Origin of the sequence: Eudoraea sp. (genome assembly GCF_049669105.1) — a bacterium.
Classification (GTDB): Bacteria; Bacteroidota; Bacteroidia; order Flavobacteriales; family Flavobacteriaceae; genus Eudoraea.
Window position 1 is genome coordinate 57,672 of record NZ_JBATKE010000041.1, and the last position, 47,451, is coordinate 105,122.

A 47,451-nucleotide genomic window follows, 5' to 3' on the forward strand; every position below is an offset into this window, starting at 1 on the left:
TTTTATATCAATTACTGTTGTTGCTGCGCTGAGACCTGCACAGTATGCTTGGTTATATTTTTACCACTGGTATAAACTACTCCTCTTAAGGGAGAACAATCATTGTAATCTTTTCCATGAGAAACTTTAATATGGTTGTCGCCTGCAATTAAATTATTTGTTGGATCAAATCCTATCCAGCCTATACCGGGTACATAAGCTTCCGCCCAGGCATGCATTTGTGAATCTCCAAAATACCCATTTCCCTGATGGAGATAACCCGAAACATACCTTGCCGGAATATGATTTTGTTTAGCAAAAGCACAAAATAAATGGGCAAAATCCTGACATACACCATGTCTGTTATTTATTATTTCTTCCAGGGTAGTATCAACATCGGTAACATTTGTTGTGTAATAGATATGATCAAAAACCCATTGATTGAGTTCCTGAAGGTTTTCAAAAATAGATTTGAATTCATTAAACGTAAATTTATTTTTGTGTTCCGGCGGTATGCTAGTAAAATGGGTTGTTCTAAGAAATGGTTCAAAGTCCACTTTGAATTCCAATTCCTGAACTTTTTGATAAGCCTCTTCTGTGCTAAGTTCATTCGTGAAATCAAAAGGGTTCACCTTTTTTTTTATCAAACGAAACGAGGCCTCAAAAGAAATATCTTTAAACTTTGCACGTGGTTGTATGCGGATAGTTTTAAAACCGTAACCGTTTACGGAGTGTTCGTTAATGGCATGTACTGAGTTTTTAAAGTCTATATTAATGTGACCTTGTGTATCATTTTCTTCAGGTATGATTAGGAATTGCCAGTGGGCATCTGATAACCATGTGTCATAATGGTTTTCAGCTTTATAGATAATTGAATATTCTAATGACATATTTATGGTATAGAAATACTAAGGTAGGTGATAGGAAAGGATTTTAGTAGTTAAAATACTCCTTTTCCATTTTTGTGCTTATTTGTCCCAAACTGTTAAGGATATCTTCAATAAAACTCTGAATATCACCTTCTATTTCTTCTATGTGCTTATACTCATATTCAGCCCTTACTTTACCAACCAGAAAGGCTGTGGCGTTTTTATTGTAACGTTTGCTGGTATCCAATTCTCTTATATGTTTATAAACCTGGTTTAGACTATTCATAATAGACCTTGGGCAGTTTGGGTTTAATATCAAGAATTCCAAAGTTGAGATACTGTTGGGAGGCTTTTTATACAAACGCCTCATCATATCATAAGATTCCGCACATTTTAATAAGGTAGTCCATTCAAAACTGTTGCTAAACTTATCACCATAGCTTCCTTGAGCCTCCAAAGCATCACGATATTTGGCATTTATCATTCTTATTATCTGCGTGGCTCTTTCAATATTTACTCCCATCATTATTATCGCATAAGCCTCATTGTGTAAAAGAGTGCCCCGTATTTTACCCCTCAGGATCGCGGTCATTTCTGTCACATTTGTTGTAAAGTCATGGAGACCATTTTTTACAAGGACATCCGGATCATAGTTTATTATAAAATGATAAAACTTGTTAATAGATTCATACAATCCGGTAGAGATAAGATCTCTGGCGCTATTTGCATTTTCACGGGCATTCTTTACGTTATTTATAATTGAAAATGGGGATTCCGGATTTAAGCCAATATTAAAAAGCACTTCTTCTTCGTTTATTTCTATATTTTCGTCCTCGTGTAGTTCTCCCACCATAAATAGCATAGATCGCAGTACGAATTGTCTGGATTGAGACAATTCATTAGGCGCGTCAAGGGAGGAAAAATAATTAACGCTTAAATATCTGGCAATATGTTCAGAGCGTTCAATGTATCTGCCCATCCAAAAAAGGTTGTCTGCTACTCTTGCAAGCATAATTTATTTATTTTTTTAGCACCCAGGTGTCCTTAGAACCGCCTCCTTGTGATGAATTAACTATTAGATTTCCTTTTTTTAAAGCCACTCTGGTCAGTCCTCCTTTTAAGACAAACTCTTTATCCTGACCCAGAACAGTGAATACTCTAAGGTCTACGTGTCGCTGTTCAAAAGATTCTTTTTTTGCAATATATGTAGGGTGCACAGAAAGAGACATAATAGGCTGCGCTACATATTTCCTTGGACTTGCCTTAATCTGATTTTTTACATCTTCAATTTCTTCTTTAGTCAATCTATTGCCTATTGAGATTCCATACCCGCCTGCCTCGTCCACAGGTTTTATGACTAGTTGATGGATGTTGTCCAATACATATTTTAATTCGTCTGGCCGGCTGCAATGGTATGTATGTACATTGTTTAAGATGGGTTCTTCATCTAAATAGTACTTGATTATTTCCGGCATGTAAGTATATACGGCTTTATCATCAGCAACTCCTGTTCCAGGGGCATTGGCTATGGTTACATTACCCTTTTTATAGGCTGCGAATAAACCAGGAACTCCTAATGTTGAATCTGGTCTGAATTCCAGCGGATCAATAAATAAATCATCAATGCGACGGTAAATAATATCAACCTTTACGGGCCCTCTTATAGTTTTCATATAAACAAAGTCGTTCTCCACAAAAAGATCCCGGCCTTCCACTAATTCAACACCCATTGTTTTAGCCAGATAAGAATGTTCATAAAATGCCGAATTATACATTCCAGGAGTAATAACAACACTATTTGGAATATCAACTCCATTGGGTTTCGACGTTTCCAGCAGTTCCAATAGGTTTTCGGCATAGTCGGTAACCGTGTGAGTCTGGTAATGGTTAAAAACCCCAAATAAGGCCCGTTTAAGAGCAGTCCGGTTACAAATAACGTAGCTCACCCCTGAAGGGCAGCGGATATTATCTTCCAACACATAATAATTGCCATCATTGTGTTTTATGATATCTGTGCCTGAGATATGATTGTATATACCACCCGGAGGATCTATCCCCATCATTTGGTGCAGGTAATTTCCTGAGGAACTTATTAGTTCCATTGGTATTAGCCCTTGCTTGATTATTTTTTTTTCATGATAAATATCCCATAGGAAAAGATTAAGCGCTTTGCTGCGTTGAATTGCACCGCGCTCTATAAAATCCCATTCTTCAGAATCGATTATCCTTGGAAATAAATCAAATGGGAAAATTTTTTCCTGTGATTTCTTCTTACTGTAAACCTGAAACGTAATACCCTGATTAAAAAATGAAGATCTGGCCTTTACATTGAGGCTGGCATAGTCTTTAATGGAATGTTCCCCGTAAAGATCAAAAAGCTTTTTATATACCTGTTTTACATTCCCATCATTATCATAAATTTCATCGTATAATGCAGGGTTTCTTTGGTAGGAGGAAAAGATTTGATTATTGATTTTTGCCATACAAATTACTTTGACGGAATATAATGGTTTTAACTGAACATGTAAATAGATATTTCCAAATAATCCGACTTGTTTTTTGGTGATCAGTTAAAATTTAAAGCGATTTTATGCGGATTTAATTTTTTAGAATAAAGGGGAATATTCATTAAGTTATTAGCAGAATTTATCTAAATTTAGCTCTTTATTTGTGACTATGAAAAATATTTTATCCTTTATTTTAACCCTTTTTATTTATCAATTTTCCTGCGCACAATTCACCGAAAAGAGTAAAGCCTTTCAAAAGTTTGAAGGGTTTTATAATTTCTATTATGATGGAAGTAGTGATAAGATTTATCTGGAGATTGATGCACTTGAAAAGCCTTTTCTTTATGTTTATTCCCTAAGTAGCGGAATTGGAAGTAACGATATAGGTTTAGACAGAGGACAGCTTGGAAATGAGCAAGTTGTATATTTTAAAAAAGCAGGAGATAAACTACTTCTTGTCCAACCTAACTTAAAATACAGGGCAATTACTGACAATGACCTGGAAAAAAAATCTGTGGAGCAGGCTTTCGCCAAATCGGTGCTTTTCGGTTTTAAAATAGTAGAAGAGGCTACGGGTAAATATATTATTGATATCAGCGATTTTTTAATTCAGGATGCTCATGGGGTGGCAAAACGCCTTAAGCAAAAAGAGCAGGGATCTTACACTCTTGATAAGAGTAAAAGCGCCATGGCACTCGAAAGAACAAAGGCATTTCCAAAAAATGTTGAGTTTGATGTCACACTTACCTTTAAGGGAGATTCTAAGGGTAATTTTATCAGATCAGTTTCTCCCAACCCAAATTTGGTGACAGTAGCGCAACACCATTCATTTATTGAGCTGCCTGATGCAAACTATAAAGAAAGGGTTTTTGATCCCAGAAGCGGTTCATACCCGTTTTCATATTATGATTATGCCACACCTGTGCAGGAACCTATTCTGAAGCTATTTATTACCAGACACCGTTTGTCTAAAAAGAATCCGGAGGCCAAAGTGAGTGAGGCCTTAGAGCCTATTATTTATTACTTGGACAACGGCACCCCCGAACCGGTAAGAACGGCCTTATTAGAGGGAGGCAGGTGGTGGAACGAGGCTTTTAAAGCAATAGGCTATAAAGATGCGTTTCAGTTAAAAATATTGCCGGATGATGCTGATCCTTTGGATGTGAGATATAATGTTATTCAATGGGTGCACCGTTCTACAAGAGGTTGGAGTTACGGCAGTAGTATTACAGACCCAAGAACAGGTGAGATTATTAAGGGGCATGTAAGTTTGGGTAGTTTAAGGATCAGGCAGGATTTTTTAATAGCGCAAGCCTTGACAAATAAACCTTTTGAAGAGCGTGATGATAATTATAATGTGATGCTTGAATTGGCTTTGGCACGAATAAGACAATTGTCTGCTCATGAAATTGGTCATACCCTTGGATTTACACATAATTTTGCAGCAAGTACCAATCAAAGAGCATCGGTAATGGATTATCCGCATCCTCAGTTTAAAATTGTAAACGGGAAAATAGATTTTTCACAGGCTTATGACACCGGAATTGGGGAATGGGACAAAACAACTGTTGCCTACTCCTATTCAGAATTTGCAAAGGGAACCAACGAAAAGCAAGCCCTGAATAAGATACTGTCTGAGGCCTCCAATAAAGGACTTCGCTTTATATCCGATCAGGACGCCCGGCCTTTTGGTGGGGCACATGCTTTAGGGCATTTGTGGGATAATGGAACTAGCGCCAGTGCCGAATTACAAGACGTTTTAAAGATCAGGGAAATTGCCATTGCAAATTTTTCTATGGACAACATTCGCCAAAATGAACCAAATTCAGTTTTGGAAGATGTTTTTGCACCACTTTATTTTTTTCACAGATATCAGACCGAAGCTGTGGCTAAATTGATTGGTGGGCTCGATTATAACTATGCTGTTAAAGGTGATGGTCAGAAAACAGTTGAAACTCTTGATAAAAGCTCACAGGTTCAGGCACTTAAGGTGCTGTTGGAAACATTAAATGCAAATGTGATAGCCATTCCGAAGGAAAAATTGCCATTATTTCCACCAAGAGCCATCGGTTACCCAAGGAGCAGGGAATCTTTTAAAGGCAGGACTGGAGTTTCTTTTGATGCCCTCTCCGCCCCTGAAACGGCTTCGGATATGACCCTAGGCTTATTGTTGCATCCTGAAAGAGCATCGAGATTAATACAGCAAAAAAGTTTAGATACCCAGCAAATTGGACTGGAATATGTTCTTAGTCAGCTAGTTCAAAATACGATTGAAAAAACCCTGAAAGATCCTTATTTCAACGAGGTCCAGAAATCAATAAATTACCGGGTACTTTTTCATATTATGAACCTGGCAGCCCATAAAGGTGTGCACCCCCAGGTAAATGCCATAGCAAATCAGAAACTTAAATCAATTAAAACAGCCTTGCAATCTAGCAAGAATAATGTCGATGCCATGGAAATGATAAGGAGGGTTGATTACTTTTACAGTGAACCAGATAAATTTAAGGTTATAGAAGTTTCTAAAATACCTGACGGATCTCCAATTGGTATGGATTGTATGAATTAGATTGATACACTAAAAAGGGCTATGGAAATAAATTTAATTAGTGATACGGTTACCAAACCCTCACCCGGTATGTTAAATGCAATGATGTCGGCAGATGTTGGTGATGATGTTTTTAAGGCCGACCCTACAGTTAACAGGCTGGAAGAAAAGGTAGCCAATTTGTTTAACAGGGAAGCTGCATTGTATTTTCCCAGTGGTACAATGACAAATCAAACTGCAATTAAACTTCACACAAACCCTGGGGATCAATTGATTTGTGATAAATATGCCCATGTCTATAATTATGAGGGTGGGGGAGTAAGTTTTAATAGCGGTGTTTCCTGTAAATTAATAGATGGTCACCGAGGGATGATGACCTCAGATCAGGTTCTGGAGGCCATAAACCCACCAGATTTTTATCATAGCCCGCTGACTTCCCTGGTTTGTATAGAAAACACTACCAATAAAGGAGGAGGAGCCTGTTGGAATTTTTCTGAACTGTTACGCATTAAAGAAGTTTGTCAAAAGCACGGTCTGGCATATCATTTGGATGGCGCCAGGATATGGAATGCCTTAGTTGAAAAAGGGGAAACTGCGAAGCAATATGGGGAATTGTTTGATACCATTAGCGTTTGCCTTAGTAAGGGATTAGGATGCCCGGTGGGTTCAGTTTTGGTTGGGGATAAAGAAATGATCGACAAGGCATTGCGCATTAGAAAAATACTGGGTGGTGGAATGCGTCAGGCTGGTTTTATGGCTGCAGCCGGCATTTATGCGCTGGATAACCATATTGACCGTCTTGCAGATGATCATAAAAAAGCAAGAGAAATTGGTACTTTGCTACAAAGTTTGCCCTTTATAAAGAAAGTGGAACCTTTGGAGACCAATATTATAATCTTTGAAATTAATGATGACTATTTTAGTGCAGAGGATTTTATTCAAAAACTTCACAAAAAGGGCATTCATATAATTGGCATGGGAAATAACAAATTACGTGTGGTAACACATATGGACTATACTGATGAAATGCACGAAACTTTACTAAAAATCTTAAAAAATCTATAATTCTTTAGACTTGTTCAGGGTAGCGATACTTTTTTTTAGATTTTTTATACCATTCTCCATTCCTGCCTCAGACCCATAAAGTTGGCTATTACCAATAAGCTGTCCCTTTCTGTCCTTGAGGTTAAAAAGGAAGTTTCCATCATGATCAGTCTTACGCTCAAAGATATATTGTTGTTTATCTATCATGTTCAAACCACTAACAACATTCTTGATCTCTTCTTCACTTGAAAACCCTACACTATAAAACAAGGCATTACCACTACTGGTGTTTAAAGAGAAATTATACGTGTTGTTATCATCCTTATTTATCTTTATCATATAGTGAGTTTTTTTTTAAAAGTATTAAAAATGGACCAACTTTCATACTTAATTAACTTACCAGGATAAGCTTAATTCCACTATTTATTATTTAAAAAAGAATCCATTCCGGGAATATCAGGCATTCCTTCTTTAGCTACTGCGGCTAATTCAGCTTCATTTATCTCAGTCGCTTTTTCTATGGCCTTATTCAGGGTAAGGACCAGATAATCCTCTAATTGCTCCTTGTCTTGCAGCAATTGATCATCTATATTAATAGCCCTTAAAGTTCTATTAGCCGTGATGGTTACGGTAAGAAGGTTATCAGACGATTTTTCTTCAAGTATAACTGAATTTAATCGTTCTTTTGTGGCTTTTACCTTTTCCTGGGTTTCTTTTAGTTTCCCCATCATTCCCATTAAGTCTCCAAACATATCTTTCTATTTAACGTTACTAAGGTCAAAATTACTAAATTGCGCCCTTAAAAATAATTTATATTGATACACTTTCTTAAAAGAACAATCGTTTTATTTATTATTCTTATCATGGCTGCGTCATGCCAGAATCAAAATCAAAATATGGAAGTTATAAATGCCCCCACGGCTAAAACAATACCTATTAAATTAATAAAGCATGACGATATACGCGTGGATGACTATTTATGGCTAAACCAGCGGGATAATAAAGACGTACTGGCTTATTTGGAAGAAGAAAATAATTACTACAGCGCCCTTACTGAACATACCAAATCTTTCCAGGAGGAATTGTTTGAGGAAATGAAAGGCCGTATTAAGGAAGATGATTCTTCCTTGCCTTACAAATTAAATGGATATTGGTACATTACAAGGTATGAGATTGGGAAGGAATATCCTATCTATTCCAGAAAAAAGGGCAACCTTGAATCGGCCGAAGAAATAATTTTCAATTGTAATGAACTTGCAGAAGGGCATGAATATTTTGACCTCAGAGGTGTTACTGTAAGTCCGGATAATAAACTCGCGGCGTTTGGTACGGACACAATAAGCAGAAGACAATACCACATTCAGATAAAAAACCTTGAAACAGGTGAAATTTATCCCGATAAGATAGATAATACTACAGGAAGTGCAGTCTGGGCGAATGACAATAAAACATTATTTTATACAAAGAAAGATCCGGTTACTTTGAGATCTGATAAGATATACAAACATATTCTGGGCCATCCAAGTGAGGAAGATGAATTAATATTTCTTGAGCAGGATGATACCTTCAATACATTTGTTTACAAATCAAAATCCAAAAAATATATAATTATTGGTTCATATAGCACGTTAACAACAGAATTTCAAATACTTAACGCCGATAATCCCAATGGAGATTTTAAGTTATTCTCAGAAAGAGAAAGGGGCTTGGAGTATTCTATTTATCATTTTGAAAACAATTTTTATATACTCACAAATAAAGATAAAGCTACCAATTTTAAATTAATGAAGGTTGATGAGAATAATACATCCTCTGAAAACTGGGTAGAATTTATTACACACAGGCCCAATATTCTACTTGAGGATATTGAAATATTCAAGGATTACTATGTTCTCACAGAACGCGATAATGGCCTTAATAAATTAAAGATTACAAAATGGGATGAATCTGACAGTTATTACATCCCGTTTGATAGTGAAACTTATGTAGCATACCCTTATGCAAACCCTGATTTTGATACGGATAATTTTCGTTACGTATTTAATTCCATGACTTCACCGTATGCCATTATTGATTTCAATATGGGTACTAAGGTGAAGGAAATAAAAAAAGAACAGGAAGTTTTAGGAGGTAAATTTAATAAAGAAAATTACCGTTCCGAACGAATATGGGCAAAAGCACGCGATGGTGCAAAAGTACCTATCTCTTTGATTTATCACAAAGACACTAAATTAGACGGTAATAGTCCACTTTTACAATATGGATATGGCTCATATGGCAGTACCTCGGATCCTTATTTTTCTACTGTTAGGTTAAGCCTTTTAGATAGGGGTTTTATTTTTGCTATTGCGCATGTGCGGGGTGGAGAATATCTGGGCAGACCCTGGTATGAAGATGGAAAACTCCTAAACAAGAAAAATACCTTCACAGATTTTATCGATTGCTCTAAGTTTTTAATTGAAAGTAATTACACGAGTAAAGAGCATCTATATGCTTATGGTGGTTCTGCAGGTGGCTTACTGATGGGTGTAATAGTTAATTTGGCCCCTGATTTATATAACGGGGTTATAGCAGCAGTTCCCTTTGTAGATGTTATTACAACGATGCTGGATGGTTCTATACCATTAACTACTGGAGAATTTGACGAATGGGGTGATCCAAATAAGAAAGAGTACTATGACTATATGAAATCTTACTCCCCATATGATAATGTTGTCGCACAAGATTATCCTAACATGTTTGTAACCACGGGTTTACATGATTCTCAGGTGCAATATTGGGAACCGGCGAAGTGGGTCGCAAAACTTAGAGCTAAAAAAACAGATACGAATAAACTCTTTCTTTATACCAACATGGATGCTGGGCATGGTGGTGCCTCGGGAAGATTTGAGGCATTGAAAGAAACGGCTAAAGAATATAGTTTTCTAATTGATTTAGAAGGCAAAACGGGTAAATAAAAAAAAAATAGTAATTTTGTCGCCAGATTATAATCTATTAAAAAAGATTTATCGACCTAACCTTTCTTTATGAAAAATAAGATAAATGCTCATAACTCGATCCTTGATTTAATTGGAAACACACCGCTTGTTAGGCTTAATAAGATTACCGAGCCTCTTAAGGGGAATTTTTATGCAAAAATTGAGGCCTACAATCCGGGCCATTCCTCTAAGGATAGAATAGCTGCATATATTATTGATCAAGCTGAAAAAAGTGGCATTCTTGAGCCTGGCAATACAATTATAGAGACTACATCCGGGAATACTGGCTTTAGTATTGCCATGGTAAGTATTATAAAAGGCTACGAATGTGTATTGGCCGTAAGCTCAAAGTCTTCGAAGGATAAAATTGACATGCTGCGTTCTATGGGCGCAAAAGTATATGTGTGTCCCGCACACGTAAGTGCGGATGATCCCAGATCCTATTATCAGGTTGCAAAACGTCTTCATGAAGAAATTAAGGGATCAGTCTATATCAATCAATATTTCAATGCACTGAATATATTAGCACATTATAAATCTACCGGTCCTGAAATATGGGAACAAACAAATGGCAATATAACTCATTTGATAGCCTGTAGTGGTACAGGGGGCACAATTTCGGGTACTGCCCGATTTTTAAAAGAGCAAAACCCGAATATTAGGATCATAGGAGTTGACGCCTATGGATCTGTTTTGAAAAAGTTTCACGAAACCGGGGAATTCGATAATGATGAAATATATCCCTATCGAATAGAAGGTCTTGGTAAGAACTTAATTCCCGATGCCACTGATTTTAAGGTTATTGATGAATTTATCAAAGTTACAGATGAGGAAAGTGCGCATACCGCAAGGGAAATTTCCTGTACGGAGGGTATTTTTGTCGGGTATACCAGTGGAGCCGTTATGCAAGCGGTAAAACAACTAAATGCCCAGGGAGAATTTACTAAAAACAGTAATGTGGTTGTAATATTTCCCGATCATGGCTCCAGATATATGAGCAAGATTTATAATGATCAGTGGATGAGTGACCAAGGCTTTTTTGACAGTAAGAATGTTGAAGAAGCACAGCAGGTTCAATATGTAAAATAAACAATATAGATTAAGATTTTTAAGGCAACAGTAGGTAACTGTTGCCTTTTTTATTACCAAATAAAATAATTTATGAATCGTGATCAAAATTCCATAATTTTGTGGACTAACCAAACGAGGCCAGATGAAAGATTTATTTGCTAGAATCATTGAGAATAAAGGACCATTGGGTAAATGGGCATCCCAGGCAGAAGGATATTTTGTTTTTCCAAAGTTGGAAGGCCCTATTTCCAACCGAATGAAATTTCAGGGAAAAGAAGTGATTACCTGGAGTATTAATGATTACCTGGGCATGGCTAATTTACCTGAAATTAAGAAGGTAGACGGGGAAACTGCAGCTGAATATGGAGCAGCATATCCTATGGGTGCTCGTATGATGAGTGGACATACAGATTTTCATGAACAATTAGAGACGGAGTTGGCTGATTTTGTCCATAAAGAATCTTCTTATCTGCTGAATTTCGGTTATCAGGGAATTTTATCTGCAATTGATGCACTTGTATCTAAAGATGATATTATTGTTTACGACGTGGATTCCCACGCATGCATAATAGATGGGGTTCGTTTGCATATGGGAAAACGATTTACTTTTGTACATAACGATATAGAAAGCTTAAAAAAGAACCTGGAACGTGCTACCAAAATGGCAGAACAAACCGGTGGTGGAATCCTGGTTATTTCAGAAGGTGTTTTTGGAATGCGTGGGGAACAAGGTAAACTTAAAGAAATCGTTGAACTAAAAAAGGAATTTAATTTCAGGTTATTAGTAGATGATGCCCACGGTTTTGGAACACTGGGTAAGACCGGAGCCGGAGCAGGTGAGGAGCAAGGTGTTCAGGACGATATAGATGTATATTTTGCAACATTTGCAAAATCTATGGCAGGAATTGGAGCTTTTTTGGCTGCTGATAAGGAAATTATTGATTATTTGAAGTATAATCTGCGCTCTCAGATGTTTGCAAAATCACTTCCAATGATCTACGTTAAAGGTGCATTGAAACGCCTTGATATGCTGCGCACAAAACCTGAGTTAAGAGAGAAATTATGGGAAAATGTAAATGCCCTGCAAAATGGACTCAAAGAAAGAGGCTTTGATATTGGGACAACCACGAGCTGTGTTACACCTGTTTATCTTAATGGCAGTATACCTGAGGCTATGGCTTTGGTAAGGGATTTAAGAGAGAATTATGGCATATTCTGTTCAATAGTAGTGTATCCGGTTATTCCTAAAGGAATGATCTTATTGAGAATGATACCAACAACTACTCATACTTTGGAAGATGTTGCTGTAACATTGGATGCATTTTCGGCTATAAGAGATCGATTGGAGAATGGCACCTATAAGAGATTATCTGCTGCAGTGGCTGCGGCTATGGGTGAATAAGTAAAGGGGCGATTTCAATTTAAAGTTATTTTAATTATTAAAACGGAAAGTCTCTATAGCTGTTTTCTGTAGGTACGCCTGCGCTTATAGATTTCGGGGTCAAAGTGTTTCCACATTTGACGAATGGCAACATTTTCCTCCAATTCGGGAGTTCTGTAACAATTCCTTATTTTTTTCGCCTGAAAAACTTTGTGATATTCATTCATAATTATTGCGGTAACTCCCTTATTCTGATACTCCGGATGAACTCCAATAAGATAAAAAATAACATCTTTGCTATTTCTTTTTGCATTCAAAAGATACAGAAAACCAAATGGAAATAGCTTGCCGTTAGCTTTTTGCAAGGCAGATCCATATGATGGCATTACTATAGCAAATGCTACCAGTTTGTTATTACTGTCAATTACAAACTTTATATACTCAGGATTGATTAAACCAATATGTTTATTCTTAAAATAAGTTTTTTGCTTGTCAGTTAAAGGAACAAATGAAGATAGCTTTGAATATGTTTCATTAAACAGATCAAACATCTGATCTGCCCAGGGCATAATATCGGCAGATTTTGTAAAATTCATCTCTTTTAAACCATACCTCTTTTTTATCAGGGCCTGTACTTTATTAAAGTGTTCTGGTTTGGTATTACTGGCAGGAAATCTGTTTTCCATATATTCCTTTTCCTTTATAAAGCCATGGTGTTCATAATGATCTTTATAATAAGGATAATTATACCAGGTAATCATTGTTCCAACATCGTTAAAACCTTCAACTAATACCCCTACTTTATCGAGATTAGAAAACCCTACAGGACCTTCCATGTAATCGAGCTTATTATTTTTTCCAATTTCCGCAACCTTGTAGAGCAATGCTTTTGAAACCTCCAGGTCATCAATAAAATCAAACCAGCCGAAGCGCATTTTGGAGTTTTGTTGTTCATTTACCTCTATCCAATTGATAATAGTGGCTATTCTACCTACTAATTTATTTTTTTTGTAGGCAAGAAAAAACCTGGCTTCCGCATTAATAAAGTTGGGATTTTTTTCTTGGTCAAATGTTTCAAGTTCATCTGAAATAAGTGGAGGAACCCAATAAGGAGATTTTTTATAAAGGGTGAAAGGGAATTTTATAAATTTTTTTAAATCCGATTTTGTAGTAGCTTCTTCGAGCCTTACCATACCATTTATTTGTAAGGTCAAGATAAGAGATATTTGGTGAAGGAATCAAATTTTAAGACAATTTTCACTAATTCACTACACAAAAAGCCCAGTAAAGAACATCTCTTAGAAATCAATTACTCCGTTGTCAGAAGTATTCTTTTTTTTGTCTTTTTTCTTCTGTTTTTTTAAATCCTTTTTGGATGGCCCCAGATCAATATCCTCAGCACCTTTGCCTTTATTTCGCCCTTTAGTTGTTTTTGTCTTTTTGTTTTTCTGCATAGAGTTCTTTTTAATCGCCCCGCCATTTTGACCAGCCTTCTGATCTTCAATTGGAATGAGTACATCCTTATGAAGGTCCAGTCTGTATGATGCTCCAACCGAAACAAAAAGGCGGCTAGGAGAATTCTTGAAACTGCCTCCTAGATTGGCATCAACCTGAAAATTTTCATTTACCAAATACGCTCCACCACCTCTCAACAATACGTCCGCATAACGATCACTGCTAACGCCCTGGTTTTCCAAAAAAACGCTCCATTTGGGATTCCTAAGTGCGTGAGAAAGAGAAAGTGTATAGCCCAATTCCGTATCATCCGTGGCAATTCTATCATAGGAAATATTGGAGATCAAAACAAATCTGGGCGTAAGCCTGCTCTGTGTTGCCAACATCACCCTGGGAGAAACTGTGGGATCTGTAGGATAAAACGGATTGTCTCCAATAACAAAATTGGCCCCTGCATATACAGAGATTGCAGGAACTAAATTTTTAAATTGAAATTTATTATTAGCCTTCCAACTATACAAGTTTGGTTTGTTGCTTTCCGGATTTTTAAATGGATCAAAAACCAAATACTTTACACCAAGTCGGTTTCGTGAAAAATTGGTTCTTGATTCATTAAAACCAAGAGTAATGTATGTAATATTCTGATTTATATAGGTGCCTTCCCAATTTAGCTCTAGCTTCTCCAATAATAGGCCATAGCGAACAGAAAAATCCATACCGTAAATATTAGAATCATAATTCAGATCTGCGTGATCCCGCTTTTCATAAGAAAATCCTATTTCTATCTGAGGGACTCCTTTTCCCACTGCATAGGCGCTTACAGATAAACCCGGTCGGTTAGAATTAATTACATCTGTATATTGGCAGATACCTAATAAAGGGATCAATAATGCTAATAAAAAAAGGACATTTTTAGGATTTTTTAGTTCAATAACTCGAAACATCAGGTATATTTTATTATTATTTTATGAATTTTGTAATGTTAATACAACGTTGGAATTGTATTTTTGATATATAGAATACAGACATTATGGGTTTTTTAAGAACGATTTTAATAATTCTTCTGGTATACTATATGCTCAAATTATTTGCTAAATGGTTTGGTCCGAGAATAGTTGGCTATGCTGCACGAAGGACAGAGAAGCACTTTAAAGATAAATTTGATCAATTTCAAGGATATCAAAATCAAGAGGATAATACTAATGAAGGCGAGATTATTATCGAGAAAAAAACAGTTCAAAAGAATAAGAATTCCGAACAATTAGGCGAGTTTATAGATTTTGAAGAAATTGAATAACCATTACCACTAAAGCAACCAATGAATAGAGGTACGAAGGCTTTATTTATCCATTTTTTTGCGCTTGTTTTTTTTATTGTTGCCTCATTGGCATACTTCTATCCCGTACTTCAGGGCAAAACTATCATCCAATCCGATATTATCCAATATACCGGAATGGCTAAGGAGCAAAATGATTTCAGAAAAAATACTCAGGAGGAACCCTATTGGACCAATAGTGCTTTCGGGGGTATGCCAACATATCAATTAGGAGCTTATTATCCTCATGATTATGTTAGAAAACTTGATAGGACTATTCGATTTCTGCCCCGCCCTGCAGATTATTTATTCCTGTATTTTGTCGGATTTTATATTTTATTATGCTGCTTAAAAGTGGATTATCGATTAGCAATCTTTGGTGCGCTTGCTTTTGGTTTTTCTACTTACCTTATTATTATTTTGGGGGTAGGGCACAATGCGAAGGCACATGCTATAGGTTATTTACCTATGCTATTAGGTGGTATTGTCCTTACTTTTAGGAAAAAGTACCTCTGGGGTTTTATTCTTACCTCAGTCGCTATGGCATTGGAAATAGGAGCAAATCATTTCCAGATGACCTATTATTTTATGTTGCTTGTACTTGTACTCGGAACTGCATATTTAGTTGATACGGTTAAAAAAAAGAAACTAAAACACTTTTTCATTTCTGTTGGACTGCTTATTGGGGCTGTAGTTTTGGGTGTTGCCGCTAATGCTACTTCTATTATGGCTACAAAGGAATACGCGGATTGGAGTACACGTGGGAAGTCCGCACTTACGATAAACCCCGACGGGTCCTCCAGAGAAGCTTTAGAGGGTCTGGATAAGGAATACATAACCCAATACAGCTATGGAATAGTTGAATCCTTGAACTTATTTGTCCCGAGACTTTTTGGAGGCAGCAATAATGAAGACCTCGGCGCCAATTCAAAGGCTTATGAATATCTTACAGAGCAAGGGTTGCCCAGAACAAAGGCCCTGGAATTCAGTAGTGCTCTTCCATTGTATTGGGGAAATCAACCGGGGGTGGCAGCTCCGGCATATATCGGGGCAATTATAATTTTTCTTTTTGTCCTGGGGCTGTTTTTGGTAAAAGGACGTTTAAAATGGTGGTTATTAGGGGGAACGTTACTTTCACTCCTTTTATCCTGGGGAAAGAACTTTGGTCTACTTACCGATTTTATGATTGACTATTTTCCACTTTATAACAAATTCAGGGCGGTTTCTTCCATTCAGGTAATATTAGAACTCTGTGTGCCTATTCTGGCGGTTATGGCATTAGTTCAAGTATTTAAGCCCTCGATAGCAAAGAGTAAAAAACTTACGGCTTTAAAAACCAGTTTCTTTATTGTTATTGGACTTGGTATCACCTTATTTTTAATTAAAAGTGTTTTTGATTTTACAGGTCTAAATGATAGCACCTATCAGAAATATTTTGGTAATGAGGTTATGACAATGATAAAGCGGGACAGGGAGGCTGTTTATGTTAATGACACCATACGATCTTTAATATATGTGCTGTTAGCCGGTCTCGCGATATGGCTTTACCTTAAAGGGCGACTTAAGAAAAATGTGGTGATTTTGACGCTTTCCGTGTTAGTGGTTTTTGACCTTGTAGGTGTTGATCTTAGATATGTGAATAAGAAAGATTTTGACAGGCAAAAAAGAATGAATCAACCATTTCAGCAATTGCCAATGGACAAGCAAATTGCCGAAGACACCGGAGTATTCAGGGTTTATGACCCTTCAGAAGGACTTAACGGCGCCAGGACGTCCTATTTTCATCAGTCCATTGGAGGCTATCATGCTGCAAAACCCGCAGGGATGCAGGATTTATTTGATTTCCATATTTATAGAAATAATTTGCGGGTCCTAAATATGCTCAACGTAAAGTATATTGTTCAGCAAGATGAAGAAGGTAGGAGTTATGCAATTACAAACCCTGAAGTCAATGGTAATGCCTGGTTTATTAGCAGACTTATTGAGGTACAAAGTGCCGATGAAGAAATTAAGGCACTGGATAGTTTGGATGTTCTCAATGAAGCTGTTGTAAACACTGCTGATTTTGCTCAAATAGACCAATTTAATTTTTCAAAAGATTCTTTGGCGTATATTAACTTAAAGGAATATAAGCCTAATCATTTAACTTATATCGCGAACAATTCAAATAGCGGACTTGCGGTATTTTCAGAAATTTACTATCCGGGGGATTGGAAGGCTTATATTGATGGTAAATTGGTAGATCATTTTAAGGTCAATTACGTTTTAAGAGCATTGAATATTCCAAAAGGTAATCATACAGTGGAGTTCAAGTTTGAACCTGAAGTGATTGAAACTGGCGGAAAAATCACCTTAGCAAGTTCCATTTTAATGATTCTGATGTTTTTAGGGGGAGGCCTGTTTTCAATATTTCGTTTGCGAAAAAAGAAGGAGGGATAATGCATAAGGTCCTTATCATTAGTTATTATTGGCCTCCTGCCGGGGGTCCCGGGGTTCAGCGATGGTTAAAATTTGTAAAGTATTTGCCTGAATTTGACATACACCCTGTCATTTATATTCCTAAAAATCCGAAGTATCCTATTACCGACAGCAGTCTTATTAAGGAAATTCCTAAAAATGTTACTGTTTATAAAAATGAAATCTTCGAACCTTATACCTATGCAGGATTTTTAAGTAAAACCAAAACCAAACAAATAAGTTCCGGGGTTATAAGTGATGATAATCCTTCCTTTTTAGAAAAAATTTTACTTTGGATAAGAGGCAATATGTTCATTCCGGATGCTCGAAAGTACTGGGTTAGGCCTTCTGTACGGTTTTTAACGGATATAATTAAAAAAGAACAAATAGATACTATTATTACAACTGGTCCCCCTCATAGTCTTCATTTAATTGGTTTGGAATTAAAAAAGATTCTGGATGTTAAATGGCTCGCGGACTTTAGGGATCCATGGACCTCTATAGGCTACCACAGTAAACTAAGGCTTACAAAAGCTTCAGAAAAGAAACATCGCGAATTGGAAAAGAAAGTTGCAAATGGTTGCGATAAACTTTTGGTTACCAGTAATACTACTAAAGTTGAATTTGAATCAATTACTACGAAGCCGGTCTACGTAATTACCAATGGTTATGATATCCCGGAAAGCGACCTGCCCTTTAGTGGCATGGATAAAAAATTTACGCTTTCGCACATTGGTTCGCTGCTTACTGGAAGAAATCCTGAAAACCTTTGGAAAGTACTGTCCGAGATCATTAGTGAAAATAAGGATTTTAAGAATGCCTTTCAATTAAATCTAATTGGGGTGGTTGGCCAGGATGTTTTAAATTGTATAAATGATAATGGGCTAAAGTTCTATACAAGGCTTAAGAACTATGTGACCCATGAGGAAGCAGTTAATTATCAGAGGAGATCCCAGTTATTACTTTTAGCCGAGATTGATTCACCTTATACACGAGGGATTATTCCGGGAAAACTTTTTGAATATCTTGCAGCAAAAAGGCCAATCTTGGCCATAGGGCCTGAAGATTGGGAAGGCGGGGAAATTGTAAAAAACACAAATTCGGGGTTTGTTTGTAATTACAATTCTTTATCAGACCTTAAAGCTGTAATTTTAAAATGGTTTCATCTTTATCAGCAAGGCAATTTAATGGTATCTTCAGTAAATATTAAAGAATATAACAGAAGAACGCTTACCGCAAAGCTGGCTGAACTGTTGTAATGGGAATAATTTTTAAACAATCGTTAAAGAATACTACTATCACTTATCTTGGATTTGCGATAGGAGCTATCAATACACTTTTCCTTTACACCCGTTTTCTCACAGATGAGTATTATGGCCTGGTAGGAGTAATTCTTTCCACATCGGCTATTCTAATGCCATTTATGGCGTTTGGCGTGCCCAATACTCTCGTAAAATATTACAGTAATTTTAGTGATTCAAAATCGGTTGATGGTTTTCTCACCCTAATGGTGTTCCTTCCGTTGCTTATAATCATTCCTCTTTTAGGAGTAAGTTACTTTGCAAATGAAGTAATAGGTAATTTCCTGGCTAGGAAGAATGTTATTGTAAAAGATTATGTCTGGTATATTTTCCTGATAGGAATTGCTATGGCTTATTTTGAAATATTTTATGCCTGGTCTAAAGTCCAAATGAAATCGGTTTTTGGGAATTTCATGAAAGAGGTGTTCGTTAGAGTAGGGGTCAGCTTACTCTTAATCCTTTTATATATGGAGTTCATAAGTGTAGCTTTTTTTTTAAAAGCATTAGTGGGTCTTTATCTCTTAAGAACACTGTTAATGAAACTATATGCTTACAGTCTAAGAAGACCAAAACTGCAGTTTAATTGGCCAAAGAACACGAATTCCATCATAAATTACAGTATTCTGATCATTCTGGGCGGATCTACGGCAGTAATCCTTTTGGAGATAGACCGTTTTATGATAAATCAGTTTATTGCTATTCAAAATGTGGCATATTATACCGTGGCTATTTTTATTGCCACTGTGATTGCCGTACCGGCAAGAGCCATGCACCAGATTACCTACCCGATGACCGCTGAAATACTGAATAGAAACGATATAGCTGAGCTGAAAAGATTGTATCAAAAAAGTTCTTTAACCCTGTTCATTGTATCCGGTCTTATTTTTATTCTGATCCTGCTCAATCTTAATGACCTTTATTCTATGCTTCCAATGGCATATCGCGGAGGATATATTATTGTTTTAATAATTGGATTCACCAAACTTTTTGACGCTTTGATTGGTAACAATAATGCTATACTCTTTAATTCAGATTATTACAGGGCTTTGTTGTTTATGGGTGTTCTTTTGGCAGTCTTTACCATACTTTTCAATTGGCTCCTTATTCCCGTATACGGATTGAACGGGGCGGCTTTTGCAACATTTATGGCCATCTGTTTGTACAATGTAATTAAACTGATATATGTTAAACGAAAATTTAATATAATGCCCTTTACCAATGAAACAGTTAAAATTCTGGGCCTTTTGGTTTTGATGGTATCTATTTTCTTTTTCGTGGTACTTCCTTTCCATCCTTTAGTCAACATTGTTGTGAAAAGTATACTGATTATAGCTGTATATGTTGGTCTTTTGTACCGCTTTAAAATATCAGAAGATGTTTTCGGGGTTCTTTCGGGATTTTTAAGCAGGAAAAGAAAATAAGCTTTCATTTATTAAAGGAAGTTTACATTTTAAGTATTTAAACAGATCCGGGTGTATTTCCAACAAAAAACCCCGCAGGGACGTATCCACTGCGGGGTTAAACAACTAACCAACCTAAAACTATATTTACTATATTTTTGTACTTCTGCTTCGTGCACTATTACTTTTTCCGGAACTCCTGGAAGGACTTCTGCTTGCTGTTTTATGAGCAGTGCTTGTCTTCCTAATTGTTTTACTTCCAGTACTTCTGCCCGAAGGATTAGAAGCAACTGTGCGTTTTGTTGCATTTTTAGTACTAACAGTCTGGCTTTTTGATGCAGCTCTTTCCGGTCTTTTATAGTTACTACTGCTGCTGCGCTGAACTGTTTTACTTCTTGGGGTTACCGCAACGTCCTTTTTTGTTATAGTTCTACCTGATGTATACTGCAAAGATCCTTTAGTTCCATTTCTAACAGCATTACTTTCAGCATTTCTACCAGTATTGACAATAGTCCTCTTTGTGCTATTTGCAGCTGTTCTATTAGATCTGTTTACAGTCGTACTGTTTATTGATCTTTTGGCACTGGTATTATTACCTCTTTGTGCTACTGCTGTCGTATTTCTTGCTGAACTACTAGTGTCGTATCTGCCTCTTCGCGAACTATTATCTCTAGCAACTACACGATTATCATTCCTGTATACCTTGCTGCGCCTATTGTAATTTTTACCATGGTCATAATAATGTCCCACATTGGCATAGGCTCTCCTATGATTATACTGATAGGGTCTGTAATAAGTATAGCGCACAGGGTTGTAATATCTTCTGTATGGGCTATTGTATACCAGGCAGTAACCAGCTGCAGGTCTTACAAAATAATTATAATAGGGCCTGTATGTATAATATTGGTTATATACGTTGACATATCCTGTGTAATGACTATAATACCCTCTGTTATTATAATACACATACATTCCACCAACTCTTCTCACTCTTCCATTACGGTACCATACATCAACACCACCAATTTGGTTAACACGACCATAGTAGTCGTAAAAGACGGGTACATTTTGAACTTGAATAACTGCACCATAATCATCATATTGAACATATGGATTATAATCATAACCTGAATTGAATGTAATGTTGGTACTTCCGAAATTCACATTTGCTCCTACATTAACACGGTTGTCTATATAGAAATCGAATTCTCCATCCGGATAAACGGAAAACGTAATGCCATTTTCAACAAAGATGAAAGAATTGTTGTATTTATAAGCATTGCGTATTGCAACCTTATCTTCCACTGTGGCTGACATGGTACCCGCAGTACCTAAAAGAAGAGCCGTAAAAATGAATATTAAATTTCTCATGATATAAGGTTTTAAATTTCCGAATGCAACTATTTACATTCACCCAACTAATACCAAACAACGTGCCAGAAATATTAATATCGTTATAAAATATTGTAAATCAAGTAATTAAAAATTATTATAGCCAAAGAATTCAACTATACCTTAAATGTTTTAGAGGGAATGAAGCTATTATTAATTGGCACTAGCGTAATTTTTTACGGAGGTACCGCCCTGTATGAGATTTGGTTTTCAATACAATTTCTTCCGGGGTGCCTGACGCAATAAGCTCACCACCTTTTGCACCTCCTTCGGGTCCAAGATCTATAACGTGATCTGCACATTTGATAAATTCAATATTATGTTCTATCACAATAATAGAATGGCCCCTGGCGATTAAAGCGTCAAAAGATTTTAAAAGCTTTTTAATGTCATGAAAGTGAAGCCCGGTGGTAGGTTCGTCAAAAATGAACAAAGCCTTTTCTTTAGTTGTCCCTTTTACAAGAAATGATGCCAGCTTAATTCTTTGCGCTTCTCCACCCGAGAGAGTAGAAGAAGACTGGCCTAAGGTAACATAACCGAGACCTACTTCTTGCAGTGGTCGTAATTTACCAACTATTTTAGTTTGTGCATGAGTTTCAAAGAATACAATGGCATCATCTATGGTCATATTCAATAGATCATCAATATTGGCATTTTCGAATTTAACCTCTAGCACTTCTTTTTTAAAACGCTTTCCGCCACAAGTATCGCATTCTAAATGAACATCAGCCATAAACTGCATTTCTACAGTAATCTCACCTTCTCCCTTGCACTTATCACACCTGCCACCATCTACATTGAAGGAGAAGTGTTTGGCTTGATAACCTCTGAGTTTACTCAATTTTTGTGAGGCAAACAAGGCCCTGATATCATCATAAGCTTTAATATAAGTGACCGGATTAGAGCGAGAAGATCTTCCAATTGGGTTTTGATCTACAAATTCCACGTTTTTTACAGACTGATACTTACCAGACATTTCAGTATATTGGCCCGCTTTTTCTCCATATCCACCTACTTCTTTAAGCAAAATTGGGTAAAGTAATTTTTTTACCAATGTGCTTTTCCCACTTCCTGAAACACCTGTTATTACCGTGAGCATATTAAGGGGGAAAGTAACATCAATATTCTTTAAATTGTTTTCCCTGGCTCCCTTAATTTCAATATAGTAATTAGAGGTTCGGCGTTTTTTTGGAATTTCAATTTCCATGGTTCCATTCAGGTATGCTGCCGTAAGTGAGGACGATTTCAGGATTGCCTCCATTGGACCGTGCGCAACTACTTCGCCTCCATGGGTGCCTGCTTCCGGACCAATGTCAATAACTTCATCTGCCGCAAGCATTATATCTTCATCATGCTCAACAACAATGACAGTATTACCTAAATCTCTCAGAGATTTTAAAACCATTATAAGATTCTCTGTATCTTTCGGATGCAGGCCAATACTAGGTTCATCCAGGATATACATGGATCCAACCAAACTACTGCCAAGAGATGTCGCCAGATTTATTCGCTGACTTTCCCCTCCTGAAAGCGTATTTGATTTTCTGTTGATTGTTAAATAGCTCAATCCAACCTTATCCAAATAACTTAGCCTGGTTTTGATTTCTACTAATAATCTTTTTGCGATTTGAAGGTCGTGTTCACTTAATGAAAGTGTATCAAAAAATGTGATTAAGTTTTCAATTGATAATTCCACAAGATCTGAAATAGATTTTTTATCAATCTTAATATAATTGGTTTCCATTCTAAGGCGCTTCCCTTTACAGGAGTTGCATCTTGTTTTACCTCTATATCTGGAGAGCATTACCCTATTCTGGATCTTATAACTCTTTTCTTCTAATTGCCGGAAAAATTTATCTATTCCTATAAAATGCTCATTGCCTTGCCAGACCAATAGTTTTTGCTCCTCATTAAGTTGATACCATGGTTTATGGATGGGAAAATCAAACTTATAAGCAGAATTTACTAATTGATCCTTATACCAACTCATGCTCTCGCCACGCCACGGAAATATAGCATTTTCAAATACAGACAACCCGGAATTAGGTATTACAAGATCTTCATCTATGCCAATAACATCACCATAACCTTCACACTGCGGACAAGCCCCGTAAGGATTATTGAAACTGAAGAGATGTGCGTTAGGTTCCATAAAAACCATTCCGTCCAGTTCAAACTTATTGCTAAACTGGGTCACCGTGCCATTATCGATTTCTTCTATAAAACAGTATCCTTTACCTTCAAAAAAAGCAGTATCCACTGCATTGGCCAATCGATTAAGAAAATCCTCATCATCCTTCTTAATAATTCGATCTACAACCAGTTCAAAATTATTACCAATATCCTGTAAAGATTCATCAATCCTGATGACTTTACCATTATGTTTTATCCTTGCATAACCTTGTTTTGAAAGCAATTGCAAAGATTTTACCGGATCTCTGTCCTTGGAAATAACAATTGGAGCCAACAATAAAAGCTTGGTGCCTTCTTCAAAAGATTTTACATGATTAATTACATCTGATACGTTATGCTTTTTAACTTCATTACCGGAAATTGGTGAATAGGTCTTACCAATTCTGGCATAGAGAAGTTTCAAATAGTCATATATTTCTGTTGTTGTACCCACTGTGGATCGTGGATTAGTGGAATTTACCTTTTGTTCAATGGCTATTGCCGGAGCAATACCTTTAATGTAATCCACTTTAGGCTTATCTAATTTACCAAGGAATTGCCTGGCATATGAGGAAAGGCTTTCTACGTAACGACGCTGTCCCTCAGCATAGAGGGTATCAAAAGCCAGACTGGATTTACCTGAACCCGAAAGCCCGGTAATTACAACTAATTTATTTCGGGGTATAACTACATCAATATTTTTAAGATTATGCAGTTTAGCCCCTTTGATTATGATGTTTTCCTTTGGATTTACTTCGGTTATTGCAGACATTTCTTCCGTTAGGTCCGCAAAGATACGATATGTTGAATTCAAACACCAATAGGTAGTCTTTTACATCTAAATTATGCAATATCACAACATTGTTTACTTGAAAAAATATTTTTTCTCTATATTTGAAGCTTAATAACTAAAAAAAACCGCCTATACGCGAAAATTACTTTTTTGAGCATTAACCTGAATAACTAAAGTCCTTTCCCAAAAGAAAGGCCCCTAAGTTTAACCAAAAAAGTAATTAGTATGCAACTACAAGTCGCGGATTCAATTTTAGTTCAGAATTACATTAGCGGGGATGAAAAATCCCTGGAAATTCTAATAAACAAGCACAATCAACGTCTAACGAGTTTTATTTATTCCAAGGTCCAGGACAGGGCTATTACTGAAGATATCTTTCAGGATACCTTTATAAAGGTAATAAAGACCTTAAAAAGAGGCGCCTACAATGAAGAGGGTAAGTTCTTACCTTGGGTTATGCGAATAGCTCATAATCTGATCATTGACCATTTTAGAAGAAATAAACGAATGCCTAAATTTCAAGGTAGTGATGATTTTAACATTTTTTCCGTTTTGGGGGATGATAAACTAGATGCTGAGAGACAGTTAATTAAAGACCAGATAGACAGTGATCTTGGATTATTGATAGAAGAACTTCCCGATGATCAAAAAGAAGTCCTGGTAATGCGTATATATAAGGATATGAGTTTTAAAGAAATATCTGAAAATACAGGAGTAAGCATTAATACTGCTTTAGGACGAATGCGATATGCGTTAATTAACTTAAGAAAAATCATAGAAAAGAACAATATTGTTTTAACGAATTAATAGGTTCTATAACGACTAATACAAATGGTTTCATAATAGTTGCGTTATTTGGTCATAACAATATTATTTATGGAAAAGATTTACCCTAGACATCAAAACAAATGCAGGCTTGTAAAAGTTAAGCCAGAGAGTGTACAGTTGTTGCTTCAGTATTCTAAGGCATTAAATATTGTAAAACATAAAGAACTTACATTTGAGAATAACTTGAATTAACCATATAACCATTTTATTAGGATATTCATTAATCCCTTTGATAATACATCAAGGGGATTTTTAGTTTCTGTTTGTTATTGAAGCCGATTATTTAATTAATTGGAATTAATCCGGGAATATTTCCAGGCTTCCGGAAAATCAATTGGCAACTAATTTATTATGGATTTATTGTGTCTTTACTTGCCAAATCGCTCTTTGACATCAAAAATCACGGGTTTGACAACATAGTTTTTCTCAGACATGGCTATTTCAATACTTTTAAATTGTAATTATGAAATCATAACTACTAAATATTTAAACTAGTAACCAAAGGTCCATCAAAAAGAAGCTCCTTTATATTAACCAAAAAAAAATACTACGAATTATGGAATTTGAAATTAACGACTCAGAATTAGTAAGAGACTATATCAGCGGCGACGAAAAAGCACTTGAAGTTCTTATAAACAGACACAACCAACGTATAAGTAGTTTTATTTATTCCAAGGTAATGGATAGGGATATAACTGAGGATATTTTTCAGGACACCTTTATAAAAGTAATTAAAACCCTAAAAAAAGGATCTTATAGTGAAGAGGGAAAATTTTTGCCATGGGTCATGAGAATTGCGCATAACTTAATTATTGATCACTTTAGGAAGAACAAGCGTATGCCTAAGTTTGAAGGAACTGATGATTTTAATATTTTCTCCGTTATAGGTGACGACAAACTTAATGTAGAAAAGCAGATTATTAAAGATCAGATAGATAGTGATCTTGGTTCTTTGATTGAAGAATTACCCGATGACCAAAAAGAAGTTCTGCTTATGAGAATATACAAGGACATGAGCTTTAAGGAGATTTCTGAAAATACCGGAGTAAGCATAAATACAGCCCTGGGTAGAATGCGATATGCACTTATAAATCTCAGAAAGATAATTGAAAGACACAATATAGTTTTAACAAATTAAGAGCAAGGAATAACATCCGAGCAATATTTCCATTTTAGTTGCGTTATTAGAACATAACTATACTATAATAATATGGAAAAAATTTACTCTGAAGAGCAAAACGCTTGTAAACTGGCAAAAACCAGCCCTGAGACGATTCAGTTCTTACTGAATTATTCCAGGTCCTTCAGAATCACGAAGTACAAGACATTCAAATTTGAAACAATTTTGAATTAAGACAAGATGGCCCGCAATTAGCGGGCCTTTTTAATTTTATAATAATCTTCTAATACTTTTTTTCTCCCAATCGTTTTGGTTATTAAATCTTTGTCTATATCCCAGCCTCTTGCCGGAGAATATTCACGGCCATACCAAATAATCTGAAGATGCAAATCGTTCCATAATTCTTTAGGAAACAACCTTTTTGCATCTTTCTCGGTTTGAACCACATTTTTACCATTGGAAAAACCCCAACGATACATTAGACGGTGAATATGCGTATCAACCGGAAAAGCCGGTATACCAAAGGCCTGAGAGACTACTACACTTGCGGTTTTATGACCCACAGCCGGTAATTCTTCCAATAAGCTAATTTCTGAAGGGACATTACCCTCATATTTTTCGATCAATATTTTGGATAGACCATGTATTCCTTTCGATTTCATCGGTGAAAGTCCTACGGGCCTAATAATTTCTTTTATTTCCTCAACAGACAATTTAATCATGTCGAAGGGATTATCTGCTCTTGCAAATAATATAGGGGTTATCTGGTTTACACGTACATCTGTACTTTGGGCCGATAATAATACAGCGATTAACAATGTATATGGATCTTTATGCTGAAGAGGAACAGGTATCACGGGATATAATTCCTGCAATTTTTTTATGGTAAAGGATACTTTTTCCGATTTCGTCATTTTTGTTTAATTTTACAATGAAAAAAATAAACACAAATTTAATTCAAAATAGACTATGAACACACTTAAAGAAGGTGATAAAGTGCCTGATTTTTCTTCTGTTGATCAGGATGGCAATTTGGTAAAATTAAGCGATTATTCCGGTAAGAAGTTAGTAGTATTTTTTTATCCAAGGGCTAATACACCCGGATGTACGGCAGAAGCTTGTAATCTTCGTGACAATTATGAAGAACTCCAATCAAAAGGTTATGAACTTCTAGGGGTAAGTGAAGATTCTCAAAAAAAACAAGCGGGTTTTAGAAATAAATATGAATTTCCATTTCCGCTTTTGGCGGATGAAGACCATACCGTAATTAAGACATTTGGAGTCTGGGGACCTAAAAAATTTATGGGTAGAGAATACGATGGTATTCACAGAATGACTTTTATTATTGACGGAAACGGCTTCGTTATAAAGGTTATTGACAAAGTTAAAACCAAAGATCACGCTGCGCAGATTCTTTAATCCGAAATGATCAGCATAAAAAAAGGCCCTAATCTTTAGGGCCTTTTTTATGGAGTTAAGCATTAAGCTTTTTCCTCTAGTTTATCGGTAGTTCGCATAAAAAGGTGTTCTTTCTTTATTTTTTCCGCAATACCTTCTGGTAGCATTTCCTCCCAACCACCTTCTCCACTTTGAATTTTTTTCAAGACATCTCTGGAGAATATGTCCATAATTTCAGGATCGTAGTCTATAATATCCATAACTTTCCCATTGTACTTAAAAAATTTGTACAACTCCTTCATTCTCGGATGAACCTTAACATTATTGCTAGTCATGATCTGACCGGTCTCAGGATTCTTCATCGGATAAAGATATACGATGAGTTCTTTAAAGAATAACTTGCCAAAAGCTTCCAAAATACCTCCGCTCAGATGCCTGTAATATTTTTCATCAAATATGTCTACCAGGTTATTAACACCCATAGTAAGACCAATTTTTGCTTTCGTATAATTATTGAAGTATTCCACCAATTTAAAATATTCCTGAAATTTCGAAATCATCACGGAATGTCCTAATGAACACAATAATTTGGCCCTGTCCATAAAGTCACTTTCATCTATTTCACCGGACGCTTTTAGATTAGACAATGTGATTTCAAATATTACTATAGAATTGTCTTCATCAACGGCCGGATCACGAATAAAAATTTCATAAGACTTTTCAAACATATCCATGTTCACCTTAGTTACCGGCCTAAAACTCCCTCTAAGCGCAAGAATATTCTTTTTATAAAGAATAGCAGCCGGAAGAAGATTGTTACCGTCAGGGCCAAACATGACAGCATCAGTCATATCATATCTGATAAGCTGAAGACTCATAAGTCTATTGTCAACGTTTTTAAAGTTTGGGCCTGAGAAATTTACCATATCAATCTCCAGGGTATCCCGGTCAATATGATCATATAGGTATTTTAATAGTTTTCTTGGTTTATTATACTTATAAAAGGCACCATAGATAAGGTTCACTCCAACTATTCCCAAGGTCTCCTGTTGCAAACGGGCTTCATTTTGCTTAAACCTGACATGTAATATGATCTCGTCAAATTCCTTTTGGGTTGGATCTAATTGAAAACGGAGGCCTACCCAGCCATGGCCTTTATATCGCTTTGAAAAGTCTATAGTTGCTACCGTATTTGCGTAAGTAAAAAACAGTTTATCCGGATTTTTATCCCTGCTAATACGCTCTTCCATAAGATGCATTTCATGAGAGAGCATCTTTTTTAGTCTACTTTGGGTAACATACCTGCCTTCAGTTTCCACACCATAAACGGCATCGCTGAAAGACTTGTCATAGGCACTCATAGCTTTTGCTATGGTCCCAGAGGCACCACCTGATCTAAAAAACCACCTGGCGGTCTCTTGTCCGGCCCCTATTTCCGCAAAAGTCCCATAGATATCGGGATTTAGATTTATTCTAAGAGTCTTAGCTTTTATTGAGGGAATATTTTCAAAAGCAGGATCCTTTTTGAAGACTGAAGCCATATGTATAGTTTGCTTACGGCAAAGTTAACAAGATTGGGGTATCTATTAAATAAATATGTTATAAATTTGAAATAAATAGATGACAGGTTGAAAATAACTTTTTTAGGCACTGGCACATCGCAAGGAATACCGGTTATTGGCAGCAATCATCCGGTCTGTTTAAGTAAAAACCCCAAGGACAAAAGACTTCGAGTTTCTGTGCTTGTTTCATGGAAAGACTATAATTTTGTAATTGATTGTGGTCCTGATTTCCGGCAACAGATGTTAACTCATAAAGTTTCCAAATTAGATGGTATTCTCTTTACTCATGAACATTCAGATCATACAGCAGGGATAGATGATATCCGCCCTTTTTTCTTTAGACAGGGTGACATTCCTGTTTATGCGCATGAAGATGTAATCGTCTCTTTAAAAAGGAGATTTGACTATATTTTTGCCGACGAGAACAGGTATCCCGGGGCTCCGGCAGTAAAGGTTAACCTGATACAGAATAATGAACCTTTCATAATAGGGGACCAAGAAGCAATACCAATTGAGGCTTTTCATAACCGGTTAAGGGTATATGGATTTAGAATAGGTGACTTTGCGTACCTTACCGATGTTAAGACCATATCTAGTAAAGAAATACATAAGATAAAGGGAGTTAAGGTACTATCTGTAAATGCATTACGTATAGAACCACATCACTCTCACTTAAACCTTGAAGAAGCTCTTAAATTAGTTGATATAATTAAACCTGACATAGCATATCTTTCTCATATTAGCCATTATTTGGGTTTTCATGATGAAGTGGAAGAAAAATTGCCTGATAATGTACACCTGGCCTATGATAATCTTGTTGTCTCGGTTTGAGCTACAAAACAATAATTTTAGTTAGTTTGATACTTGATTCTTTAAATTTATGAAAAGTAGAATATTTATTTACCTGTTCATTTTTGCTTCTTTGTTATCGCTTTACCTATTTGTAAGCAGCAATACCATGTTAGAGAGTAAGGATTTAAAAATTCAGAATCTGGAGTCTGAAGTTAGTGTACTTCAGGATTCTGTTCAAAAATTACAACTTCAGGTTTTTGATATGCAATATTTTTCATTGCAAAATAATGACGATGCCCTGTCATATTATGATCATCTTGGCCTGGACAACCCTTCGGGTTATATTTCAGATAAGTTATTGGAAACCAATGAACAAAAAGGAGATAATCCGTTGGTGCCCTATGAGGGTATGGAAAGTGATTTTAAGATCAATAAGATTAAAATACTGAATCATCAATGGATAATAGCCGATTTTTCCGATGGTAAATTCTGGGGAGAACTTCTTTTGAAATACGAGTTAAAAGATAATATGAGTGTTGATTTTACAATGATGGATCATCTTTTATATACCAGGAGCAATTAAATATTTTCTTCAAGCCATTTTCTAAAGGAGTAAAAATTTTCGGCCGATACCCCATGGCCTACTGGAAATTCCTCATATTTAAAGTTAATACCAAGCTTTTTTAAGAGAATAGGTGCTTTTTGAGCCCATTCAGGCGGGATTACCTGGTCTACCTGACCGTGGGATACATAAATATTTAGGTTTTTATGGTCTTTTTGGGTATAATTCTTCTCGAGAATATTCTCATCTATATAGCCGCTTAGGGCCACCACATTTTTAACCTTATCCGGATATGAAAGCGCAACCGCATAACTCAATACCGTGCCCTGGCTAAACCCCAACAAGGTTACATTGTCTTTATCCAGCAAATAGGCTTCACAGGCTTCCTCAATAAAATCTACAATTTTGTTTCTGGATGAGATAGCCTGTTTCTCATCACTCCATTTTCCATAGGATGCATCAAAGTTAATAGCATACCAGGCATTACCAAAGGGGGGCAAAGGGTGTGGGCCCCTTGCAGAAATAATAAAACATTCCGGAGGTAATTCTGAGGCGAATGAAAATAAATCTTCTTCATTGCTGCCATAGCCGTGAAAGAGAAATATAACAGGTGGGCGGCCATGTTCTGTTATTGAAGGGCGAATTATATGATATAAGGATAAGGGAACTGTTTTCATATTACTGAATAAAGCTAAACCATTGCTGAAATGAAGTTCCCAAGATTGGAACCGGTTGTTTTTTATTGTTCAAAGCTCCAACAAGACCATATATCCAGAGAGCAAAGTAAAATACATACAAACCTACCCAAACAAAAAAATTGAACCATTGACTTAAGAAAAGCGCACATCCCATAAAAACCAGATGCAAACCGAATGCTTGCCTTGTATGGAATCTCGCAAATTCATTTTTAGGTTCCATATTCATAGTAATTGCTATTAAAGATCCAATAATGGTGAAATAAGCTATTATCGCCGTTGTTTTTCCTTTTGCTACCGAATCTTGTCCCAAATCTTTATTTTTTTATTGCTATATAAACTATAATTGGTTCAGACGATTATTTGATTGTTTGCTATTATTCCGTAAACCTTGCCTTTCATTTTTTTACCAAAAAACATACTGTTTTTTGAAGTAGAATTACAATTTTCTTTTGTAAAAATGTATTCGGATTCAGGATCAAAAAGAGTAAGATTGGCCAAAGAACCTTTTTTTATAGCCACCGGACTTAATCCATAGCGTTCTCTTCCTTTAGATAAAAGGGTGACGGCCATTTCAGTGTCGAATAGCTTATTTAAGACACCAAACGCATTTTCAAGGCCTATTGTGCCATAAGCTGCATTATCAAATTCTATTCGTTTTTCTTCAATATCAATTGGCGTATGATCTGAAGTCACAAAATCAATAATACCTTCTTTAAGACCTTTTATCAAAGCATTGATATCTTTACTGGTGCGAAGTGGGGGTAAAACTTTGTAATTACTATCGAAGCTGTCCAAAACCTCGTCAGAAAATAGCAAGTTATGTACAGCAACACTACAACTTACATTAAGACCCTTCCGTTTAGCTTCGCCAATAAGCCTCACGGACCTGGCTGTAGATATCGTTGGGATATGGAGATATCCACCCGTATATTCCAGAATAAAAAGGTCTCTGGCAATTTGAAGTTCTTCCGCCAGCGCCGGAATTCCCTTTAAACCAACCCTTGTAGATGAAATACCTTCATTAACAATACCCTTGCTCATGATTTGTTTATCCATTGGAAAAGAGTAAACTAATCCATTAAAATCCTGGGAGTATTGCAAGGCTATCTTTAATAGATTGGAATTCGAAATAGATCTCTTAAAATCATAGAATCCAACAGCTCCTGAATTCTGCATGTCATAAAGCTCAGCAAGATCAATGCCTTCACTAAGAACCGTAAGTGTCCCCAAAGGGTGTAATTTTGTCGGTTGTTCTTTGGCAGCATTTTTCAAAAAAACAATTGCGCCACTGCTATCGGGTAGTGGATTGGTATTAGTGTTAAGAACAATATCTGTATAACCGCTTCGTGCAGCCACCATGAGGCCGTTATTAATGGTTTCACGTTCTTCATATCCTGGTTCCCCAAAACTTACACTGCTATCGAACCAACCAGCAGAGACATGCAAATTTTTGAAGTTTAGTGTTTTTATATTCCCTGCAGGTTTAATCGAGGTAGATATTTCTTCAATAACCCCATTAAGAATAAGGATATCACGTTTTTTTAAATGAAGTTTACTGTTGGATTTATCAACAATTGTGGCAGATTTTAGAAGTATGTTCATTTAAATATTTTTTGAATAAGAACTTCGGCCAGCATAAAAAGCAAAGCAAAAATAGTAAACCATTTCCATAGCTCAGTTACTCTGTTGTCTTTTTCCATGGTTTCAAAGACTTCAGTTAAATTATTTAAGGTGGCATTACTATTTAATATGTCCAAATCGGCATATATAGATTCGCTTTCCGTTCTGGGGTAATTAAAACTTATATTTTGAATGGGTCTGGATTCTTCACTTATCACATAAATACCATCATTATTAGGATTGTAATCAAAGGTTAAGGTAGTTCTATTAGAAAAAGACTGCTGTTCAGGGATAAATTCATATTCTTTCCGGGAAACCTTTAAAATATTATCGCTTGCCATTACAGTCTTGACATCTATGGTGGTTTTTTGACCCAGGGTATTGTATAATTCAGGCGATTTAAGACTATTTGCCCCAATACTATAGATTGTAGGCACGATAAGAGGCGAATTCTTAAAATTAGAATTTGTATTAACGATTGGAGCTGTGAACAAGTATAGGCCATCCAGTCCTACAAGGAAAGCTGATTGATCCTGTAATGAAAGTATTTTTGGGGCCGTTGTTCTGGTTTTGAAATAGCTTTTCACCCTTGGATATTGAAAATTGCTTATTCTTTGGGCAAATACATTTTTATAAAGAGGATGATCAAAGTTAATTTCCGTTACATTGCGTTCTTCATCAAGTCTGTTTACAAATGAAGAAGAATAATAATTTCCGATGAAACTATTATAGCTCTCTATATTAGCATCAAAAGATGGGATAATCATTAAATGACCACCTTTTTGAGTATAATTGCTTAAAGTATTTTTGAGAGAGACGGGAATAGTTTTTAATTCATTTAAAATTATTAAGTTTTGCGACTCCAGTATGCTGTAATTAATATTATTCATTTGCACATCCGCATATATGAATTCATCTTCGGTAAATATTCTTTTTAAAAATTCACTATCTGACTCACTAACAGACAATACTTTGATTTTGTCCTTCTGGTTAATATTAAAAAACAACTGATTGTCATAAGGCAATCCAATATCTGATATTTCAATTTTACCTCTAATGACTTCATTAGATGGTAATGTAAATACAACATTAGATTTTCTGTTCTTATCAAAAGTTGCAGCTGTTTTAGCAATTAACTTATCATCATTGTATAAAGAAACAGGGATCGTTTCTAAAGCAGCTGTGGTAGTTAAATTCACCGAGAGGTCTATTGTAGCTGCATTTACCTCAGCTATATATGCCGAATCCAAAACAGTATTATCAAGATTTTCTGCCCTAAGTCGAACCATAAAAGTTTGGATATTTCCAAGAGTATCGGATTCCTGAATAGCGGTTCTGTTTTGAAAATCTGAGACCAGAACCAAATATTTAACAGATTTTTCATCTTCGCTAAAGAAATTTTTTGCTTTGAGAAGGATATCCTTAAATCCCAACTGACTATAAGTATATGGCAGGGATAAAAGTTCATTGCGAATATCCATTAAGGTAATATTAGTAAAGACTTTATCATTTGTAAAAAGACTAAAAGTATTATCCTTAGGCAGACCTTGTAATAACTTCTGAACTGCATCCTGGAGCAGGGTTCCATTTTCTGTTTTGGCCTGCATGCTAAATGAGTTGTCCAGATATATTACGGTTTCTTTGGCGTATGAAGCCGATTCCTTAGCGAAATAGGGCTGTGAAAAAGCAAGGATAAGGCCGGAAAGCACTAATACCCGGGAAAAAAGTAAAAGCCATTTTTTTATCGTACTGCTTTTGCGAGATTGCGCAACTACTTTTTGTAAAAGCTTTACGTTAGTAAATGGTGTTTTTTTAAATCTCCGAAGTTGAAAGAGGTGAATTAATATGGGAATCAGTAGCAGAAAAAAGGCCCAAAGGAGTTCCGGATATTTAAACAGCATTCCCAATTTTGATTTGACAAATATATAAAGTATTGAGAAGATATTGCCTAGTAATTATGACAAAATTGGTAATGAAACGCGTTGAATGAACAAATGAAAGTAATATTTAAGCTAAGTGCGTTGGAAATAGATTATTTAAGGCTGTTTAAAAGAAAAAATTCTTTAACAAAAGAAAAAATAATCGACCATTGAAGATTGTCCCAAATTTGAGAAGAAATTTGTGATCATTGCCTGGGCCTCTTCATTTGCAACCGTAACTATACTTATTGGCTTTTCCAGATTAGGCAAATAATTAAAATGCTTCATTTCCTTACCATATATAGTTTTGCCGATTTTATTTGGGTTGTCGCATAACCAATGAAACGGAATATTCTGCTGTAACAAATCTCTGGCAATACTTTTTCCTTTGTTCCCCGCACCCCAAACGGTTAAAGGTCGCCTGTGATCATGGTGAAGCTTTAGAAAGTAATGTAGTTTTATATGCAAAAAATAATTCTGAGCATAGTGCTCACTGGTTCTTGAGGTTCTACTTTCATAGTCACGCCATCTGTGTAATATCTCGTTACACGGAATACATTGCAAACCCCGCTCATAAAATCGAAACGTAAGATCATAGTCTTCCGGGTATCTATTGGGCTCAAAGGCACCACATTCTTCTAAATCTTTTTTGTAGACCATCCAGCAAGGGGAGGGGATAACACATTCCTTATAGATTTCAGAGTAGTTTGCTCCTGTGGCAGTGAGTTTGTTCAACCATTTTTCATATCGCTCGTACCCATTGCTTATTCCACGATCAGAAAAATAACGAACACCTCCTACTGCAATATGTCCTTTTCCATGTTTTTCCAATGAGGAAGCCATAATTTCCAGCTTATTGGAGTTCATTATATCATCAGAATCCATTCTTGTCAACAATTCACCTTTGCTTAAATTATAAGCCGTCCTAAGTGCAGAAATTATACCATTTCCTTTATTTGGATGTACTTTTATTCTGGTATCTCTTGATGAATAATGTTCAACTATACTAAGACTATTGTCCTCCGAATGATCGTCTATAGCAATGACTTCCCAGTTTTGGTAACTCTGAGATAAAATCGAATCAACGCACTCCGGAAGGTAAACCGAAGTATTTTTAAATGGAATTAATACACTAATCAGATGATTTTTCATTAAAAGAGCAATTGTCGACTTTATTTTATTGTTTCCAAAAAAACATTCCAAAGCATAATGAATTCATTTTTTGCGGAAATTTCGGCAACCTTCAGGACCTGAATCACCATGGTATTGTTTTCAATACCGTAAGGTGAAAAAGGCGGTAAAGTATAACCTTCCCGTACTACTTTTAGCAATAGCGGAAAGAGTAAACGATCCCATTGCACTAGTACAGAACTAATTCTTACTTAATGCCTTGGCGATTGCTTTTTCGGCCAATGGAGCCATTAGCTCATACCCTTTTTTATTAGGGTGAACCCCGTCACTACCAAGATCTTCCCTTAGGCCGTTTTTATCATCGGTCATTGCCGAAAAATAATCCAGGTAGACAAGGCCTTTACTATTGACATAGCTCTTTATCATAGTATTCAGCGCGGGTATTTTTTCATTTGGCATAAGCCCTTTACGCCAGGGATAATCATAAGCAGGTAATACGGAACATAAAACTACTTTTATACCATTGGCTTCTGCCAATTCTGCCATAGACATTATATTGTCTGCAATCATTTGCAAGGTTGATGGTCCTGTGTTACCAGCGATGTCATTAGTTCCGGCAAGAATGACCACCACTTTAGGCTTTAGATCAATCACATCTTGTCTGAACCGTACCAGCATTTGGGGGGTTGTCTGGCCACTTATTCCTCTATTTACATAGGGTTTACCCTCAAAGAATTCAGGTTGACTATGAGACCATCCGATGGTGATGGAGTTTCCCATAAATACCACACGGTGCTCATTGGTTTTGGCATCGGGTAATTCTTTGTTAGCAGCGTCAAAGTGTCCAAGTTGTGCCCAATCCTGGGCACTCAAAATAGAAACCATTAAAAAAAGACAGATAACTAAAAGGCTTTTTGGCTTTGTTAAAATCATAATGGAAAGTTATATTTTAATGTTTCAAAAGATACAAAATGTAGAAAACATAAATAACTAAATTTAATATCAATTGGAAATTGTAATTCTAGAGATATTAAAAATTTAAAAGCCCTGCATTTAAACAAATGCAGGGCTATAGATCCTTAAAATTCTTAATTATTCACATAGTACGTCATCGCCATTACTATCCCAACAATGCCATTCTTCATCTTCGAAATAATCAAATGCCCTTACTCTTCCCATAAATGTTGCTCTACTCCATTCAATTCTAACATCACTAAAATCCTGCTTATTACTGTCATAAGCGTATGCTTTAAAATAGGCATCTAAATCACCGTCCTGAAGTCCATATTCAAGATAGCTGTCTTTAAACATGTCGTCATTCTCTTGTTCATCCAGTTCTCTGACCCAAGTATATCGAATACTACCAATTTCGTCATTTGAACGCTCCCAGTCTATTCTTAACATTGCTTCTGGTCTCTCCGCACTTTCATTTAATAACCAAAAACCACTATTGCCATCCATTGCAGAACTCCCTGAAAACCACAAGAATTCTTCAAAAGCTCCAATTCCTATCTTGGTTATGTACATTTCCCAAAGAACTTCTTCTCCGGTTACCTTTCCTGTAAGACGCGCCGTATATTCGCTGGTAAAGCCATCTACACTATAAGTCCATTGCCATTTATTATCTCCTAAATCTTCAGGGGTACTTGCAAAAGCAGATTTGAAAGAGGCTACAGGCACGGCCAGGTTAGTAAAAAGGGCTGAATTCCATACTCCCACAACAATTCGTGAAAAAAACCAATTGCCATTGGGCGCTTTGTTATTATAAGCCTGGGCTGTACTTTTCCCTGTATTTGAATCATCGGTAAAATTGCTAAAATCTATAACCATTGATTCATATAACGGTAACGCCAGGTTATTGGCTTCATCTGTGGCTTCATCAGAGTTATCACAGGAAGTTGTAAAAATAAAGGCAAAGGCCATTAAAATGCCATATACTCTCCAATTTTTCATAACGTAAATATTTGTTTATTAATCACTTTTATATCTACTATTAACGCTTAAGTAGTCATAAAAGTGTAGGGTAAGGAGTTATATATCGAAAACTTAGCGATAAAATTTATCGCCAAACAAAGATTAACTCACGAGGGATCTGCTATTTATTTCGGCTAAAGAAATAAAAATCAGTTTGCAGGGTAGTGCGAAAATTAATTAATATTTGTTAAGATCTTTAATACTTGGCAGATTTTCCTTTTGCCATGGTTTTTTCAATAAATAGCCTAATATCGGAGTTGGCTTTTTGCAAATCTTCTTTGCGCAAGTACATCATATGTCCACTTCGATAACCTTTAAATTCAAACCGATCTCTCATGCGACCACTGGGGTCTACCTGCCACATGGTATATTTGGCATTGAAATAAGTAGTGGCACCGTCATAATATCCGGACTGAACCAATACATGCAGATAAGGGTTCTGTGCCATGGCCTGTCTCAGATTATCTCTTGTGTCATCATCTTTATTATCCCACGGACGTACGGGGCCAAACATATTATATTTGATATCTGTTTTAAATTGAAGTTCTTCTTGCAGGTAATAATTTATAGCTGGTGTGAAGCTATGTAACCAGGAAGTTAGTTCGGGGTTATAATCTGGCGCAGTTCCCGAAATTTGCTTATCTATTCCCAAATATCGGCTATCTAGTCTACCAATAGTATTACCGCTGCGGTCTCTTAATAACCCTTTCCAGAAATACGAAGTAGGAACTACCAGATTATGATCTAATATTTCCTTTTTAGTAAGCCCTGAATAATATGCCATTTTCTCCGCAACTGTATTTTTCTCCGTTTCACTAATAAATCCTCCTTTTGCAATAGCAGGGAGTACTGTATTAATTGTAAAAGCCTCTGATTCAGGTAAAATATCCAATAAATCTTTTTGTTGAAGATCGCTGTCTAAAGCTTTTTGATACCAGGCTGCCGCTGTATAATAAGGTAAATTTAAAGCACTGCTTACGGGGCCGCCAACACGAATTACTTTGTAATCTGCAGGGGAAACCATGATAACACCGTTTAAATACATCCACTGCTGGTTTTGAAGTGCAAGCGCCAATCCCATTACTCTGGTACCGCCATAACTTTCACCAATTATATATTTAGGAGAGCTCCATCTGTTATTGCGGGTGACAAAGGTATTCAGCCATTCTGCCAGATATTTTATATCTGCATTAATACCAAAAAATTTACTGCGGTCCACTTCTTTTCCACTTTCGGGAATGGTCCGGGAATATCCTGTATTAGCTGGATTTACATAGACTATATCTGTTACATCTAATATAGAATAAGGGTTTTCTTTTACACCGTAGGGTTGAACAGGATAGCCTTCGTCGTCAATCTTTAAAATCCTGGGTCCTGTATATGCCAAATGCATCCAAACTGAACCAGATCCTGGCCCTCCGTTAAACGATATTAGTAATGGACGACTAGCCCTATCCTTTACATTGTTACGAGTATAATAGGTGTAATGCAACGACGCCATTGGCTCTCCTAATTCATCCCAGACCGGTTGAGTACCGGTTTTTGCGGTATATGTAAATGCGGTACCGTTAACAGTGACACTATGCTGTGTAGTTACTACAGTATCTATTGGTAATTTGCGATTTTGAGATAAAGTGATATTGAGGCCTAACATCAAAAGGGAGAACAGGAACAATCTTTTCATTTTTGGTGGTTTTAGAAAGCCCTAAAATATGGAATTTGAATGATAAAACTGATTATCCTAAATATTAAGATTAAAAAGAATAGAAATTTGTTCACTATATTTAAATTTAGCTTAGAAAAAATACCTTTTAACAACTAATTCGGTGAACATGAAGAATATAACCAGAAGAACTTTTAATAAAACACTGTCTAAAGGAATTGGTGGAGCTACCTTACTAGGCGGTATACCCTGGGCTTGTGCAATGGGTGAGCAAAAACAGGACAAGAAGAAATTAGGCGTGGCATTGGTAGGTTTAGGAAGCTACAGCACGTATCAACTAGCACCTTCTTTATTGGACTGTGAACATTGCTATTTAGCAGGGATAGTTACCGGAACTCCTGAAAAAGAAAAGGTATGGCAGGATAAATATGCTATTCCCCGCGCAAATGTTTATAATTATGAGAATTTTGATAGTATCGTATCTAACGATTCCATAGATATAGTTTACGTTGTTCTTCCTAATGCTATGCATGCCGATTTCTCCATAAGAGCTGCCAAAGCAGGGAAACATGTTATATGCGAAAAACCTATGGCCGTTAGTGTCGAGGAATGCGATGCAATAATTGAAGCATGTAAGCAAGCGAATGTTAAATTAAGTGTGGGTTATCGTCTGCATTCGGAGCCTTATACTCAGGAAATAAAGAGATTGGTTGATGAAAAAGTTTTTGGAAATGTACAGTATATATCCGCGGAAGCTGCCTACAGATCTGGTGGCAATCCGGATCAATGGCGATTGAATAAAGCGCTTTCTGGTGGAGGGGCCTTAATGAACATGGGGGTTTATGCGATCCAAAGCGCAATTTATGGAACCGGAGAGAACCCAATATCAGTAACTGCACAGGAGTTTAGCTCAAGGCCCGATTATTTTAAGGATACCGATGAGACCATCACCGCACAATTCGAATTTTCAAGCGGAGCCTTTGGTAATATCATGACGTCACATAATACAAATGTAAACAGGATGTATGGCTCATGTGACAAGGGGTGGTTTGAATTAAATCCTGCAAGTTCATATGGACCATTGGCAGGTAAAACCTCCAGCGGAGACTTGAGTTTCCCGCATGAACGCCAGCAAAAATTGCAGATGGATGATTTTGCAAGACATATTTTGAATGGTACCCCAAACGTTGCACCTGGTGAAATGGGTAAACGAGATATGATAATTGTTAAAGCTATTTACGAGTCGATTGCGAAAGGGAATTCAAAAATTGAATTGAAATTGGGTTCTATGGGTCTGTAGGGAATTACATTAATATTTCTTAGAATTTTTCAAATACGCCCAGTCCAAATAGTGCAAAATCATATTTTACGGGATCTAGTGGATCCATTTTTCGAAGATAAGAATCCAGTTCATACACAGCTTTGGAATCATTTTGTTTCCGATGTAATAGCCCTAACTTTCTGGCTACATTGCCTGAATGAACATCCAGGGGGCAGGATAAAAGGGCAGGGGAGATAGATTTCCAGATCCCGAAATCTACCTTGGTCGAATTATCGCGAACCATCCACCTTAAAAACATATTCAGGCGTTTAGCGGCGGAACCTTTAGCTGGATCGGAAATATGCTTTGTTGTTCTTTTTGGATGTGTTAGCTCAAAAAAGGTTTGCTTGAATTTAGAAATTGCAGGCTGTGTAGATTTATTTGTGGTATGTTGACTAAAAATTGCTTCTAAACCTCCGTGTTGTTTATATATACATCTCAAAGCTTTAATAAAGTATATCAGGTCAATATGATTAAAAGTGCGATGGACAAATGGCTCAAGCTTCATCAATTCTGATTCTTTATGGAATAAAACAAAATTAAGCGGGTCATTATCTAATAAATCCATTAAATAACGGGCATTGTTTATAATGCTTTTTCTATTACCCCACGCAATTGTTGATGTGAGAAATGCACTGATCTCAATATCTTCTTTTTTAGTAAACAAATGGGGAACCTGAATTGGATCTGAATCAAGAAATTGAGGATTATTGTACTGGAAGACTTTTGCATCCAAAAAATCTCTTAACTCAAGTATAGTCACTGATTTTTCATTTTGGTGAGGCTAATGAGATAAATGGGTTTTTTATGGATTCCCAAACTTCTCTCAACATATTAGTCTATGATTTGTCCGTCTATCATGGTTAACTTTCTGTCTGCCATATCAGCCAATTCCTCATTATGAGTAACAATAACAAAAGTTTGCCCAAATTCATCGCGTAACTGAAAAAAAAGCTGATGCAGTTTATCTGCACTTTCCGAATCCAGATTGCCACTTGGTTCATCGGCAAGTATTATGCTTGGATTGTTTATCAATGCCCTTGCGACTGCAACACGTTGTTGTTCACCACCAGATAGCTCATTAGGTCGGTGGTGCATGCGGCTGGAAAGCCCAAGGAAATTTAGCAATTCAGTTGCTCTGGACTCCGCCTCTGCCTTCCCGGTCCTTTTAATAAATGCCGGAATGCAGACGTTTTCAATGGCTGTAAATTCCGGTAATAATTGGTGGAATTGAAAAATAAATCCAATATGATTATTTCTAAATGCAGCCAGTGCTTTATCTTTTAATGAAGTAATATCAATACCGTTGATTTTTAGCTCACTTTCCTTTTTGTTTGATTGAGTATCCAGTGTGCCCAAAATTTGCAATAATGTTGTTTTACCGGCACCTGAGGGCCCTACAATAGATACTACTTCTCCAGCTTTTATACGCAAATCTACCCCCTTCAAAACCTGAAGTTCTCCGAAATATTTTTGGATATTAGTGGCCTTAATCATCAATTAATAATTAGGGCATGAAAGTAAACAATACCCTTAACACTTCAAAATGTTATGAATGGGGAATCCGTTGGCAGCAGCCTGGTAGAATTCTATTGATGCCTTCATTTTACTAATAATACATTTATTTATGATTTTTAAAGTAGAAACCTTTAATTTCGAAGTACTTTTAAATCAAGCCTTTTATACCTTTTTATTATGACATCATACCACAACCTGGAAGAATATAACATAGAAATTACCAATGAAATAACAGAGCGTTTTTCAGGAATAATCAGCGAAATAGGGGAGGAAGTTGGTCGTGAAGGATTAATTAAAACCCCTGAACGAGCGGCCAAAGCAATGTTGTTTTTAACACAGGGATATAAACAAGATGCCGCGGCAATCCTTAAGAGTGCAATGTTTAATGAATCTTATAATGAAATGGTAATTGTTAAGGATATTGAATTGTATTCTCTATGTGAACATCATATGTTACCTTTTTTTGGGAAAGCACATATTGCTTATATCCCCAATGGACAGATCGTGGGGTTGAGCAAATTGCCAAGAATCGTAGATGTTTTTGCAAGAAGGTTGCAGGTTCAGGAACGCTTAACCGAGCAAATATTAGATTGTATAAATGACACTCTAAATCCTCAGGGAGTTGCCGTTGTTATAGAGGCCGCACATATGTGTATGATGATGCGGGGTGTTCAGAAACAGAATTCCGTGACTACAACATCCGGATTTAGAGGCTCTTTCCAAAAAGAAGAAACTCGTAATGAATTTTTAAAATTAATCAGTTCAAATCTGTCTTGATTTTGTCATATAGATAATTAAATTTAAAGAATAGGATTCGTTTTTATAATTTCTAAATGATTAAGAAGAAAAAATACAAACTCCTTGCATTAGGGCTCCTTTTTGATGGAATTGGTATGCTTTCTTTTATGATACCGGGTATTGGGGAATTCACAGATTTGATATGGGCGCCCATAGCAGGTTGGTTGATGACAAGAATGTACAAGGGGAATCCCGGAAAAATAGCCGGGTTGATAGCTTTTATCGAAGAAATTGTTCCTGGACTGGACGTGATTCCTTCTTTCACTTTAATGTGGCTCTATACCTATGTTTTTGCAGTTAACAAGTACATAACTATTGAAGAAGACTAAACCGTTTATATTTCAAATTCCTTAAACCACCTGTTTTAATTTATATTATAAACTAAACCTATATTTCTTATAGAGGAATACTTAATCCTATATTAATGTTCCTTCCAATATTTGAAATATCATCTACCTTTAGCCTGGATAAATGGGAAATATAATCCTTATTCAGAATATTTAGGGCAGTTACCATCAATTCAACATCTTGTTTAAAGAGTTTCAGACTTGCTCCAAAACCAGCGTTTAAAAGATTATAACCCATAGTGGACGTTTCAAAGGTTGCCACTCTATTTTGATCAAATATGGTATTTAAGGTGATAAAGGTATAACCATCTGTTATCCATTTTTGCGAATTATTAAATTCTAACCTTAAGGTATTACTTAGCTTATTTGCAGGTATCAATGGAAGGTAGTCGTCATTGTCCAACTGTCCAATCACGGATTCGAAGCTGCTCTGCACATGCAACCAGTCTAAAGGGTGAGGGTGAAAATGAAACCCAATTTCTCCACCATATAAATTGGCATCCTGCTGTATGTAATTGTACACCGGATTATTATCTACAAATTCTCCATTGGGTTCAATAAAAATATAATCGCTGATAATATTGTAAAAACCATTTGCAAAAAATTCAAAATGTTGACTACCATATTCCAGTGCAATATCTATTTGCAGATTTTTTTCATTCTTCAGGTTGGGATTGCCTATTTCAAATCGGTTAGTACCTTCATGAACACCATTTGAAGTTAATTCAGCCAAATTAGGAGCTCTAAATCCACTTGCAAGATTAATTCGACCTATAAAATTCTTTAAAAAATCAATTCGATATCCCAGTGCTGCATTAAAGCTATTGAAATTTCTATCCAATTGTGCTATGTATCCTTCTTCACCCACGATGCCCGTTTCCTCTCCCTTAATAGTCCGATTGTCAAATCGGATACCTAGTTGAACATCGCTTTTTTCGAAGTGGATATGTGAGGTTGCCAAAAGGCCAATATCATTGGTAATTGCATTGGGTATTAACACCTCCTCTCCAAAGTTTTTATTATCCTGGCTCATTCCCTGGAGCCCTGCTATCGTCTGCAAGCGGCCAAGGGTTGGCAAATTATATTGGACATTATAGCTAAATGTAGAAAGTTTCATGTCCAGAGCTGGTTTTAAATCATCCGGGCTAGTCGGTGGTATTTCTACATCTTCCTCCTCCTCAAACTCTTTTCGGTTATTAAGTATATAGCCCAGTGTTATTCTCAGGCTAGAATTGTTAAAAAACAAATCACTTTTTGAACTTAAAATATGGCTGTTTATTTCCTGATATGGTGACATTGGAGTTCGTCCTAAATCCTGTATTCCAATATCTTCCGGAATGCCTAAATCTGAGCTATTTAAATTATAGCGCAACTCTGTTTTAAATTTTCCTAATTGGTATCCAAGTGCTGTTTTAAGATCAAATTCATTAAAACGGGAGTTAGTTACTCTTAAACTGTTTCCGCCTTTATAATCAGCATGAGATGTATATGCACCACGCACCAGGAATTTGAATTTCTCTCCAGAAGTTTTGAAGCCTGCATTTGCATTGACACCCTGCGTATTCGTAAAATAGTTTAAATTAATATCACCCTTGGTTGAATTAATATTGGCAAATTGTTCCGGATTTAAATAAAGTACCCCACCTAAGGCATCCGAGCCATAAAGAAGAGATGCTGGACCCTTAATGACCTCTACACTTTCCACACCTGCTGCACTGATACCAAGGCCGTGTTCATCGCCAAATTGTTGGTTCTCCAGTCGTATGCCTTGAGAATATACCAAAACCCTGTTGGAGCTTAAACCTCTTATCACAGGTTTTCCAATTCCTACTCCTGTGGAAACACTTTCCACACCCGGGATGTTTGTGATTCCATCCGAAAGCGTTATAGCCCCCATTTTTCTCAATGATTCAACGGCAGCCTGTTCTACCTTCATTACGTTTTCACGTTGTAATTTGTGGAATGGTGTAGATACAATTACCTCTTCCATTTCTATGGCACTTGGCGAAAGGACAATATCCAAAGTAATTGTACCCTGAGTAAGGGTTATGGTTGAAGAATATGTCTGGTAGCCCATATAGGACGCAACAATCTTGTAAGTCCCCACCGGAAGATTATTCATAACAAATTCTCCATTGCTTCCGGTTACCGTACCTTTTTCTAATTGTGGCATGTATACGGAAACCTGTTCTAATGGGGTATTTGAATCTTCTGCTGAAATATTGCCCATAAGTGTGCACTGTGCTTTACTGTTAAAATAAAATAATACAAAAAGTATTGATAATAAATATTTCATAACCTGTTTTTAAATTAAAAAAATCTAATAAATGGAGTTACGAAAATAAGGGTGGAGCTCTAAGAGAAAATAGTGGGGTGTCTGATACCGGAGTATATATATAAGTGTGTGAGAATTCATTTCTTATAAAAACAGCGGCTACTAATTGTGTTTTAAAAAGTCGAATATAATAGTGATGAGAAAAATTAAATTTACTAAAATCACAATCCAGTTCTTTGGCATGAATATGCGACTCAAAAGTGTTGTCGCAGTTAATTTCTAAATGATTGGAAACGTGTGATAATTGAATAACCGAAGGAAGCGCCAAAAAGATGATTAGCACCAATGAAATTATGGAAAGTGATTTGTTTTTGACCATCACGATACAAAGTAATCAAATAAAGCAATCAGGATAAGTTAAGAAAAGATTAATTTACTTAAAAAGAAAACCTAGTCCGATTCTGTTTAACATTTTTTTTTCAAAGTTCCAGAAAAATTTGAACTGTCCAAAAAGCCCTCCAAAAACCACTAGAAGGATCTGGTAAATTGGGAAGATCACCATTATTCTTAAAGTCCAGTATACCCAGCCACTCCACCATGTGTCAGGTAAGTTGCTTCTTTCCAGACCAACCCACTCAAGAAATGGTTTTGCAATAAATACCGCAGCAGAACCTGTGATAGAAAATACAATTAAAATTATGATAAGTTGAAAACTGGATTCTATACCCCAGCGTTTTTTAAGTTTATTCATTTTAAATAAGATCGGGGCAAATATATTCAATTAATTCGTGGTGCAAAGGGTCCAAGGCGTTGATTGTATTTGCGTTGAAAATAAATAAAATAATTATAAAGTTTATAGTTCACTTCATACCCATAATCAATATTGGAGTCATAGTTGATCTGCAGCTCATATAAATTAGGATCAAATCTTAAAGGTTCCAGAACGCGTTGATTCCAGTTTATAACATAAATTCGATTTCTGTTTTCCATATAATTTTGGGTATAATATCCCCTTGGCTTTGCTATACTTTGGAGCCAGGTATTGAAACCTATTTCCATAATTATTATTTCATACTCTAAGCTATCGTTCTCAATGATAATAGTGTCTCTCGTATTTAGATTAAATACTTCCTCTTCTTCTTTAGAAATATCAATAACTTTCTTAGATCCTGAACATTGAACAATAAATAAAACCAAAATTGAACAGAAAAAAATTCTTATTAAAACTTTTAGCATCATAGCATTATAATTGAAATAATAAAG

42 protein-coding genes are annotated in these 47,451 nt (G+C 36.2%); 17 read left to right on the forward strand and 25 right to left on the reverse strand.

Annotated elements, in window-relative coordinates:
* Nucleotides 1–11: 11 nt before the first annotated feature.
* From WBM60_RS03075 to WBM60_RS03085, 3 genes are read right to left on the reverse strand one after another with little or no spacing between them, the layout of a single operon-like run.
* Nucleotides 12–869 carry a transglutaminase-like domain-containing protein gene (locus WBM60_RS03075; RefSeq protein ID WP_424262459.1) on the reverse strand — a complete coding sequence of 286 codons (858 nt, stop codon included), beginning with the start codon at nt 867–869 and terminating at the stop codon, nt 12–14.
* Between the two features lie 43 nt (nt 870–912).
* Nucleotides 913–1,860: an alpha-E domain-containing protein gene (locus WBM60_RS03080; protein ID WP_424262461.1), complete on the reverse strand. Its 948-nt coding sequence runs from the start codon at nt 1,858–1,860 to the stop codon at nt 913–915.
* Nucleotides 1,861–1,867: 7 nt separating this feature from the next.
* Entirely contained in the window at nt 1,868–3,331 is a 1,464-nt protein-coding gene (locus WBM60_RS03085; protein WP_424277634.1) for a circularly permuted type 2 ATP-grasp protein, read from the reverse strand.
* 193 nt (nt 3,332–3,524) lie between these two features.
* On the opposite strand from WBM60_RS03085, the gene WBM60_RS03090 reads away from it, so the two are divergent.
* Both WBM60_RS03090 and WBM60_RS03095 read left to right on the forward strand, forming a co-directional pair.
* Nucleotides 3,525–5,924: a zinc-dependent metalloprotease gene (locus tag WBM60_RS03090; RefSeq protein WP_424277635.1), complete on the forward strand. Its 2,400-nt coding sequence runs from the start codon at nt 3,525–3,527 to the stop codon at nt 5,922–5,924.
* A 21-nt stretch (nt 5,925–5,945) separates the two neighbouring features.
* Nucleotides 5,946–6,968, forward strand: coding sequence for a threonine aldolase family protein (locus WBM60_RS03095; RefSeq protein WP_424262233.1), 1,023 nt, complete (start codon nt 5,946–5,948; stop codon nt 6,966–6,968).
* On the opposite strand, the gene WBM60_RS03100 is transcribed toward WBM60_RS03095, so the two are convergent.
* Nucleotides 6,963–7,286 carry a YegP family protein gene (locus WBM60_RS03100; protein WP_424262231.1) on the reverse strand — a complete coding sequence of 108 codons (324 nt, stop codon included), beginning with the start codon at nt 7,284–7,286 and terminating at the stop codon, nt 6,963–6,965. The two genes, WBM60_RS03095 and WBM60_RS03100, sit on opposite strands and share 6 nt — an antisense overlap.
* 80 nt (nt 7,287–7,366) lie before the next feature.
* Nucleotides 7,367–7,699 carry a YbaB/EbfC family nucleoid-associated protein gene (locus WBM60_RS03105; RefSeq protein WP_424262229.1) on the reverse strand — a complete coding sequence of 111 codons (333 nt, stop codon included), beginning with the start codon at nt 7,697–7,699 and terminating at the stop codon, nt 7,367–7,369.
* A 111-nt stretch (nt 7,700–7,810) separates the two neighbouring features.
* Here WBM60_RS03105 and WBM60_RS03110 point away from each other — a divergent pair, with 111 nt between their 5' ends.
* From WBM60_RS03110 to WBM60_RS03120, 3 genes are all read left to right on the forward strand, one after another.
* Nucleotides 7,811–9,904 carry a S9 family peptidase gene (locus WBM60_RS03110; protein ID WP_424262227.1) on the forward strand — a complete coding sequence of 698 codons (2,094 nt, stop codon included), beginning with the start codon at nt 7,811–7,813 and terminating at the stop codon, nt 9,902–9,904.
* A 69-nt stretch (nt 9,905–9,973) separates the two neighbouring features.
* A complete protein-coding gene (locus WBM60_RS03115) occupies nt 9,974–11,014 on the forward strand; it encodes a PLP-dependent cysteine synthase family protein (RefSeq protein WP_424262225.1) in 1,041 nt (346 codons plus the stop codon).
* Between the two features lie 124 nt (nt 11,015–11,138).
* Nucleotides 11,139–12,398, forward strand: a complete 1,260-nt coding sequence (locus WBM60_RS03120; protein WP_424262223.1) for an aminotransferase class I/II-fold pyridoxal phosphate-dependent enzyme — start codon at nt 11,139–11,141, stop codon at nt 12,396–12,398.
* Nucleotides 12,399–12,451: 53 nt separating this feature from the next.
* On the opposite strand, the gene WBM60_RS03125 is transcribed toward WBM60_RS03120, so the two are convergent.
* Together WBM60_RS03125 and WBM60_RS03130 are read right to left on the reverse strand one after the other, a co-directional pair.
* The gene (locus WBM60_RS03125; RefSeq protein ID WP_424262237.1) at nt 12,452–13,570 is read right to left on the reverse strand and encodes a GTP cyclohydrolase; all 1,119 of its coding nucleotides are present in this window, start codon (nt 13,568–13,570) and stop codon (nt 12,452–12,454) included.
* A gap of 105 nt (nt 13,571–13,675) precedes the next feature.
* Entirely contained in the window at nt 13,676–14,776 is a 1,101-nt protein-coding gene (locus tag WBM60_RS03130) for a transporter (protein ID WP_424262221.1), read from the reverse strand.
* 86 nt (nt 14,777–14,862) lie between these two features.
* Here WBM60_RS03130 and WBM60_RS03135 point away from each other — a divergent pair, with 86 nt between their 5' ends.
* The 4 genes from WBM60_RS03135 to WBM60_RS03150 are packed head-to-tail and all read left to right on the forward strand — an operon-like array spanning nt 14,863 to nt 20,326.
* Nucleotides 14,863–15,129 carry a DUF4834 family protein gene (locus WBM60_RS03135; RefSeq protein WP_424262219.1) on the forward strand — a complete coding sequence of 89 codons (267 nt, stop codon included), beginning with the start codon at nt 14,863–14,865 and terminating at the stop codon, nt 15,127–15,129.
* Nucleotides 15,130–15,150: 21 nt separating this feature from the next.
* Entirely contained in the window at nt 15,151–17,586 is a 2,436-nt protein-coding gene (locus WBM60_RS03140; RefSeq protein ID WP_424262217.1) for a YfhO family protein, read from the forward strand.
* Nucleotides 17,586–18,863, forward strand: a complete 1,278-nt coding sequence (locus tag WBM60_RS03145) for a glycosyltransferase family 4 protein (RefSeq protein WP_424278075.1) — start codon at nt 17,586–17,588, stop codon at nt 18,861–18,863. The genes WBM60_RS03140 and WBM60_RS03145 overlap by 1 nt, the downstream gene beginning before the upstream one ends.
* Nucleotides 18,863–20,326, forward strand: a complete 1,464-nt coding sequence (locus WBM60_RS03150) for a polysaccharide biosynthesis C-terminal domain-containing protein (RefSeq protein WP_424277638.1) — start codon at nt 18,863–18,865, stop codon at nt 20,324–20,326. The genes WBM60_RS03145 and WBM60_RS03150 overlap by 1 nt, the downstream gene beginning before the upstream one ends.
* A 129-nt stretch (nt 20,327–20,455) precedes the next feature.
* Here the strand turns inward: WBM60_RS03150 and WBM60_RS03155 are convergent, their stop codons facing one another.
* Together WBM60_RS03155 and uvrA are read right to left on the reverse strand one after the other, a co-directional pair.
* On the reverse strand, nt 20,456–21,676 hold the full coding sequence (locus tag WBM60_RS03155) for a hypothetical protein (RefSeq protein ID WP_424262211.1): 1,221 nt from the start codon (nt 21,674–21,676) through the stop codon (nt 20,456–20,458).
* Between the two features lie 184 nt (nt 21,677–21,860).
* Nucleotides 21,861–24,641: an excinuclease ABC subunit UvrA gene (gene uvrA / locus WBM60_RS03160; protein WP_424277984.1), complete on the reverse strand. Its 2,781-nt coding sequence runs from the start codon at nt 24,639–24,641 to the stop codon at nt 21,861–21,863.
* A 246-nt stretch (nt 24,642–24,887) separates the two neighbouring features.
* On the opposite strand from uvrA, the gene WBM60_RS03165 reads away from it, so the two are divergent.
* Both WBM60_RS03165 and WBM60_RS03170 read left to right on the forward strand, forming a co-directional pair.
* Complete coding sequence (locus WBM60_RS03165) at nt 24,888–25,469, forward strand: sigma-70 family RNA polymerase sigma factor (protein WP_424263845.1); 582 nt, start codon at nt 24,888–24,890, stop codon at nt 25,467–25,469.
* Nucleotides 25,470–26,046: 577 nt separating this feature from the next.
* Nucleotides 26,047–26,628: an RNA polymerase sigma factor gene (locus tag WBM60_RS03170; protein ID WP_424263841.1), complete on the forward strand. Its 582-nt coding sequence runs from the start codon at nt 26,047–26,049 to the stop codon at nt 26,626–26,628.
* A gap of 233 nt (nt 26,629–26,861) precedes the next feature.
* Here WBM60_RS03170 and WBM60_RS03175 read toward each other — a convergent pair whose 3' ends face one another.
* Complete coding sequence (locus WBM60_RS03175; protein WP_424263839.1) at nt 26,862–27,524, reverse strand: endonuclease III domain-containing protein; 663 nt, start codon at nt 27,522–27,524, stop codon at nt 26,862–26,864.
* A gap of 55 nt (nt 27,525–27,579) precedes the next feature.
* Between WBM60_RS03175 and bcp the strand changes: the two genes are divergently transcribed.
* Nucleotides 27,580–28,029 (forward strand): thioredoxin-dependent thiol peroxidase, encoded by a 450-nt coding sequence (gene bcp / locus WBM60_RS03180; RefSeq protein WP_424263837.1) that lies wholly within the window; start codon nt 27,580–27,582, stop codon nt 28,027–28,029.
* A gap of 62 nt (nt 28,030–28,091) precedes the next feature.
* On the opposite strand, the gene WBM60_RS03185 is transcribed toward bcp, so the two are convergent.
* Nucleotides 28,092–29,549: a TonB-dependent receptor gene (locus WBM60_RS03185; protein ID WP_424263835.1), complete on the reverse strand. Its 1,458-nt coding sequence runs from the start codon at nt 29,547–29,549 to the stop codon at nt 28,092–28,094.
* A gap of 87 nt (nt 29,550–29,636) precedes the next feature.
* Between WBM60_RS03185 and WBM60_RS03190 the strand changes: the two genes are divergently transcribed.
* Both WBM60_RS03190 and WBM60_RS03195 read left to right on the forward strand, forming a co-directional pair.
* Nucleotides 29,637–30,401, forward strand: a complete 765-nt coding sequence (locus tag WBM60_RS03190) for an MBL fold metallo-hydrolase (RefSeq protein ID WP_424263833.1) — start codon at nt 29,637–29,639, stop codon at nt 30,399–30,401.
* Between the two features lie 49 nt (nt 30,402–30,450).
* The gene (locus WBM60_RS03195) at nt 30,451–30,945 is read left to right on the forward strand and encodes a hydrolase (RefSeq protein WP_299162837.1); all 495 of its coding nucleotides are present in this window, start codon (nt 30,451–30,453) and stop codon (nt 30,943–30,945) included.
* Here the strand turns inward: WBM60_RS03195 and WBM60_RS03200 are convergent.
* The 8 genes from WBM60_RS03200 to WBM60_RS03235 all read right to left on the reverse strand — a co-directional run bounded on the left by WBM60_RS03200 (nt 30,942) and on the right by WBM60_RS03235 (nt 39,950).
* Nucleotides 30,942–31,601, reverse strand: coding sequence for an alpha/beta hydrolase (locus WBM60_RS03200; protein WP_424263831.1), 660 nt, complete (start codon nt 31,599–31,601; stop codon nt 30,942–30,944). The two genes, WBM60_RS03195 and WBM60_RS03200, sit on opposite strands and share 4 nt — an antisense overlap.
* A gap of 1 nt (nt 31,602) precedes the next feature.
* Nucleotides 31,603–31,932 (reverse strand): hypothetical protein, encoded by a 330-nt coding sequence (locus WBM60_RS03205; RefSeq protein WP_299162832.1) that lies wholly within the window; start codon nt 31,930–31,932, stop codon nt 31,603–31,605.
* Between the two features lie 38 nt (nt 31,933–31,970).
* Nucleotides 31,971–33,224: a dihydroorotase gene (locus tag WBM60_RS03210; protein WP_424263828.1), complete on the reverse strand. Its 1,254-nt coding sequence runs from the start codon at nt 33,222–33,224 to the stop codon at nt 31,971–31,973.
* Complete coding sequence (locus WBM60_RS03215; protein WP_424282752.1) at nt 33,221–35,143, reverse strand: BatA domain-containing protein; 1,923 nt, start codon at nt 35,141–35,143, stop codon at nt 33,221–33,223. Before WBM60_RS03215 ends, WBM60_RS03210 begins: the two co-directional genes overlap by 4 nt.
* A gap of 162 nt (nt 35,144–35,305) precedes the next feature.
* Nucleotides 35,306–36,313 (reverse strand): glycosyltransferase, encoded by a 1,008-nt coding sequence (locus WBM60_RS03220; protein ID WP_424263824.1) that lies wholly within the window; start codon nt 36,311–36,313, stop codon nt 35,306–35,308.
* A 219-nt stretch (nt 36,314–36,532) separates the two neighbouring features.
* The gene (locus tag WBM60_RS03225; protein WP_424263822.1) at nt 36,533–37,225 is read right to left on the reverse strand and encodes an SGNH/GDSL hydrolase family protein; all 693 of its coding nucleotides are present in this window, start codon (nt 37,223–37,225) and stop codon (nt 36,533–36,535) included.
* A 159-nt stretch (nt 37,226–37,384) separates the two neighbouring features.
* The gene (locus WBM60_RS03230; protein WP_424263820.1) at nt 37,385–38,245 is read right to left on the reverse strand and encodes a hypothetical protein; all 861 of its coding nucleotides are present in this window, start codon (nt 38,243–38,245) and stop codon (nt 37,385–37,387) included.
* A gap of 217 nt (nt 38,246–38,462) precedes the next feature.
* The gene (locus tag WBM60_RS03235; RefSeq protein WP_424263818.1) at nt 38,463–39,950 is read right to left on the reverse strand and encodes a S10 family peptidase; all 1,488 of its coding nucleotides are present in this window, start codon (nt 39,948–39,950) and stop codon (nt 38,463–38,465) included.
* 148 nt (nt 39,951–40,098) lie between these two features.
* On the opposite strand from WBM60_RS03235, the gene WBM60_RS03240 reads away from it, so the two are divergent.
* A complete protein-coding gene (locus WBM60_RS03240) occupies nt 40,099–41,229 on the forward strand; it encodes a Gfo/Idh/MocA family protein (RefSeq protein WP_424263816.1) in 1,131 nt (376 codons plus the stop codon).
* A 19-nt stretch (nt 41,230–41,248) separates the two neighbouring features.
* Here WBM60_RS03240 and WBM60_RS03245 read toward each other — a convergent pair whose 3' ends face one another.
* Nucleotides 41,249–42,013 (reverse strand): TIGR02757 family protein, encoded by a 765-nt coding sequence (locus WBM60_RS03245; protein ID WP_424263814.1) that lies wholly within the window; start codon nt 42,011–42,013, stop codon nt 41,249–41,251.
* A 71-nt stretch (nt 42,014–42,084) separates the two neighbouring features.
* Nucleotides 42,085–42,747: an ABC transporter ATP-binding protein gene (locus tag WBM60_RS03250; RefSeq protein ID WP_424263812.1), complete on the reverse strand. Its 663-nt coding sequence runs from the start codon at nt 42,745–42,747 to the stop codon at nt 42,085–42,087.
* 198 nt (nt 42,748–42,945) lie between these two features.
* On the opposite strand from WBM60_RS03250, the gene folE reads away from it, so the two are divergent.
* Entirely contained in the window at nt 42,946–43,545 is a 600-nt protein-coding gene (folE, locus tag WBM60_RS03255; protein ID WP_424263810.1) for a GTP cyclohydrolase I FolE, read from the forward strand.
* 56 nt (nt 43,546–43,601) lie between these two features.
* A complete protein-coding gene (locus WBM60_RS03260; protein ID WP_424263808.1) occupies nt 43,602–43,895 on the forward strand; it encodes a hypothetical protein in 294 nt (97 codons plus the stop codon).
* Nucleotides 43,896–43,962: 67 nt separating this feature from the next.
* Here WBM60_RS03260 and WBM60_RS03265 read toward each other — a convergent pair whose 3' ends face one another.
* From WBM60_RS03265 to WBM60_RS03280, 4 genes are read right to left on the reverse strand one after another with little or no spacing between them, the layout of a single operon-like run.
* Nucleotides 43,963–46,209 (reverse strand): TonB-dependent receptor, encoded by a 2,247-nt coding sequence (locus WBM60_RS03265; protein ID WP_424282753.1) that lies wholly within the window; start codon nt 46,207–46,209, stop codon nt 43,963–43,965.
* A gap of 37 nt (nt 46,210–46,246) precedes the next feature.
* Complete coding sequence (locus WBM60_RS03270) at nt 46,247–46,567, reverse strand: hypothetical protein (protein WP_424263804.1); 321 nt, start codon at nt 46,565–46,567, stop codon at nt 46,247–46,249.
* 54 nt (nt 46,568–46,621) lie between these two features.
* Entirely contained in the window at nt 46,622–46,939 is a 318-nt protein-coding gene (locus WBM60_RS03275; protein WP_424263802.1) for a DUF6787 family protein, read from the reverse strand.
* 26 nt (nt 46,940–46,965) lie between these two features.
* Nucleotides 46,966–47,424, reverse strand: coding sequence for a DUF6146 family protein (locus WBM60_RS03280; protein WP_424263843.1), 459 nt, complete (start codon nt 47,422–47,424; stop codon nt 46,966–46,968).
* Between the last annotated feature and the right edge of the window lie 27 nt (nt 47,425–47,451).

Excerpts from the sequence above, each read along its gene's own strand:
- WBM60_RS03260 (WP_424263808.1), top strand. The coding sequence starts at position 43,602 with ATGATTAAGAAGAAAAAATACAAACTCCTTGCATTAGGGCTCCTTTTT.
- WBM60_RS03195 (WP_299162837.1), top strand. The coding sequence starts at position 30,451 with ATGAAAAGTAGAATATTTATTTACCTGTTCATTTTTGCTTCTTTGTTA.
- WBM60_RS03240 (WP_424263816.1), top strand. The coding sequence starts at position 40,099 with ATGAAGAATATAACCAGAAGAACTTTTAATAAAACACTGTCTAAAGGA.
- WBM60_RS03265 (WP_424282753.1), bottom strand. The coding sequence starts at position 46,209 with ATGAAATATTTATTATCAATACTTTTTGTATTATTTTATTTTAACAGT.
- WBM60_RS03100 (WP_424262231.1), bottom strand. The coding sequence starts at position 7,286 with ATGATAAAGATAAATAAGGATGATAACAACACGTATAATTTCTCTTTA.
- WBM60_RS03200 (WP_424263831.1), bottom strand. The coding sequence starts at position 31,601 with ATGAAAACAGTTCCCTTATCCTTATATCATATAATTCGCCCTTCAATA.
- WBM60_RS03155 (WP_424262211.1), bottom strand. The coding sequence starts at position 21,676 with ATGAGAAATTTAATATTCATTTTTACGGCTCTTCTTTTAGGTACTGCG.
- WBM60_RS03115 (WP_424262225.1), top strand. The coding sequence starts at position 9,974 with ATGAAAAATAAGATAAATGCTCATAACTCGATCCTTGATTTAATTGGA.
- WBM60_RS03250 (WP_424263812.1), bottom strand. The coding sequence starts at position 42,747 with ATGATTAAGGCCACTAATATCCAAAAATATTTCGGAGAACTTCAGGTT.
- WBM60_RS03090 (WP_424277635.1), top strand. The coding sequence starts at position 3,525 with ATGAAAAATATTTTATCCTTTATTTTAACCCTTTTTATTTATCAATTT.
- WBM60_RS03085 (WP_424277634.1), bottom strand. The coding sequence starts at position 3,331 with ATGGCAAAAATCAATAATCAAATCTTTTCCTCCTACCAAAGAAACCCT.
- WBM60_RS03275 (WP_424263802.1), bottom strand. The coding sequence starts at position 46,939 with ATGAATAAACTTAAAAAACGCTGGGGTATAGAATCCAGTTTTCAACTT.
- WBM60_RS03095 (WP_424262233.1), top strand. The coding sequence starts at position 5,946 with ATGGAAATAAATTTAATTAGTGATACGGTTACCAAACCCTCACCCGGT.
- WBM60_RS03080 (WP_424262461.1), bottom strand. The coding sequence starts at position 1,860 with ATGCTTGCAAGAGTAGCAGACAACCTTTTTTGGATGGGCAGATACATT.
- WBM60_RS03270 (WP_424263804.1), bottom strand. The coding sequence starts at position 46,567 with ATGGTCAAAAACAAATCACTTTCCATAATTTCATTGGTGCTAATCATC.
- WBM60_RS03235 (WP_424263818.1), bottom strand. The coding sequence starts at position 39,950 with ATGAAAAGATTGTTCCTGTTCTCCCTTTTGATGTTAGGCCTCAATATC.
- WBM60_RS03225 (WP_424263822.1), bottom strand. The coding sequence starts at position 37,225 with ATGATTTTAACAAAGCCAAAAAGCCTTTTAGTTATCTGTCTTTTTTTA.
- WBM60_RS03135 (WP_424262219.1), top strand. The coding sequence starts at position 14,863 with ATGGGTTTTTTAAGAACGATTTTAATAATTCTTCTGGTATACTATATG.
- WBM60_RS03120 (WP_424262223.1), top strand. The coding sequence starts at position 11,139 with ATGAAAGATTTATTTGCTAGAATCATTGAGAATAAAGGACCATTGGGT.
- WBM60_RS03185 (WP_424263835.1), bottom strand. The coding sequence starts at position 29,549 with ATGGCTTCAGTCTTCAAAAAGGATCCTGCTTTTGAAAATATTCCCTCA.
- uvrA (WP_424277984.1), bottom strand. The coding sequence starts at position 24,641 with ATGTCTGCAATAACCGAAGTAAATCCAAAGGAAAACATCATAATCAAA.
- bcp (WP_424263837.1), top strand. The coding sequence starts at position 27,580 with ATGAACACACTTAAAGAAGGTGATAAAGTGCCTGATTTTTCTTCTGTT.
- WBM60_RS03220 (WP_424263824.1), bottom strand. The coding sequence starts at position 36,313 with ATGAAAAATCATCTGATTAGTGTATTAATTCCATTTAAAAATACTTCG.
- WBM60_RS03165 (WP_424263845.1), top strand. The coding sequence starts at position 24,888 with ATGCAACTACAAGTCGCGGATTCAATTTTAGTTCAGAATTACATTAGC.
- WBM60_RS03170 (WP_424263841.1), top strand. The coding sequence starts at position 26,047 with ATGGAATTTGAAATTAACGACTCAGAATTAGTAAGAGACTATATCAGC.
- WBM60_RS03105 (WP_424262229.1), bottom strand. The coding sequence starts at position 7,699 with ATGTTTGGAGACTTAATGGGAATGATGGGGAAACTAAAAGAAACCCAG.
- WBM60_RS03150 (WP_424277638.1), top strand. The coding sequence starts at position 18,863 with ATGGGAATAATTTTTAAACAATCGTTAAAGAATACTACTATCACTTAT.
- WBM60_RS03215 (WP_424282752.1), bottom strand. The coding sequence starts at position 35,143 with ATGCTGTTTAAATATCCGGAACTCCTTTGGGCCTTTTTTCTGCTACTG.
- folE (WP_424263810.1), top strand. The coding sequence starts at position 42,946 with ATGACATCATACCACAACCTGGAAGAATATAACATAGAAATTACCAAT.
- WBM60_RS03130 (WP_424262221.1), bottom strand. The coding sequence starts at position 14,776 with ATGTTTCGAGTTATTGAACTAAAAAATCCTAAAAATGTCCTTTTTTTA.
- WBM60_RS03125 (WP_424262237.1), bottom strand. The coding sequence starts at position 13,570 with ATGGTAAGGCTCGAAGAAGCTACTACAAAATCGGATTTAAAAAAATTT.
- WBM60_RS03145 (WP_424278075.1), top strand. The coding sequence starts at position 17,586 with ATGCATAAGGTCCTTATCATTAGTTATTATTGGCCTCCTGCCGGGGGT.
- WBM60_RS03210 (WP_424263828.1), bottom strand. The coding sequence starts at position 33,224 with ATGAACATACTTCTAAAATCTGCCACAATTGTTGATAAATCCAACAGT.
- WBM60_RS03110 (WP_424262227.1), top strand. The coding sequence starts at position 7,811 with ATGGCTGCGTCATGCCAGAATCAAAATCAAAATATGGAAGTTATAAAT.
- WBM60_RS03140 (WP_424262217.1), top strand. The coding sequence starts at position 15,151 with ATGAATAGAGGTACGAAGGCTTTATTTATCCATTTTTTTGCGCTTGTT.
- WBM60_RS03230 (WP_424263820.1), bottom strand. The coding sequence starts at position 38,245 with ATGAAAAATTGGAGAGTATATGGCATTTTAATGGCCTTTGCCTTTATT.
- WBM60_RS03175 (WP_424263839.1), bottom strand. The coding sequence starts at position 27,524 with ATGACGAAATCGGAAAAAGTATCCTTTACCATAAAAAAATTGCAGGAA.
- WBM60_RS03075 (WP_424262459.1), bottom strand. The coding sequence starts at position 869 with ATGTCATTAGAATATTCAATTATCTATAAAGCTGAAAACCATTATGAC.
- WBM60_RS03280 (WP_424263843.1), bottom strand. The coding sequence starts at position 47,424 with ATGCTAAAAGTTTTAATAAGAATTTTTTTCTGTTCAATTTTGGTTTTA.